Raw genomic sequence first — 55,567 nt, 5'->3', positions numbered from 1 at the left:
CATCTGCAAGCAGCGCTCCAATCAACATACAAGTTGAGAAGCCGCCTGTAGACGACCGCGATGACCTTTAGGCTTTCACCCTGGACATGCGCCATCGCCTCCCCGGCCGTAGCTGGGAAGGCATCGTCGCGGCCGATACCGGCCGCCGTGGAAGAGGTTCTCACGCCCCAGAGCCGAATGCGTCCGGCTCCGGTGACGAGATAACACGCAAGCGGTGGCGGGGGTCAATGGGCGCGGATCCTGCTTCCCCTCCGTCATGGCCCTCACTGTCGTCAGCCCCAGCCTTGAGCCGGGGACCCACGTCTTGCGACGCGGGTCCGTGGGTGGCCGGCTCAAGGCCGGGCATGACGGTCGGCGCGTTGGCGCTTCACAGTAGGACGGAGGGAACCGGCGTGGCGCACTCCGCCGCACACCCAAGTTTCTCCGCAATCCTCGGGGACCATCGCGGGGCCGCATGTGGGCTTGGAGGATCGACCATGGACCGCCGAACCTTTGTCGCGTCCCTCGCTGCCACGGGCGCCCTGGCGGCGCTGGGGCCTGCATCGGCGCAAAGCCCCGGCCCGGTGCCGGCGGCCAGGAGCGTGGTGCTGGTGCATGGGCTGTTCGCGGATGGGTCGTGCTGGTCGGAGGTGATCCCGATTCTGCAAGGCGCTGGGCTGTCGGTCACGTCGGTGCAGAACCCGCTCACCTCCCTGGACGAGGCCGTCGCGGCCGCCCGGCGCGTCCTGGCCCGGCAGGAGGGGCCAGTGGTGCTGGCGGGCCACTCGTTCTCCGGCATGATCGTCACCGAGGCGGGCGCGGACCCGAAGGTGTCGGCGCTGGTCTATGTCGCGGCGCGGGCGCCGGACGCGGGCGAGGACTACACCGCCCTCGCCTCCGGCTATCCCACGCCCCCCGCCTCGGCGGGCATCGTGTTCGACGGCGACGAGGGGCGGCTCACCGAGGAGGCGTTCCTGCGGGATTTCGCGGGCGACCTGCCCGCCGCGAAGGCGCGCGTGCTCTATGCGGTGCAGGAGCCCTTCCACAGGGCCCTCCTGGCGGGCCGCACGAGCCAGGCGGCCTGGCGCTCGAAGCCGAGCTTCTACGCCGTCTCCACCGAAGACCGGACCATCAACCCCGACCTTCAGCGCTTCATGGCCAAACGCATGGGCGCGGACATCATCGAGGTAAAGGCGAGCCATCTCGCCCTGATCTCGCAGCCGCAAACCATCGCCGGGCTGATCCTGAAAGCAGCGGGGCGACGTTAGGGCATTCACGAACGCTCCCCGCCCCGCTACAAGGCTCCCCACATCCACGCCAAGCGGAATCACGCCCCCATGGAAGCCAGCGTTACCGAACGGTTCCTCCGTTACGTCGACATCGACACCCAGTCCGACGCCAAGTCGCCCTCGCAGCCCTCCACCGAGAAGCAGAAGGATCTCAGCCGCCTCCTCGTGGAGGAACTGTTGGAGATCGGCGTGTCGGACGCGCATCTGGACGAGCACGGCTACGTCTACGGGACCATCCCGTCCAACACGCCGAAGAACAACGTGCCGGTCATCTGCGTCTGCGCCCACGTGGACACCGCTCCGGACTTCTCCGGCACGGGCGTGAAGCCGCAGATCGTGAAGAGCTACGGCGGCGGCGACATCCGCCTGCCGGGCGCCTCCGGCGAGGTCATCCGCGTGGCGGACCACCCGGTGCTGAACACCCTCATCGGACACGACATCATCACGACGGACGGCACCACGCTGCTGGGAGCCGACGACAAGGCGGGCGTCGCCGAGATCATGACGGCGGCGGAATTCCTCATACAGAATCCGGACGTGAAGCACGGCACCATCCGCATCCTGTTCACGCCGGACGAGGAGATCGGGCGCGGGGTCAACAAGGTGGACCTGGAGAAGCTCGGCGCGGCCTTCGGCTACACCATGGACGGCGAAACGGCGGGCTCGATCGAGGACGAGTCGTTCTCCGCCGACGGCGTGGAGATCGCCATCAAGGGCGTGGCGATCCATCCGGGCTTCGCCTACGGCAAGATGGAGAACGCCATCCGCATCGCGGGCGCCGTCATCGACCGTCTGCCGAAGGACCAAGCCCCCGAGACGACGAAGGGCCGCGACGGCTTCATCCATCCCACGGGCCTCACAGGCGTGATGGAGAAGGCCACGTTGAGCTTCATCATCCGCGACTTCACCGAAGCGGGCCTAAAGCAGAAGGAGGCCCTGCTCGAAGACATCGTGAAAGACGTCATGAAAGCCTATCCGGGCTCGACTTACACGTTCACGGTCAAGGAGCAGTACCGCAACATGAAGGAGGTGCTCGACCGGAATCCGGAGATCGTCGAGAACGCCGTGGAGGCGATCCGCCGGGCCGGAATGGAGCCCGTGCGCGGCAGCATTCGCGGCGGCACGGACGGCTCGCGCCTGTCCTTCATGGGCCTGCCCTGCGCCAACATCTTCGCGGGCGGCCACGCGTTCCACTCGCCGCTGGAATTCGTGAGCACGAAAGACATGGAAAAGGCGGCCCAGACCATCGTCGAACTGGCGAAGGTGTGGGAAGAGCGCGCCTGACGCGCTCCCCTACAGTCCCTCCTGCGAGGCTAGCGCGATGACGGCTTGGCGGAGCCCGGCTCCGCCATGTTGCGATGAACCTAGTCCGACACCCTGTCGGGCAGCTGGTCCGCCACTGTGCCGATGATGTCGTTCTCCGACTCATTGCGCACCGACGCCCGGACGAATGGACCACCGAGGCCGATGCCGGCATCGAGGCATCTCCTCGGACGCGATTATCGGTCCTTTAACCAAACTCGCATCTAATGCACCGCAGTAAGCGTTGTCCCGCGCCGTGCGCGGACCGAGTTGTTGCGTAGAGTTCGTCATGGCGTCCAAGCGTTATTCCACCGTTCGTCCCATCCGGCGCCGCAGCCGGGGCCGGCTGCTCCTGACGGCAGCTTTGGTGGCGGCCTCGCTCAGCCCTGCCTATTTTTACGCTCATCGCCCGACATCCGCCGATATTCCCATGAACGCTGCTGCCGAGCGCAAGGCCGAGGTCCCGCCCCATCCAATCTCCGCGCCGACACCGCCGGTCGTTGCGGCCACCCTGCACGACCGGTCCCTGATCGACCCGAACCGCACCCTGCCGGGCGCGGACGGATTCGCGGCCATGGCGCCATTGGCGAGCGCGTTCAAAGCGCCTCCGGTGGCTTCACCTCAGGTTTTTGCAGCCGCCGCGCCGTCTCGACCGGAGAGGGAGGCCGTGGCGCCGCCCGAGCCGGCCCAAACCGTCGCCGTGGCCGCGCCGGTTCCCCTGCCCGTGCCTCGCCCGGTGGATCTGCGTGCCCCCGTGGAGCCTCCCGCACAGCCAGCCCAGGTGGCGCGAGCTCCCCTGTCCCGCCCCATGAAGGTCGCGGCGGCTCCCGAAGAACTGCCCAGCAACCCCTCATTCTTCGAACGCCTCTTCGGTGTGAAAAACACGCCTGATTCCGCTTTGGGATACGCCTCGGTCGACACGAACCTCGGTGGCGGGGCGACGTCGCGCCTCGGCACCATCGTCCCTTCAGCCGACGCCTACACCGCGGTGTACGATATCACCGCCAAGGTCGTCACCCTTCCCAATGGAGAGCGCCTGGAGGCTCATTCCGGCCTCGGCAGCATGATGGACGACCCGCGCTACGTGAACGTGAGGATGAAAGGTGCGACGCCGCCCGGCACCTATGTCCTTCGGGAGCGTGAGGCCCTGTTCCATGGCGTGCGCGCCATCCGAATGCTCCCGGTGGGCGGGAGCGCCGCCATCTACGGACGTGATGGGATCCTGGCGCATACTTACATGCTCGGTCCCAACGGCGATTCGAACGGCTGCATCTCGTTCAAGAACTATGACCGCTTCCTCCAGGCCTATCTGCGTGGCGAGGTGAAACGCGTCGTCGTCACAGCGGGAAGCCGGCAGGATCTCCTGCCGCGCGTGGCACGGCGCTAGTGTTTCGCATGGAAGGGCAGATTGAGCCTCTCCTTCGACGCCATGGTTCCTGTGCCTATTTCAGCTTCGGCTTGGTCTGAGGAAAGTCTCGCCAGTACTCCCCCGTGCCCTGCCGCCAAACCTTGTCCTCGGGCAGGATTTCGAAGGGCGTGTGCGCAGGCAACGGCCGCAATTCCTCGAAGGCGGCGATGAAGTCGCGGCCCTCCAAAAGGCTGAAAAGGTCTTCGAAGCTATCGATCACGAAGTAGCTGGCCTGGAAATCATCGATGTAATAGCCGGTGCGCAGCACGCGATCGAGATCGAATCCGAGATGATGAGCGGAGAGGTTCTCTGTCACGTACTTGGCTTCACCGAACGACGACACGATCCCGGCGCCATAGATCTGCACGCCTTCAGGTTTACGGATAAGGCCGAACTCGATCGTGTACCAATTCAAACGCGCCAGGAACTTCACGCCTTTGCGCTCAACAGCCTCACGACCGATGCGGCCGTACTCGGCCATGTAATCGGCATAGGCCGGGTTCGTGAGAAGTGGCACATGCCCGAAAACGTCGTGGAAAATGTCCGGCTCCTCCAGGTAATCGAGTTGTGCGCGGGTCCGAATGAACGTCCCGGCCGGAAACTGGCGGTTGGCCAGCATCTCGAAGAAGGGTCTTGATGGGATCAGGCCTGGAACCGCAACCACTTCCCAGCCTGTGAGCTTGCGCAGGTTGGCATTCATGCGGTCGAAGTCGGGTACGCCCTCCGGGCCGATCCCGAGGGCCTCCAACCCATCCAGGTATTCCTGGCAGACCCGCCCTCTCAGGACAGCCTGCTGCCGCTCGAACAGGATGCGCCAGGTTTCGTGATCGTCGGGCGTATATTTCTCCCAGCCCTGATCGACGATGCATTCGTCCTTGGAGCGGGCGGTGAGCACGGCGTGTCCGGTCATGGGCATTCCTCCTGAGGGCGAGGGATCCTGCCCGGTCTCGTCCGCCGGCTTCCCTGGATGCTCGCGACAGGATAACGCCTGAAAGCTTGGCCAGTTCGCCTCTATGCCGATAGGCGCCGCGCCTGGAACGCTACGGCGGCTGTGGCCACGAGCGCGCCCGCCAGGACAAGCCCGAAGGTCCCGCGCTGGAAATCGGACAGCCCCTGGCCGTCGGTCCTCCTAGCCCTCCCTTGGCGAAGGCCACCGCTGACGCCCCTGCCCTCAGGCATAGGCCGCAGAAGCGCCCCCTCTGTCCAAGGAGCCGGGCGGGCGCGTCTCAGATACCGACGGAAGGCAAGGCCCATGAGGTGCTCGACCGGCCCGGGCGCGACCGCATAGGCGACCTGCGCCGCACGGGCGGTCCAGCCGACAGCCACCTCGTCACGCGGCCTATGAACAAGGTTCACGAACGTACGGGCCACGTCCTCGGGCGCGTAGAGCGATCCGGAGGGCTCAAGCTCACGGCCCGACACGTTCGCGCCGTGCATGAAACCTGGAGTATCGATGATCGCGGGAAATACGGCGCAGATGTGGATGCCGCGGTGATCGTGCAATTCCTGCCTCAGGCTCGCCGTGAAGCCTCGCAGGCCGAATTTGCTCGCCGTATAGGCTGCCGCGAACGGCGTCGGCGCCCACCCACCCATGGAGATGTTATTGATCAGGACGCCGTGTCCCTGCCGAAGGAAGACGGGCAGGACCGAATAGCATCCATGCATGGTTCCAAGCAGATTGGTTTCGATCACGCGGCGGTGGAGTTCCAGAGCGCCATCCGTAAAGGGGCCAAAGACACCTGTGCCCGCGTTGTTGATCCAAACGTCGACGCCGCCGAAAGCGTCGAGTGCGGCTTGCGCCAGCTCCTCCACGGCCTCCGGAACCGTTACGTCCGTGGGCACCGTCACGGCTCTCACCCCTGCCCTTTGGCACTCCCGCGCAACCTCCCGCAAGAGGTCTTCGCGGCGCGCCGCCAGGACGACGCTCGCACCCTGCCCGGCAAAAGCTCTTGCGGCCGCTCGGCCAATCCCGCTCGACGCGCCTGTGATGACGACAACTTGGCCTTTGAGGTTCCTCATGGCGCGCTCCGCCTTTTGACCACGCTCCCGACGAGCGATCGCGAAAGGACGAAGAACTCCGCGGCTTTGAAATTGATCCCTCGCAGGCCTTAGGGCTCAACGCCACGACGCAATCGCGTCTTCCAGCTTGGCCGGCCCTTCGCCAATTGTGCGAACGGCTGAGGGCGTCCGCGAGAAGCGTGGCGCAGGAGCTGGTTGAGGCACCCCATCAACCGTTACGAACGTTCCACGCGCGGCAAGATGGGGATGGCTGCCCGCCTCCGCGAGGGTGAGGACAGGGGCGAAACAGGCATCCGTCCCCTCCAGGATTGCGCACCACTCGGCGCGGGTCTTTGTTCGAAACACCGTGGCGAACCGTTCACGGAGAATCGGTTCGGCGCCAGGCTCCTCCCGGTCGGGAACGCCCTCCCCCGTTAATCCCGTCCGCCGGACGAGTTCGGCATAGAATTGCGGCTCGAGAGCCCCGATGGAGATGTGTTTGCCATCGGCGCAGACATAAGTCTCGTAGTAATGCGCGCCTCCGTCCAGCAGGTTCTCCTCCCGTCCGTCTACCCAGCGCCCCTGGGCCGACAGATCGGAAAACATGGCCATGAGGGAGGCCGCGCCGTCGCAGATCGCGCAATCCACAACCTGCCCCCGGCCGGTCTGCCTTGCCGATATCACGCCAGCCAGGATGCCCATGGCGAGATAAAGGGATCCGCCGCCGAAATCGCCGACGAGGTTGAGCGGGATCGCTGGCTTCCTGGCCGGACCGACGGCTGCCAGTGCGCCCGTGATGGCGATGTAATTGATGTCGTGTCCGGCCGCCTGAGCCAAGGGCCCGGTCTGCCCCCAGCCTGTCATGCGACCGTAGACGAGGCGCGGATTGCGGGCGAGCAATACATCGGGTCCCAAGCCGAGGCGTTCCATGACACCGGGACGGAAACCCTCGATAAGGGCATCGGCCCTGTCTACCAGATCCAGAACCCGGGCAAGCTGAGCCGCATCCTTGAGGTCTGCCGTGACAGTCGGGCGGCTTCGGGTGAGCACATGCTTCGAGTACGGGTCCGCGCCTCCGGGTCGGTCGATCCGAACGATGTCCGCTCCCATATCGGCGAGCAGCATGGCGGCGAACGGCCCAGGGCCGATGCCCGCAAACTCGACGATCCTGACCCCTGCCAGGGGCCCGTCCGGCGGTCGCGGCTCGCTCATGAGGCTCACCCGAGATTGCGCGCGATGAGGAGACGCTGGATGTCGCTGGCACCTTCGTAGATCTGGCACACCCGCACGTCGCGGTAGATCCGCTCCACCGGGAAATCGGAGAGGTAACCGTAGCCACCCAGAATCTGGATGGCGTCGGAACAGACCTTCTCGGCCATCTCTGACGCGAAGAGCTTCGCCATGGAGGCTTCCGTCAAGCAGGGTTGCCCTGCCTCGCGCAGGGAGGCCGCATGCAGGACCATCTGGCGTGCGACGGCGATCTGTGTCGCCATGTCGGCGAGGCGGAAAGCAACCGCTTGGTGAGCCATCAGTGGCTTGCCGAAGGTTTCGCGGTCCTTCGCGTAATCCCGCGCCACTTCGAACGCGGCCCGCGCCATCCCAACGGACTGGGATGCGATACCGATCCGTCCGCCCTCCAGGTTGGACAGAGCGATGCGGTAGCCCTCACCCTCTTCGCCAAGACGATATTCGGCCGGGATGCGCAAGTCGTTGAAGGTGATCTGGCAGGTGTCGGACGCATGCTGCCCCAGCTTGTCCTCGACCCGAGCGACTTCATAGCCAAGTGTGTCCGTCGGTACGATAAATGCCGATATGCCCTTCTTGCCGGCGTCCGGATCCGTCACCGCGAAGGTGATTACCACGTTTCCAGTGCGGCCGGAGGTGATGAACTGCTTGGTGCCGTTGAGTACATAGGAGCTGTTGCCGTCACGCCGTGCCCTGGTCCGCAGGTTCGCGGCGTCAGACCCCGCCTGCGGTTCGGTGAGGGCGAAGGCGCCGATCCATTGGCCGGACGCAAGAGGTCGGAGAAATCGCTCCTTCTGCTCCGTCGTGCCGAATTTCAGGATCGGCATGCAGCCTACCGAATTGTGCACGCTCATGATGGTCGAGCAGGCGCCGTCGCCGGCAGCGATCTCCTCCAGTGCCATGGCATAGGCCACTTGGCCGGTTTCCGACCCACCCCACTCCTCCGGCACGACCATACCGAAAAAGCCCATCTCGGCCATCTCGCGGATGGCTTCGGTAGGATAGCTATGCGCCCGATCCCATTGGGCCGCGAAGGGAGCCAGTCGTTCCCTTGCGAAGTCACGGGCGGCGTCTCGGATCTGGATCTGTTCTTCGGTGGGGATCATGGATCGAACCTATTTGGGTGCCATGCGCAGCGCCCCGTCCAAGCGGATCACCTCACCGTTCAGCATCGGGTTCTCGCAGATGTGCTTGACGAGCGAAGCATACTCCGCCGGCTTTCCGAGACGCGCCGGGAAGGGTACGGACTGGCCCAGGGCATCCCGTACCTCCTGGGTCATGCCTGCCATCATGGGGGTTTCGAAGATGCCCGGCGCAATGCTCACGACGCGGATCCCGTACCGTGCCAGCTCCCGGGCCATGGGCAGCGACAAGCCCACGATACCCGCCTTGGAAGCCGCATAGGCGGCCTGACCGATCTGTCCATCGAAGGCGGCCACCGAGGCCGTATTGATGATGACGCCTCGCTCACCGTCGTCGTTCGGCTCGCCCTTGGCCATCGCGGCGGCCGCCAAGCGCATCATGTTGAAAGCGCCAATGAGATTTACATTGATGACCCGCGTGAAGCTCTCGAGCGAGTGCGGCGCCTCTCGGCCGAGCACCCGCTCTCCGATGACGATGCCGGCACAATTCGCCAGACCATGCAGCCCGCCGAACTGGTCGATGGCGGCGGCCACCACGGCCTGTCCGTCCGCCTCCTTCGTCACGTCGGCCCGAACGAAACGGGCCATTGCGGCCAGTTCCTCAGCCATGGCGCGCCCTGCGCTTTCGTTCACATCGGCGAGGATTACGGATCCGCCCTCGCCCACGATCATGCGGCCGGTCGCGGCACCGAGACCCGAGCCGCCGCCCGTGACGATGAAAACGCGGTCCTTGATCTGCATGTCGGGTATGTCCTCTCTGTCGGATTCAGCTATGATCCCGCCGATCCTCGATGATCTTGCCGTCATTGGGCAACCGGCCCAGCGAGACGGGTTCGACGCCTCCGCGCAATTTCGTGATGGCCTGGAGCGTCGCAGCCACCGCTTCGGCGTCCACCTCCGCACCTTCCGCATAAAGCGTCATCGCGTCCGTGTCGTCATCCCGGGTGACCACGAGGCGAAGGCGTCCGAGTTCCGGATGGCGGCGTCCGATTTCGGCGACCTGTTCCGGTCGAACGAACATGCCCTTCACCTTCGTGGTCTGGTCGGCGCGTCCCATCCAGCCCTTGATGCGCATGTTCGTCCGCCCACAAGCGCTGATGCCAGGGAGCGCAGCCGTGAGGTCTCCAAGCGCCAGCCGGATCCAGGGATGCTTCGGGTCGAGTGATGTGACGAGAATCTCTCCTACATCGCCCTCCGGGACGGGGTTGCCCGTGCCAGGACGCACGATTTCAACGATCAGTCCTTCGTTGACAACCATCCCATCGCGAGCAGAGGTCTCGTAGGCCACGAGCCCGAGGTCGGCTGTGGCGTAGGCTTGATAGGCATCCACGCCGCGCGCCCTGATCTCCTCCTGGAGCGCTTTAGGGAAGGCTGCGCCCGATACGACTGCACGCTTGATGGAGGACACGTCACGTCCTGCCACCTCTGCGCCGTCGAGCAGAATCTTCAGGAAGTCCGGCGTGCCGCAATAGGCGACCGGTCGATAAGCCTCGATCAGCTCGAATTGCGCCTCCGTATTGCCCGGACCCGCCGGGATGACGGGGCATCCCAGGGCCCGCGCGCCGCCGTCGAATATGAAACCGCCGGGCGTCAGGTGATAGCTGAACGTATTCAGCACGACGTCTCCGACGCGAAGGCCCGCAGCTGCCAGACAACGCGCCATGCGCCATGGATCCAGGCCCGTGGTCTCCGGTTCGAAGATCGGTCCGGGAGACGTGAACAATCGAGAGAACGACGACATCGGCTCGGCCACGAAGCCTCCGAAGGGCGGTCCATTCCTCTGGAGTGCCGGCAGGTCGGCTTTGCGCAGGACCGGAAGCTGGGCCAGAGCCTCTCGACCCGTGATGGATCCGGGATCTACGCCTTGGAGATGCTCCGCGTAAGCGGGGGCCCGCATGGCTGCCGCGAGAACATCCGGCAGACGGGCGAATAGGTCTCTCTCGCGTTGTGCCGGTTCGCGGGTTTCAAGAGCGTCGAGCGCTTCAGCCATCGCCATCCTCCGTCTTGAGCACGATCAGCCTGGCACCCTCGGCGACCTGGGCGCCGGCTTCCGCCGCCACCTCGGCGATCTCGGCCTCGAAGGGCGCCGTGAGCACGTGCTCCATCTTCATGGCCTCGACGATAGCAAGGCGCTGCCCCTTCTCGACACGATCGCCGGGCTGGACGAAAACAGCCACCACCTTGCCATGCATCGGGGCCTTGATCGAACTCCCCTCGCCCAAGTGCTCGAGATCGACCGCAAAAGGATCGTGAAGGATGACCCGGGTCTGGCGGCCTTGATGCAAGACGATAGCCGCATCGTCGGCTTCCACGATGGTGAAGTCACGGACGGTTTCGCTGTCCGAAGCGATCGCGGGCCCATTGCGATCCCATGTCACGCGCACCTTCCGGGCCTCCCCATCGACGATGAGTGACAGCCCCGTTTCACGGGATCCGATAAGCTGAAAACCGTCGTCGATGGACCAGGGGCTTTCCACGCGACCCACCCTGGACACAGGCCCGAACAACAGACGTTCGGCCTCCCGCTCGATAAGGTAAAGGGCGCCAGCGGCGAGGACGTCCTCGTCGACCTCGACTGCAACGGCCCCCAGCGCTTGCATGTTACGGTCGATGAAACCCGTGTCGAATGCGCCGGCCTTGAAGCCGTCCGCCTCGCAGAGGTTCTTCAGGAAGGCAATGTTCGTCTTCGGCCCCGCCACGATGGTCTCGCTCAGTGCCTTCGCCAGCTTGGATAACGCCTCGTCGCGAGTGGCGCCATGAGCGATGACCTTAGCGATCATCGGGTCGTAATAGGGCGTAACCTCATCGCCCGCTTCGACGCCTGTATCGATGCGGATGCCGTCGTGTTCTGGAAATTCCAGGGCCCAGAGCTTGCCGGTGGAGGGCAGAAACTCCTTTTCCGGATCCTCGGCATAGAGCCGGGCCTCGACCGCGTGGCCCTGAATTTCGAGATCGGTCTGATCGAAAGGAAGCTTCTCGCCAGCGGCGGCTCGAAACTGGAGTTCGACGAGGTCGAGCCCCGTGATGGCTTCGGTGACGGGATGCTCCACTTGCAGACGGGTGTTCATTTCCATGAAGTAAAACCGGTCCGGACGCAGCCCCTCCCGACCGTCGGCGATGAACTCCACGGTACCGGCGCCGACATATCCGACAGCGCGAGCTGCCTCCACTGCGGCGCGACCCATGGCGTCACGCATCTCGGGTGGCATGCCTGGTGCGGGCGCCTCCTCGATAACCTTCTGGTGCCGGCGCTGGAGCGAACAGTCCCGTTCGAAGAGATGGACGACATTGCCATGGGAATCGGCGAACACTTGGATCTCGATGTGCCGTGGAGAGAGCACATATTTCTCGACCAAGACGCGAGGATCGCCGAAGGCATTCTGCGCCTCTCGCTGAGCGCTGTCCAGGGCGGCGTCGAAATCCGCCGCCTTGTCCACCCGTCGCATACCCTTGCCGCCGCCGCCCGCGACCGCCTTGATGAGAACCGGGTAGCCGATCTCATAAGCTTTCTGACGCAGGAAATCCGGCTCCTGCCGGACACCGTGGTAACCTGGCACCACCGGGACGCCAGCCTTCTCGACTAGTGCCTTGGCGGCATCCTTCAGGCCCATGGCCCGGATCGAGGAGGCGGGAGGACCGACGAAAACGATGCCGTTGGCCGCACAGGCGTCCGCGAACTCGGCCCGCTCCGACAGGAAGCCGTAGCCGGGATGGATGCAGGACGCGCCTGTCCGCTTGGCCACCTCCAGGATCTTGTCGATCTGGAGATAGCTTTCGCGGGCAGGCGGCGGGCCGATATGATGCGCCTCGTCGGCCATCTGGACGAAGAGGGCATCCGCGTCCGCATCGGAATATACCGCAATGGTGCGTAAACCAAGACGCTGCGCCGTGCGTATGATGCGGCAGGCGATTTCGCCACGATTGGCGATGAGAACCGAGGTCAGGTTGTGGCTTTGCGGGAGCGTCATCGTCACATCCTGAAAATGCCGAACTGTGTCTTCGGAATCGGCGCGTTCAAGGCAGCCGAGAATGCAAGCCCAAGAACCCGGCGGGTCTCGGATGGCAGGATGATGCCGTCATCCCACAAACGGGCGGAGGCATGATAGGGGTTGCCCTCCTCCTCATACTTGTCGCGGACGGGAGCCTTGAAGGCTTCCTCCTCCTCGGCACTCCAGGTCCTGCCGTCGGCTTCGATATTGTCCCGGCGAACGGTTGCGAGAACGCTTGCGGCCTGTTCGCCTCCCATCACCGAGATGCGCGAATTGGGCCAGGTGAACAGGAAGCGAGGTGAGTAGGCTCGGCCGCACATTCCATAATTGCCCGCCCCGAACGAGCCGCCGACCAGCAGCGTGATTTTCGGCACCTGCGCGCAGGCCACGGCGGTGACGAGCTTCGCGCCGTCCTTGGCAATGCCGCCCTTCTCGTACTGGCTGCCGACCATGAAGCCGGAGATGTTCTGTAGAAACAACAGCGGAACACGGCGCTGACAGCACAATTCGATGAAGTGGGCGCCCTTCAAGGCGCTTTCCGAAAACAGAATGCCGTTATTGGCAATAATGCCGACCGGCATGCCCCAGATCCGAGCAAAGCCGGTCACCAGTGTGGTGCCATACAGTCGCTTGAACTCGTCGAATTCCGAGCCGTCGACGAGACGAGCGATCACCTCGCGAATGTCGTATTGCTTCTTGAGGTCAGTGGGCACGATGGCGTCGAGATCATCGATGGCGTATTTCGGCTCCACCGGCTCCGCCACGTCGATGTCGATGTCTTTTCGGGAGTTGAGCGTCCCGACGATGCGCCGCACGATGGCCAGTGCATGGTCGTCGTCCGTGGCGTAGTGATCCGCCACCCCGGATTGGCGTGCGTGGACGTCGGCGCCGCCGAGATCCTCGGCCGAGACGACTTCGCCGGTTGCCGCCTTCACGAGCGGCGGACCGCCCAGGAAGATCGTGCCTTGGCGACGGACGATGATGGTCTCGTCCGACATGGCGGGGACGTAGGCGCCACCCGCCGTGCAGGACCCCATGACGCACGCGATTTGCGGGATGCCCATCGAGGAAAGGGTGGCCTGATTGTAAAAGATTCGGCCAAAATGCTCCCGATCGGGGAAGACATCCGTCTGGTGTGGAAGATTCGCGCCGCCGGAATCCACGAGATAGATACAGGGCAAACGGTTCTCCCGTGCGACCTCCTGCGCCCGCAAGTGCTTCTTCACCGTCATCGGGTAGTAGGTGCCGCCTTTGATGGTCGAGTCGTTGCATACGACCACGACCTCTCGGCCCTGAACACGCCCGATCCCGGTGATGATGCCCGCTCCGTGAATGGCATCGTCATACATGCCGTGGGCGGCGAGCGGCCCCAGTTCCAGAAAGGGTGCGCCGGGATCGAGCAGCCGCATCACCCGCTCGCGGGGCAGAAGCTTTCCCCGCGCCAGGTGACGCTCGCGAGCCTTGGCCGGGCCGCCTTCCGCGACGGCAGCCCGCTTGACCCGCAGATCGTCGGCTAAGGCCCGCCAGGCCGAGCGGTTCGCTGAAGCGGCGTCGGAGGTCAGGTCGACGGATGTGGCGATCACCGGCATGGAGAATACCTCCCCTTGAACGACTGGAAGGGCATCGTCACGCCGTCTTGTTGAAGAGTTCACGGCCGATCAGCATGCGCCGAATCTCGCTCGTGCCCGCACCGATTTCGTAGAGCTTGGCGTCCCGCAGGAGGCGTCCGGTCGGATAGTCGTTGATGTAGCCGTTGCCACCGAGCAGTTGGATCGCGTCCAGGGCGCACTTGGTGGCCTTCTCGGCCGCGTAAAGGATAGCGCCTGCTGCATCCTCCCGCGTGGTCTCGCTCCGATCGCAAGCCTTGGCCACCGCATAGACGTAGGACTTGGCGGCATTCATCTCCACATACATGTCCGCCACCTTGCCCTGCACGAGCTGGAACTCGCCGATGGCTTGGCCGAACTGCTTACGCTCGTGGATGTAAGGCATCACCACGTCGAGGCAGGCCTGCATGATTCCCAAGGGTCCCGCCGCCAGAACGGCACGCTCGTAGTCCAGGCCCGACATGAGCACGTTCACGCCCTTGCCCACGGAGCCGAGCACGTTCTCTTCGGGCACCTCGCAATCCTCGAAGACGAGCTCGCAGGTATCCGAGCCCCGCATCCCCAGCTTGTCGAGCTTCTGATGGGTGGAGAAGCCTTTCATGCCCTTCTCGATGAGAAAGGCCGTGATCCCCTTGGGGCCGGCCTCGGGATCCGTCTTGGCGTAGACCACCAGGGTCTCGGCGATCGGACCGTTCGTGATCCACATCTTGTTGCCCGTCAGCACGTAGCGGTCGCCCCGCCTTTCGGCGCGGGTGCGCATCGACACCACATCCGACCCGGATCCCGGCTCCGACATCGCGAGCGCGCCCACATGCTCGCCCGAAATCAATTTCGGCAGGTACTTCCGCTTTTGCGCTTCACTGCCGTTGCGGCGGATCTGGTTGATGCAGAGATTGGAATGCGCCCCATAGGACAGACCGACCGAGGCCGACGCGCGTGACACCTCCTCGACGGCGACCACATGCTCCAAATAGCCGAGGCCTGTGCCGCCATATTCTTCTTCCACCGTGATGCCGTGGAGACCCAGCGCTCCCATGGGCTCCCAGAGGTCACGGGGGAACTGGTTCGTGCGGTCGATCTCCTCCGCCCGGGGTGCGATCTTGTCCTGGGCGAAATCCCGGACGGTTTCACGGATGGCGTCGGCGGTCTCGCCGAGATCGAAGTTGAAGCTGCGGTGGGAATTGAGAATCACGGGCGGTCTCCGCAATCATCTGTCGGGAACTAGAAACAAACGTTTGTTCGTTTATTGGAATGCACCATACGACATTTTCGACGGGGTGCAACGTCTACTGACAGCCTTTCGGTCCATCAGAGCCAGCGCTTGCGGCGCTTGAAGCTCTTCAGGTTCTTGAAGCTTCGGCGCTGGTCCCCCGCGCCGCCGAGATAAAATTCCTTCACGTCCTCGTTGTCACGCAGTTCCTCGGCCGTCCCGTCGAGCACCACCTTGCCCTGCTCCATGATGTAACCGTGAGAGGCTACGGATAAGGCCGCGCGGGCGTTCTGCTCCACGAGAAGGATCGTGACGCCGAGATCGCGGTTGATGCGCTGGATGATGGCGAAGACCTCCTTCACCAGGAGAGGCGAAAGTCCCATGGACGGTTCGTCCATGAGAATGAGCTTGGGCCTCGCCATGAGGGCGCGCCCGATGGCCAGCATCTGTTGCTCGCCCCCGGAGAGATAGCCCGCCAGACCGGTACGCTCCCGCAGGCGCGGAAAGTAGCCCAGGACCATGTCGAGATCCTTCTGGACCTCGTTGTCCCGGCGGGTGAAGGCGCCCAATCGCAGGTTCTCGATCGGGGTCATGTCGGCCACAATGCCGCGACCCTCCATGACCTGGAAGATGCCGCGCCGGACAATCTTGTCCGGATCGATGCCGTCGATGCGCTGGCCGTCGAAAAGGACCTCGCCCCGCGTCACCTCTCCGTCCTCCGTTTTCAGGAGGCCCGAGATCGCCTTCAGGGTCGTCGATTTCCCCGCCCCGTTCGCGCCGAGGAGCGCCACGATGGCGCCGCGCGGGATCTCGAGACTGAGGCCGCGCAGGACGAGGATCACCTCGTCATAGACGACCTCGATGTTGCGCACGGAGAGAAGCGGCTCGGCCGCGATCCCGGCGACAGGCGCTTGGGCTGGCTCGGCGTGGGACTGCAGCAACGGCTTTCCTCCTGGATCAGAAGAGCGCTGCCCGACTCACGGAGATCGGGCAGCGCGATGTCAGGGGCTTACCAACCCAGCCATTCCGGCTTTCGCGGCAAGGTGATCGTGGTCACCTTCTCGAGCTTGATGGTGCCGTTCTTGGCCAAATCGGCGAGCGGTGCTTCCGTGCTGCCGGAGACTTTGGAGCGATAGAGGTTCACCATCAGCATGCCGCGATGGTCCTTCTCGGTCCAGGTGGAGGGAAGACACACGCCCTCCATGCCAACCGGCACCCAGTCCTTCTTGGCGTAGAAGCCCTTCTTCACGTTCGGGCCATTGATGCCACCGTTGGCGGCGGCCCATTCCATGGCTTCCTTCATGTAGTAGGCGCTGCAGATGCCTGAGATGTAATGCACCGGGCGATACACATTGCCGGCCGCATCGGACACCTTGGTGATCTCCATCACGGTCTTCATGCCGGGAGCATCGCCGCCGGAGACCACTCCGGTGCGAACCGGGAAGATCACGCCGTCGGCGGCATCGCCCGCGGCCTTCGCGGCGTTCTCGTCCATGCCCCACACATTGCCCATGAACTGGACATCGACGCCCGCGTTCTTGCAGGCCTTGAGCACGGAGATGTTGGAACCCGCCGTGTTGCCGAGATAGGCATAGTTGGCGCCCGAGCTCTTCAATGTCAGGCACTGAGCGGTGTAATCGCCAGGCGTCAGAGCGAACTGCACGGCCGGAAGCACGTCGAAGCCCAGGTCCTTGGCGATGGTCTCGCCCGCTTCCTTCGGCGAGTTCGGGTACGGATGGTTTCCGCCCATGTGAACGTATTTCGGCTTGCCGGGCTTGCCCTTGGTTTTCCAATCCTCGGCCGCCCAGGTCAGCATCGCCCGCAGGGCGTCCGAATAGCTCGGTCCGTAGAAGAAATTATAGGGCGCGGGCTTCGAGCCCTTCGTGCCCTGTCCGGTCGGATCCGTCAGCTGGCCAGCGTAAGAGCCGGAAATATAAGGGATCTGGTCCTGCGCTACGAAGCCCGTGAGGGCTTCCGTGTCGGCGGTTCCCCATCCTTGGATCGCCGCGACCTTGTCGCCGACCCAACGCTTGTAGAGCGCGACGGCGCGCGGCACCTGGTAGCCGTAATCGACGGTGTCGACGGTCATCTTCTGGCCGTTGATGCCGCCCTTGCTGTTGATGTAGGCGAGCGCATCCGAGACGCCTTGGGCGAACGGCGTACCCACATCCGAGGTAGCGCCGGAATTATCGGCTAGGTGACCGACCGCGATCTGAGCTTGCGCCGCGCCGGCGAGGCCCGTGACCAGGGCGGCGACCGATGCGGTTTTCAGCAGTGTCGTGAACTTCATGAGATTTCCTCCGCGTAAATTTGATTTTGTGTGCGTTCCCATGGTGTGCCGGTCTCAGTGCGAGAACGGGTAGAGCTTCCAATATGCCTTGATCTGCCTCCAGCGGTGGGCGAGCCCATCGGGCTCGAAGATGAGGAACAGGACGATCACGAGCCCGATGGCGATCTCGCGCAGGAAGGCGATGTTCGGGCGCAGCGCGAGGGCCTGATCGATGGGTGTGTCGCGCAGGAGCGCGGTGAGCCATTCCATGGCCTCGGGCAACAGCACCATGAAGGCGGTACCCATCAGCGTGCCCATGATGGAGCCGAGACCGCCGATGATGATCATGGCCAGGAATAGGATCGATCGGTCGATGCCGAAACCTTCGTTGGAGACGACGCCCTGGTTGTGGGCGTAGAGCGCGCCGCCGATGCCTGCGAAGAAAGCGGCAAGGCCGAAGGAGAGTGTACGGTACTTGGTGAGATTGATCCCCATGATCTCGGCCGATAGGTAGTGATCCCGAACCGCCACGAGAGCCCGTCCGTCCCGGGACCGCATGAGGTTGGTGGCCAGCAGGAAACAGACCACCAGATAGGCCAGCACCACATAGAAGTACTGCTGATCGCTGCGTACCGTGTAGCCGAACAGGCTGAACGGTTCTGCCAGCGCCGGGACGGTTCCGCCCGTGAACCATTCGGCGCGGGAGAAGAAATCGAGCAGGATGTACTGGGCCGCCAGGGTCGCAATGGCGAGATAGAGCCCTTTCAGACGCGCAGCCGGAAGGCCGAAGACGAGCCCGACGGCGGCCGTCATCACGCCCGCGAGCGGGATGGCGAAAAAGACGGGCACGCCCAGCTTGCTGCTGACATAGGCCGACGCGAAAGCGCCGAACCCGAAGAAAGCGGCGTGTCCGATGGAGATCTGGCCCGTGAAGCCCACGAGGATGTTCAAGCCTAGAGCCGCGATCCCATAATAGCCGATCTGGATGAGAAGGGTCAGCCAGTAGGGGCTGACACCAAGCCAGGAGAAGGCAGTGGGAACGGCAACCAGAATCAAGATCCCGAGGATCGCCATGTTGCGGCTGGTCGCCGTAGGAAAGATCGTGGTGTCGGCCCCGTAGGTGGAGCGGAAGTCGCCGGCCGGGATGAGACTCGAGGCTGCCATGGCTTATACCCGCTCGATATTGCGCGTGCCGAAAAGGCCGTAGGGTTTGATCATCAGGATGATGATCAGAACGTAGAAGGGCGCGATCTCGTAGAGGTTGCCCCAGTGCAGGAACTCGCTGTCGACGTAATGGGCGATGTTCTCCAACAGGCCGATGATGAGGCCGCCCAGCACCGCGCCGACGATGCTGTCCAGACCGCCCAGGATCACGGCCGGGAAGACTTTGATGCCGTAAGTGGACAACGCCGGCGACACGCTGTTCACCACGCCGACCACCACGCCCGCGACGGCCGAGACCACCGCCGAGATGGCCCAGGCCATGGCAAAGATGTTCTTGACCGAGATGCCGAGGGACTGGGCGATCTGCTGGTTGAAGGCGGTGGCCCGCATGGCGAGACCGTACTTCGATGCTTTGAAGAACCACGCCATTCCGGCCATCATGGCAAGCGAGACCGCGACGCTCATGAGATAGGCCGTCTGAATTTGTAGTCCCAGGATGTTCACGCTCTGGGTCTTGAAGATCGGCGGGAAGGGCTGGGCATTGAGCCCGAAGATCCACTTCATGGCGCCCTGGAAGATCGTCGACAACCCAATGGTCACCATGATGACAGAGATGATCGGCTCCCCGATGAGAGGCCGCAGAACGATGATCTGGAGAGCCACGCCGAAGACCAGCATGAAGACCAGTGTGATCGCCATTCCGGCAAAGAATGGGATCTGATACTTGGTGAGAAGCCACCAGCACACCCAGGCGCCAATGAGCAGGAATTCGCCCTGCGCGAAGTTCACCACTTGGCTGGCCTTGTAGATCAGCACAAAGCTCATGGCGACGACGCCGTAAAGGGCACCGACGATCACGCCGTTGACGAGAAGCTGGACGAGAAGCTGCATATTCATCGGATCGTTCGCCCTCTACTCGGCCGCCACGGACATCGGTGCTCCGGTCCCCTGCCCGAGGTCCACCACCCGCAGGGTCGTGCGGATGCGCTGCGTCGTGCCGTCCTGGAAACGGATGATGGTGTCCACATCGATCTTCGGCTTGCCGCCATAGACCGCGTCGATGATGTCCTCGTACTTCTCGTTGATCACGGAGCGCCGGACTTTTCGGGTCCGGGTCAATTCACCGTCATCCGCATCGAGTTCCTTGTAGAGCAGCAGGAACTTCGTGATGCGCTGGGCGGGAGGCAGCGTGGCGTTGACGGCCTCCACCTCCTTTTGGAGCAATTCGTAGATCTCCGGCCGGGCCGCGAGGTCGGAATAGGTTGTGAAGGCGATCCGGTTCTTCTCAGCCCATTTGGACACGATGGAATAACGGATGCAGATCATGGCGGCGAGGTATTCACGGCCAGCGCCCAGGATCACGGCCTCAGCCACGTAGGGCGAGAACTTCAGCTTGTTCTCGATGTATTGCGGCGAGAACCGGTCGCCTCTGGCCGTTTCGGCCAAATCCTTGATGCGGTCGATCACGACGAGATGGCCGCGCTTATCGAAATATCCGGCATCGCCGGTATGGAGCCAACCGTCCTCCATGTCGGCGGCGGCGGCGGCCGGGTTCTTGTAATATCCCAGGAACATGTTCGCGTGGCGTGCCACCACCTCGCCGACCCCGTTGGCGTCGGCATTGTCGACGCGGATCTGGATGCCGTCGTCGAATCCGTGGCCCACCGTGTCGAAATCGACCTCATCCGGCCGGTGGATCGTGTAAGCGCCCAGCGTCTCGGTCTGGCCATAGAGCTGGCGCAGAGGAACGCCCATAGCGCGGAAGAACCGGAAGGTCTCGGGCCCCAGGGCTGCACCGCCCGTCGCGGCGGAGCGCAGGCGGGTGAAGCCGAGCCTGTCACGTAGCGCGCGAAAAAGGATTGCGTCCGCCATGGCGGAACGTTCGCCGTTCTCGGTCGCGGCGAGACCTGTCTTCATGCCGTAATCATAGAGGGCGCGCTTGAAGGGCGAGGAATCCATGATGCGGGCCCGCACGTCCGCTGCCACCGACTCCCAGACGCGTGGCGCGAAGAGCACGAAGGTCGGAGCGATTTCGCGGAAATCGTTCATCATCGTGTCCGGCTCTTCGACGAAGTTCACCTTCATCCGGCACAGAAGACCTTTGCCGAGGGCGTAGACCTGCTCCATGATCCACGGCAGCGGCAGAACGGATACGTACTCATCGTCGGGCCCTTTCGGATCGGCCGAGAGATAGCTCGCGCAGTGGCGCAGGACCCGTCCAGCCGCCAGCATGGCGAGTTTCGGATTGGCCGTGGTGCCGGAGGTGGTGCAGAGCACTGCGACGTCCTCTCCCTGGGTCGCATCCACGAGGCGGTCGTAGAGATCGGGCTCCCGCTCGCCAAGAGCCTGGCCCCGCGCCGCGAGATCATCGGCAAAGATCAGGCGAGGGTCGTCGTATTTGCGCATGCCGCGCGGGTCGGAATAGACGATATGACGGACGGATGGGATGCGGTCGGCGAGATCGAGCAGCTTGTCGACCTGCTCCTCGTCCTCGGCGAAGATGACCTTCGCCTCACCGTAATCGATGAGGTACAGGACCTCTTCGGCGAGAGCGTCACGGTACATCCCGAGCGACATGGCCCCGACCGCATGGGCGGCGATCTCTCCGCTCACCCAATCGGGCCGGTTGTCGCCGATGATGGATACCACGTCGCCCTTGCGCAGCCCAAGGTCGTAGAGGCCCAAGGCAAAGGCACGAACGCGGTCGTGATAATTCTTCCAGGTGAACGAGCGCCACAGGCCCAGGTCCTTCTCGCGCATGGCGATATCGGCACCATGTTCGGACGCGTTCAGGCGCAGCAGCTTGGGAAACGTGTCGGCCTGAGAGACGCGCGCCGCGTAATCCATGTTCATGCCGCGCTCTCCGCCATGGCCGACGCTTCGCTCGGATCCACGAGCGCAGGATCCTCCTCGCCGAGATAGGCTTTTCTCACATGCGGATCGGCCAGCACGTCGCCGGGAAGGCCCTCGGCGATCTTGCGTCCGAAATCGAGGACCATGACCCGGTGCGAGATGTCCATGACCACGCCCATGTCGTGCTCGATCATCACGACCGTCATGCCGAACTCCTCGTTAAGGTCGACGATGTAGCGGGCCATGTCCTCCTTCTCTTCCAGGTTCATGCCCGCCATGGGCTCGTCGAGGAGAATGAGCTGCGGCTCCAGCGCCATGGCGCGAGCCAGTTCGACGCGCTTGCGCAGGCCGTAGGACAGTGTTCCGGCGGGTGCCTTCCGAACGGACTGGAGGTCCAGGAAATCGATGATTTCCTCGACCTTCCGGCGGTGCTGGAGCTCCTCGCGACGTGCGCCCGTGAGCCAATAGAGCGAGCCGGTGATGAAGTTGTTCTTGAGCAGATGATGGCGGCCGACCATGATGTTGTCGAGAACCGTCATGTGATGGAAGAGCGCCAGATTCTGGAACGTGCGCCCGATTCCGAGACTGGCGCGTGCATTGGTCTTGAGGCGGTTGATGCTCTTGCCGCCAAAGAAGATCTCGCCTTCCGTCGGTTTGTAGCGGCCCGAGATGCAGTTTACCATGGAGGTCTTGCCGGCGCCGTTGGGCCCGATGATGGAGAACAGCTCGCCCTTTCGGATGGCGAAGCTTACATCCGTCAATGCATGCACGCCGCCAAAGCGGAGCGATACACCGCGCACCTCCAATGCGTGATCCAAGCGCGTCCTCCTGTCTCGACCGTTCCCGGCGCTTCCTGCGCTCTTGAAGTGATACCGTGAGGCATCGGGCTTTGTTGGGGCCATCTTCTTGCGAACGGCTCGCCGTTTCGAAATACGATCAACCGTTTGTTTTTTGGTGTCAAGGAGATCGATACTAGACCTTGAAACTACGCTGAAAGTCTTACTCGCCGGAAGGCAATAGACTCACAATTCGATAAATTAATCTGGCTTCTCATATATTTGACGGCACTCCATTCCGACATAGGCCCTCATCTGCGGGAATTTCCCGGATCAGGTTGAGCCCGGGTTCACAATTGGGCATGCTGTCAATAAAACGAATGTTCGTTTACAGTCCGGATCAGTCGGTGATCCTGCACTGAAGGAAAGACACGCCATGTCGCGTACCGCAGGGTCTTCCGGGCCGAAAACCGTAGCGGCCATCCGGAAGGCAGGGCTTCAGCTGATCTACGAGCATGGCTACGAGGCCATGAGCCTCCGGCAGCTCGCGGCCGAGGTGGGCATTCAGCAGGGCTCCCTCTACAACCACATCCGCACGAAGCAGGAGCTTCTCCTGGACCTGATCACGGTCCACATGAACGACCTCCTGCGCGAGTTGGACGAAGCCCTGAGCCAGGGCGGCACGGCCGTGGAGCGTTTGAAAGCCTTCGTGCATTTCCATGTCGGCTATCACGTGAACCGCAAGCAGGAGGTCTTCATCTGCTATTCGGAGCTGCGGAGCCTGGAGCCTGCCAACTTCACGACCATCAGCGACATGCGGCGGGTCTATGAGCTGAAGCTGACGGAGATCCTGGAGGCTGGCGTGGCCGAGGGTTCGTTCATGTCGATCGACATGAAGGTGGCGGCTTACGGCATCCTATCGATGCTGTCCGGCATCTGTACCTGGTTCAGTCCCGGCGGCCGCCTGTCCGAGTCGGAGGTGGCGCACCTGTTCACCACCATGGTGCTTAACTCCGTGCTGCGCCACGGCGAGGCCGGGGAGGCAAGCACAGGGAAGCCGGTGCTCAAGCGCGTGGGGGCAAGGACGTGAGTGCAACCGAAAACGCCGGCCGCACCCTCTATCATTGCATGAGCGCCCGCTCCTTCCGGCCGCTTTGGGCCCTTGAAGAGCTTTCCCTGTCCTATCGGTTGGTAGTGCTCCCCTTCCCGCCGAGGGCCCGATCCAAGGAGTATCTCGAGATCAACGGTCTCGGGACCGTTCCGGCCTACGTGGAGGGCGCGACCCGCATGACGGAATCCGCCGCTATCTGCGAATACCTGGCTGCGCGGCACGGGTCCGGAACGCTCGGGGTGGCGCCGGACGAGCCCGACTACGGAAGCTATCTGAACTGGCTCCACTTCGGAGAAGCAACGCTGACATTCCCGCAGACGCTCGTACTGCGCTACAGCCGTTTCGAGCCGGATGAGACCCGCTCTCCCCAGATCGTCGCCGATTACACGCGGTGGTTCCTGTCCCGCCTTCGGAGCGTCGATCGCGCAGTGGCGTCACGGGACTTCCTCTGCGCCGGCCGTTTCACGGCGGCCGACATTTCAGTCGGGTATGCGCTGATGCTGGCGGGTTACATCGGCTTGAGCGAGCATTTCCCCGAGGGCGTGCGGCGCTATTGGGAGGGTTTGCAACAACGGAAATCCTTCTCGACCGCCCTCTCGGCGCAGGAGACGGCCGCCTTGGCGCAGGGCATTTCGCCCACACCTTCTCCTCTGACGGCCTAGCAGCCCGCCATCACCGCACGAAGAACGGGGTCGACTCGAGTTCGGGCTCGTCGAAGGCCTCGAGAGCCTGTCTGATCGGCTCGATGTCTTCCTTGAAAAGGCTTGCCGCAATGGCGGTCGATACGCGCTCGGCCGCGACGTTCACGCCCGGAATGTCGCTGGCGACGGCGCCGTGGCTGAGGGCGGCGGCGTGATTCACGAGATGAATGCGGTTCAGGCCCGGGCACTCACCCGCCTCGCGTTCCAGGAGCTCGAAGCCCGGTCCGAGATAAGGATAGCGCCCGAGATCCTGCCGCGCCAACGTGTCCGGCGGCTCGTAGCGATCCTGCCACCGCGCCACGAAACCGGACGCGTTGCCCAGTTCCGGGATCGCCCCCCCATCGATCGCAAAGCCCGTGCCGACGATCAGGAAATCGTGAAGCCGAGGCGGGTCTTCTCCGGCCAGGAGCACCGCCGCCCGGTCGCCCTCGCGCGTCGCCCGGCGAGTCGCCTTACCGAGATGAACGTGAAAGTTCGGCTGCCTCAGGGCGCGATGAACGGTCTCGTGCGGAGGCGGGGCCTGAACGTCGTTCAGGTAAGCGAAGAGGGCCCAGCGCTCCGCATCGTCCAGAGCGCTCCAGCCATAATAATAGCCAGGATGGGACGAGCCTCGTCCCTTGTTGATCTGCGGCAGGTGCGGCCTTCGCACGTACATGTCCACCCGCGCAGCCCCGCGCTCCAGGGCGGTGGCGGCATTGTCCCAGGCCGATGCGCCGCCGCCCACAATGCCGATGGCTTGCCCTTTGAGTCGCTCGAAATCGATGTCGTCGTTGGTATGGGCGGCAAGATCAGGCCATAGCGCCTGATCCACGAAGCTTGGAATCCAGCCGCCGCCCGCCCCTCCCCGGCCCGTGGCCAGGATGACGCGGCGAGCCAGCAGGGTCTGCGGCACCCCATCTCGTTCCGTCTCGACCGTGTGAAGGCGCTCCCCTGGAGCGATCGCCACGACCCGCGTTCCATGCTGGACCGGTAGACCCAGGACCCGCTGCAGCCATGTCAGGTAACGCACCCACACGGCGTTCGGGATCTTATAGAGCGCGTCCCAGGCGGCTTCCCCGAACGCCGCCTCGTACCAGGCGCGGAACGTGAGCGAGGGAACGCCGAGCGCGGGGCCGGGCAGCGTCTTGGGTGAGCGCAGGGTGTCCATCCGGGCAAAGGAGAGCCACGGCCCTTCCCGACCCGGCGGGTTACGGTCGAGGATGCGAACGTTGCGGATGCCCTTGAACAGCAGGGACGAGGCGACCGCGATGCCGTTCATGCCCGCTCCGACCACCAGCACATCGATCGGAACCGCGCCATCCGCCGCCGGCTCCGGCAGGGGCCAATTGGCGGCCGGAACGCCTAGATATTCAAGGTCGCGCGCCACTCGACGCTCATGGGCGCGCAGACGCTCTCCTTCGATGGGGCTGTGGTCGTTCACGGCTTCGCGTCTCAGGCCTTCTCGTAATGATACCGGAAGTCGCAATGGCTCGCGCCCTCCATGATGGTCTGGGTGCGGGTCATCTTGAGGTTGGGGTCGTAACCCTCGCAGAAGGAACCGTCCCGGTTGCAGGACAGCAGTCCGCCGATCTCACCCAGCCCCATCTTCTTGTACATCTCCGCGTAACGGCAGCGTGTCACGTTGAAATCGTAATGGGTTTCGTCCCGGTGGAGAGGCTGAATTTCGAGGGCGTTCTCGGCGGTCCAGTTGGACTGGATGTCGATGAAGCTCTGAAGGCTGGTTCCTCCGGGCGCCTGCGCGGCGAATGCTGCGGCCTGCGTGATGGACGAACGGCGCACGGATTCCGTGATGATACTCTTCGCCTCTTCTCTTCCGACGCGCTCGATCAAGGTCTCGTAGACCTCCTTCAAGAGCTCGGCTTCAATGCGGCGGCGTTCGATGATCGGGATGGGCTGGGCCATGAGAACCTCCTGGAAAATGGTTCAGGGAGCCAGAGCAGGCTCGGCGGAGGGCCGGCTCGGCTCAGCTGCGGCGTCGGGCGAAACCGGTGGTGTCCAGGTTCGGCCGGGTACGGATGCGAGCAAGGCCTGCGTGTAGGGATGCCTTGGCGCGGTAAAGACCTCGGCGGTCGGGCCCTCCTCCACGACAACGCCCTCCTTCATGACGGCGATGCGGTCGCAGATCTGGGCGGCTACGCGCAGGTCATGGGTGATGAACACCATCGACAGCCCCAGACGTTCCCGCAGATCCGCCAGGAGCCGCAGCACTTGGGCCTGGACGGACACATCCAAAGCCGAAACCGGCTCATCGGCCACCAGCACTTTCGGCTCGAGGGCGAGCGCGCGGGCCAGCCCGATCCGCTGACGCTGACCGCCCGAAAACTCGTGCGGATAACGTTCGGTGGCATTGGGGTCGAGCCCCACGAGGGCGAACAACTCCTTGGCGCGCGCCAGTGCCTTCGCCCTGCCCTCGCCATGGACCATCGGACCTTGCGCTACGAGTTCGCCCGCCTTGCGGCGTGGGTTGAGCGACGCGAAGGGGTCTTGAAAAACCATCTGAATGTTTCGCGTCTCCGCCCGCATCTCGGCACGGGACAACCGTGCGAGGTCCTTGCCGCCGAGGAGGATCGAACCGGAATCCGGGTCGAGCAGGCGGACGATGCAGCGCGCCAGCGTCGACTTGCCGGATCCGCTCTCACCCACGATGCCAAGGGTCCCGCCGTGGGGGAGCGACAGGGTCGCGTCCTTCACCGCATGGGTGACCCGTTTGTTCCGGGAGAGAAGCCCGCCCTTCCGGTAGGTCTTCGACACGTGCTCGATGCGCAGCACCGGTTCACCCGTCACCACCTTGGGCGGCGGAGGCGCGAGGGGCGGCACCGCCGCGATGAGAGCCCTGGTATAGGGATGGCGCGGGCGATTCAGGACCTCGTCGGCCCTGCCCTCCTCCACCACCTTGCCGCGCTGCATCACGGCCACCCGGTCGGCGATCTCGGCCACCACGCCGAAATCGTGGGTGATGAAGAGCACCGCCGTCCCCTTGCGCTGCTGAAGCTCGCGGATCAGCTTTAGGATCTGGGCCTGGGTGGTCACATCGAGAGCGGTCGTCGGCTCGTCGGCGATGAGAACGCGCGGCTCGAGGGCGAGCGCCATGGCGATCATGGCGCGCTGGCGCTGGCCGCCCGAGAGTTCATGGGGATAGGCTCGCCGCGCCGCTTCGGGATCGGGAATATGGACGTCGCGCAGCAAGCCGAGCACCTGGTTCTCGATTTCGGCCTTGCCCAGTGGAGTGTGGATGCGAAACATCTCGCCGATCTGGTCGCCGATGGTGCGCAGCGGATTGAGAGCCGTCATCGGCTCCTGGAAAATCATACCGATGCGGGCGCCACGGATCTTTTGCAATTGCTCCTCGGTCATCGTGAGGAGGTCCCGGCCATCGAGGATCACCCTACCGGCCGTGGCGTGCACGCCCTCCGGCAGTAGCCCCAGGATCGCGCCTGCGGTCATCGACTTGCCGGATCCGCTCTCGCCGACGACGCACAGGATCTCGTTAGCATTCAGCCCCAGGGTGACGTCCTCCAGGGCATGGGGACGGTCGGCGCCAGGGGGCAACGCGACGGTGAGAGCTTCGATGGACAGAACGGCGCTCATCGGCTCTTCAACCTTGGATTCAGGGCGTCATTGAGGCCTTGGCCCACCAGGGAAACAGCCAGGACGGTGAGCAGGATCGCACCGCCGGGAATGGCGGAAACGTACCATTGCGTCCGGAGCACGCTGCGCCCCGTGCCGATCAGGTTGCCCCAGGACGGCACATTGGGGTCGGACAGGCTCAGGAAGGCCAGCGAACTTTCCAGCAGGATCGCCACTGCCATGATGACGCTGGCATAGACGATGACCGGCGGCAGGGCGTTGGGTAGGATCTCTCGAAAGATGATCTGGATGTCCCGCATTCCGAGGGTTCGGCAGGCCTGAACGAACTCGCGGCTGCGAAGCGATAGGAATTCGGCACGGGTCAAGCGCGCCGAGGCGGGCCAGGAGACGAGGCCGATGGCGATCGTCACGGTCTTGATGTCGGTGCCGAACACCGCCACCAGGACGAGGAGCAGCAGGAAGTTCGGCAGGGTCTGGAAGGCTTCCGTCACACGCATGAGGACATCGTCCACCACGCCCCCATAATAGCCCGCCACAGCTCCCACGACGATGCCGATGGTGATGGCGAGCGCCGTCGCCACGAGACCGATGAGGAGCGACACGCGGGCGCCGTGGAAGATCTGGGCGGCGATGTCCCGGCCAGTCGTGTCCGTGCCCAGCCAGAAGCGGGAATTGGCGAATGGCCATTGCAAGGGGCGTCCGGCAAGGCTCAAAGGGTCGCGCGGGAAGAGGTAGGGCGCGCTGAGCGCCATGCCGATCACCAGAATGAGCAGGATGAGGCCGATGACTGCCGTGGGGCTCTTGCCGATGCGCTTGAGGGATTCCATGGCGGGCCTCAGGTCACGATGCGCGGATCGAGGCGCGCGTAGAGGATGTCGACGATGAAATTGACGGCGATCACGAGCAAAGCTGAAACGAAGACGATGCCGAGCAGCGTGTTGAGATCCCGCTGCACCACGGCCTCATAGGCCAGTCGTCCCAGCCCCGGCAGGGCGAAGACGCTCTCCACCACGACCGAGCCGCCCAGCATCGTGCCGGCCTGCAGGCCGATCAGGGTCACCATGGGCAGGAGGGCATTGCGCAGCACGTGGCGACTGACGACGCGTCCGGGGCTGAGCCCCTTGGCGCGGGCGGTCCGCACGAAGTCGAGGGTCAGGACCTCCAGCATGGAGGCCCGCATGATGCGAAGATACGTCGCCAGGAAGATCAGCGCGAGGGTCAGGGTCGGCAGCACGAGATGCCACGCGATGTCGAGGATGCGGCGAAGGCCCGTGTATCCGGCCCCGATCTCTTCGAGGCCGCCCGCCGGCAGCCAGCCGAGATGGACCGCGAAGATCACGATCCCCATAAGTCCGAACCAGAAGGACGGCGTTGCGTAGAAAACGAGCCCCAGGGTCGAGATGATGGTGTCGGGCCATTTGTTGACCCGCCGGGCGGAGAAGACGCCCAGGGCCATGCCGGCCGCGAAGGCGAAGCTCAAGGAAGACCCCATGAGGAGCAGGGTCGCCGGAAGCCGCTCCAGAATGACCGCCGAGACGGGCTTGCCGTAGATCGCCGAGAAACCGAGGTCGAGCTGCAGGAGACGCCAGACATACCGTCCGAGCTGCACGGCAACGGAGACGTCAAGGCCGTAGAAGCGGCGAAGCTCCTCGATCATCTTGGGATCGCCGCCACCGATCTGGGCCACCAGGGCGTCCACCGTATCGCCGGGCGCCAGTTGCAGCAGCAGGAACAGGCCGATCAGGAGAATGAGAAGCGTCGGGAGGCTGGAGGCCGCCCGACGCAAGGCCAACAGGAGAATGCGCATGGCTTAGGATGCAGCAATCCAGGTATCGTGCCAATCGCTGGAATCCCAACGGGTGGTGTTGTGGTGGTTCTTCACCTGCTTGTTGGTGGCCGCGAAGAACTGGCGCTCCGTGATCATCCACACGGGAATTTCCTCGTTCACGGCCTTCACCCAATCGGCGTACAGCGCCTTGCGCTTGGCCGGATCGATCTCGCTCGCGGCCTGATCGATCAGCTGATCGACCTTTTCGGACTGCCAACCCCATTGGTTCGTCCACGGGGCGCCGCGGGGCGAGCCGGAGCGGTACCAGACGGTTGTCGAGACCGCCGGATCGCCGCGATACTGGTGCCAACCGGTGGCAATATCGAAATTCCAGTCGCGATAGACGGTGGTCAGGGCGCCCGCGACATCGAGCTGCACGATCTCCACCTTGATGCCGATCTCGGCCAGGGATTGCTGGATGTAGGTCGCCAGCAGCGGCACGTCCTCGCCGTTGTTGATGGGAACCAGCTTCAGGCTGAAGCGCGTGCCGTCGGAGCCGGCCTTGTAGCCGGCCTCGTCCAGGAGGGCGGCCGCCTTCTTCTTGTCGAACGGGTAAGGAGGGGTGTTGCCCGGAAAGAAAGCAGGCGACGAGGACGGGATCGGTCCCGTGGCGGGCTTGCCCTGCCCGTACAGGAAATTCTCGATGAAGAACTCCGCATCGATGGCATGAGCGATGGCGCGCCGCACCCGGACGTCCGAGAGTTCCTTGCGGCGGGTGTTGAACTCGAGGGTGTTGTTGAAGGCATTGGCTTCGATGCCCCGGGTCGAGACCTCGAAGCGCGGGTCGTCCTTCAAGCGGTCCAGGTCCGCCAGCGACAGGCCGTTATAGGAACTGAGCTGGAGCTGTCCGGTCTCCAAAGCGGCCGCAACGGCCGACTTGTCCGTGATGACGCGCCAGACGATCCGGTCGAGATAGGGCAGGTCCTTGCGCCAGTAGTTCGGGTTGCGCTCCGCCACGATGAATTGGCCGCGCTCGTACTGGACGAATTTGAACGGTCCTGTGCCGATGGGGGCCGTATTGGCCGGGTTTTCCAGCACGTTCGTCCCCTCGAAGACATGCCTTGGCACGATATAGCCGAGATCGCACAGGGCGCGCAGCAGCAGGTTCAGCGGCATCGGGCGGGAATACCGGAAGATCGCGGTGTTCGCGTCCGGCGTATCGACTGCGTCCAGATACTGCTGGAGCTGCGTGCCGTAATTGAGATGCTTCTTCCAGAGTTCCATGGCGTTGTACTGGACATCCGCCGAGGTGAATGGCTTGCCGTCATGCCAGGTCACACCCTCTCGAAGCTTGAACGTGATCGTCTTGCCGTCGGGCGAAGCCTCCCAGCTCGTCGCGAGCACGGGAACCGGGTTACCTTTTCCGTCAAGGTCCACCAGCGCCTCGATGATCTTGCTGGTGATGAGATAGACGCCCGTGGAGGCGCGAAGCGAGGGGTTCAGGATCCGCTGCTCGGACCCGAGATGCGCCGTCAGGACGCCTCCCCGCCTCGGCGTCTCCTGAGAGAATGCGGAGCGCGGGAGAAAGCCCGCCGCTGCGAAAGCAGACGCGGACAGGAGGGCGGCGCGGCGGGTGAGGCGCATGGCGGGAAAACTTTCAATAACGTTCAGGCAGTCGAGCTTACCCTTTTTTATCTCAACGTCAATGTGAATTATGATAATTCACATTTTATCGTGCTAAATATCATGTGGGGCGAGGCCTGAGGGGAATTGCGGCTCCCCGGCATCCCGACCCTCACTTTACGGTCGCTTGATATCGAACCGTTTGACGTCACACTGCCACCTCGGATCACACACCCGCGAGCGAGCATGACACTGGCCCTCTATGCACATCCTTTCTCGTCCTATTGCCAGAAGGTTCTGGCCGCGCTTTACGCCAATGGGACGCCGTTCGAGTACCGCTCCCTCGACAACGACCAGACCACGGCCGAATGGCAGGAGCTCTGGCCGATCCGGCGGTTTCCCATCTTGGTCCACGGGGACCGGATCATCGCCGAGGCCAGCATCATTCTCGAGTTTATCGACACTCATCATCCCGGCCCGCTGTCGCTGATCCCCAAGGATCCGTCGGTCGCCCTGGATGTCAGGCTGATGGACCGTTTCTTCGACAATTATGTGATGACCCCGATGCAGAAGATCGTATCCGACCGCATCCGGACCGAGGAGAACCGCGATCCCTTCGGGGTCCTGGAGGCGCGGGCGATGCTGGACAGGTCCTATGGATGGCTGGACAGCCGGATGGCCGGTCGGACATGGGCCGTGGGCGACGGCATTACCATGGCGGACTGTGCTGCGGCCCCGTCCCTGTTTTACGCCGACTGGGCCCACCCCATCGGAGAAGAACATGGGCATCTTCGCGCGTACCGCCAAAAGCTTCTGGCCTGGCCGTCCTTCGCCAGGGCGGTCGACGAAGCCAGGCCCTACAGGCACTTCTTTCCCCTTGGAGCGCCCGACAGGGATTGAGCGCCGCGCTTGCGGAAGGCTTTGTTCTGGCGCTTCCAGACAGGCACGTTATGGTTCGGACCTCCTCGAGGAATCGCCGTGACCCTGCTCATCGTCGGATTGATCGTCTTTCTCGGCACCCACGCCTTCACCATGTTTCGCGGCGCGCGGTCCACGCTCCTGAGGCGCCTGGGACCCGGACCCTACAAAGGTCTCTACTCTCTGGTCTCGCTGATCGGGATAGTGCTGGTCTGTATGGGCTACAGCCGCTATCGCGCGGATGGCTACATCCCTGTCTGGGATCCGCCAGTCTGGACACGGCACCTCGCTTTGCTGCTCGTCTGGGTTGCCTTCGTGTGCATGGCGGCCGCTTACCTGCCGGGGCGCATCAAGAGGCGTCTCAAGCATCCGATGCTGGCATCCGTGAAGATCTGGGCCGTCGCGCATCTTCTCGCGAATGGTGATCTCGGCTCCATCCTTCTGTTCGGGTCGTTCCTGGCCTGGGCGGTTCTCGCCCGCATCAGCGTCAAGAGACGGGACGAGGCGGTGGAGCATGGAGCGCCGGCGGGAGGCTCAGGGGATCGCCGCAATGACCTCCTCGCGCTCGGCATAGGCACCGCAGCCTACGCAGCCTTCGTGGTCTGGCTGCATCCGCTGCTGATCGGCGTCCCTGTCCTGCCCGGCCAAGCTTGAAGCGACGGCAAGGTTCGGGCCGTTCGGGCCGACCCATTCCAGGAATTTGCCAACGTCGCTAACGCTTGGTTAAAGCCTTGCTGGTCATGATGCTGACATGTGCGCCGAACCTGCCAGCCCCTCCAAGATTTTCCATCCGCTGTCTTACGGCTCAGCTGCTCCAATTTTGCCACGGTTTGCGCCCAGAAACGCCCTCAGTGCGAACAGCAGAGCCCATAAGGCTCAGGGATTTTCCGTCCAATTGGCCGGTTGCAAGGGGGGCGCACCGTGAAAATGGTGTCGATGAAGCTTCGCCGCAATGCGAAGATGCAGGGCCTGCGCGTCACGCTCTGCCTTGCTGCCGCCACGACGGGACTCTTGGCCGGAGCGCTTCAAGCCGGTGGGGCCGCAGCCGACGGCGATACTCGGTCGCTTACCTTCTTCCACACCCACACGCGCGAGACCGCCACCATCACCTTCCGCCGCAATGGCAGCTACGATGAGCGCGGGCTGGAGCAACTGAACTGGCTCCTGCGGGACTGGCGCGTGGAGCGTCAGACCAAGATGGATCCGCGCCTGTTCGACATCCTGTGGGAGGCTTATCGGGAATCGGGCTCCTCTCAGCCGATCCATGTGGTGTCTGCCTACCGCTCGCCGGAGACCAACGGGGCTTTGCGGCGGCGTTCCTCGGGGGTTTCCGAGCACAGTCAGCACATGCTCGGCAAGGCGATGGACGTTCGTTTCCCGGACGTGGACACAGCCCGCCTCAGAGGGATCGCCATGAAGATGCAGTATGGCGGGGTGGGCTACTACGCATCATCGCAATTCGTTCATGTGGACACGGGCAGCGTCCGGGCCTGGCCCCGGATGACGCAGGACCAGCTCGCGCGCCTCTTCCCGGACGGTCGCACCCTGCACCTGCCCAGCAACGGCAAACCGCTCCAGGGCTATGAGGAGGCCAAGGCGGAGATCCTGTCCCGCAACGCCTCCCTGGCGACCCAGGCCTCGGCCGGCGGAGGCCCGTCGCTGGGCAGTGCACTGGCGGCTCTGTTCGGGCGCCGGAACGCGGAGCCCGCAGCGCCAGCACCCCAGCGCCCGGCCGAACCGGCTCCCACCCAAACAGTGGCGGTTCAGTTGGCCTCTGCTGAGCCCGATGCTGTTCCTGCCGCGCTCTCCCTCATGCCGCTCCCGCCGCGTCGGCCCAAGGATGCCGCCGTCGTCCTGGCGGCCGTCGCGCCTCCGGCGCCCCCTGCGGACCGGATTCAAGTCGCAAACCTCGCACCTGCCCTCCCCGCCCCCAAACCGCCCGAGGGGCTGATGCAGGATCCGGTGAAGTCGCTTTTCGCACCCTACAGCGTCAGCCTTACCGGCAGCTTCTCGACGGCGGTGAGCGACGATCTGAGCAGCACCCGGTTCTCCGGCCCGGCGGTCAAGCCGGTCTCAGCCTTGATCCAAGCGCAGGCCGACCTTTAAAAAGCGCGCGAGCGACCCATCCTGTACCGTGGCGGTTTCCCAAGCGGACCCTGGAGATTTCGGATGGCAATCGACAATGTGGCGGACCTGATCGTGGAAACGATGGCGTCGGCGGGCGTGAAGCGTGTCTACGGTGTCGTCGGCGACAGCCTGAACGGAATCACCGAGTCGCTCCGCAAACGCAATTCCATCGAATGGATCCATGTCCGCCACGAAGAGGCTGCGGCCTTTGCGGCCGGCGCGGAGTCCCAGCTCACGGGACAACTGGCGGTGTGTGCGGGCTCCTGTGGTCCCGGCAACCTGCATCTCATCAACGGTCTCTACGACTGCAACCGGACCCGCACGCCTGTCCTAGCCATCGCGGCGCACATCCCCAGCGCCGAGATCGGATCAGGCTACTTTCAGGAGACCCATCCGCAGGAGCTGTTCCGCGAATGCAGCGTCTATTGCGAAATGGTCTCCGACCCGGAACAGATGCCCCGCATCCTGGAGATCGCCATCCGGGCCGCGGTAGGACAACGCGGCGTCGCCGTGATCGTCATTCCGGGGGACATCGCGTTGAAGCCCGCCGCCTCGAAGGCTGTCGCATCTCCGTCCAGCCTACTCCCGCCCCGGCCCCTGGTCCGGCCCCTCGATGCGGATCTCGATTCCCTCGCCAGCCTCCTCAACGGCAGCGCGAAGGTGACCCTGCTCTGCGGCCGTGGCTGCCGCGAGGCGCATGCCCCCCTTCTCCGCCTCGCCGAGACGCTCAAGGCTCCGATCGTGCACGCGCTGGGCGGAAAGGAATTTGTCGAGTACGATAACCCCTACGATGTCGGCATGACGGGCCTGATCGGGTTCTCGTCCGGGTACCGCGCGATCATGACCTGCGACATGCTTCTCATGCTGGGCACGGATTTTCCCTATCGCCAGTTCTATCCTGAGGACGCCCGCATCGCCCAGATCGATCTCCGGCCCGAGAACCTCGGCAAGCGGACCAGGATCGAGCTGGGCCTCGTCGGCGACGTGGGCCCCACCATCGAGGCCCTTCTGCCGCGCCTCGAGGCCAAGGAGGATCGTGGACATCTCGATGAAAGCCTTGCCCATTATCGAAAGGCCCGCGAGGGGCTGGACGAGAAGGCCGAAGGTAAGGCGGGAGAGCCACCGATCCATCCGCAGCAGGTAGCCCGGCTGATCAGCGAACTCGCGGACGACGACGCCATCTTCGCGGCGGATGTCGGCACGCCGACGGTATGGGCCGCGCGCTACCTCGCCATGAACGGAAAACGCCGTCTTATCGGCTCCTGGGTCCATGGGTCGATGGCCAACGCCATGACGCAAGCCATAGGGGCGCAATCCGCGTATCCCGGCCGGCAGGTGGTATCCCTCTCGGGCGATGGCGGCTTCGCCATGCTCATGGGAGACTTCCTCACCCTCGCGCAACTCCGGCTGCCTGTGAAGGTCGTCGTCTTCAACAACGGCTCCCTGGGCTTCGTGGAAATGGAGATGAAGGCGGCGGGACTGCTCGAGACGGGTGTCGAACTCGTCAACCCGGATTTCGCCGCCATGGCGAAAGCCGTGGGAATTCATGGCATCCGCGTGGAAGACCCAGGCAAGCTGGAGGGCGCCCTGCGGGAGGCCTTCAGCCACCCGGGCCCAGCTCTGGTGGACGCGGTTGTGAACCGGCAGGAGCTGTCGATGCCGCCGAAGGTGACCTTGGAGCAAATGAAGGGCTTCAGTCTCTACATGTTGAAGGCGGTCATGAACGGGCGCGGCGACCAGGTGATCGATTTGGCGCAGACCAACTGGCTGCGCTGACCGGTGCTCAAGGAAAGAGCGCCATAATCGGGGCGCTCTAGGTGGGCCGTCTGAGTCGGCCATTCCAGGGAGACTGTGCCACCAGGCACCTCACGAGGCTGCGCCTCTTGCCTTAAGAAACGATTAACGGCCTTGGAAAAACGGGCGCGACGGCGCCCGGCATTCCGCTGGCGCCTGGATCGATACTGTTGCCGATCGAGGCAGTGTTGGCTGGGTGAGCCCGTGGGAGGTCAGTCTCGGAGCAGTTCGACGTAGCGCTGGATCGATCGCTCGACGACGCCCCTGGCCCCGTGCATGACCTCCTTGCCATTGAAAGCCCCATAGATGCGGTCGTACCTCCAGGGATCGAGGGCGCGACCGATGCGCAGGACCTCGCGGGCGGGGAGCGGCATCATGTTCGGGTAGCTCCAGAGAAAGGATACGCGCCCGACATCGGCCGCCACCTGAATGATGTCGGCCGAGAGGATGACGCCGCGACCCTCGGCGCCGGCGCTCCAATGCAACACCGTGCCGCCGTCGAAGTGACCGCCGAGCCTGAGCAGCGTCAGGCCGCGAGCCAGGACAAGGTTGTTGCCTTCCCAGAGCCGTATCGCTGGGGACGGGTGCATGATCCATTCCCGATCGGCCGCGTGGAGATGAATCGGCACGCCTCCGAAGGCCTCGCTCCAATCCTGCATGCGAGTATAGTAATGCGGATGGGAGATCGCGATCGCGGACAGGCCGCCGAGGGCGTCGATCAGGGTCTTCGTGGCGGGATCGATGAGGGACAGGCAGTCCCACAGAATGTTGCCGCTGTCCGTTCGTAGCAGAAACGCACGCTGGTCGATGGCGAACCGCGGCACCGTGTGAAGGCTCAACAGCCCCGGTTCGTGCAGGCGCCATTCGTTGCAATGGCGCGCCTCCACCTGCTCCGGCGTCGTCCATGCCTGCCCCGTGACGGGAACCCACTGCCTTTCATCCTCGCAGATCGGGCAATGAAGGGGAGGATCATCGGAGGGTGGATAGGATGTGCCGCAAGTTGAGCAGAGGAATGTGGCCATGACCGACTCGGGTTAGTTCGTGCCACCCATGGAAGCGCGAATGGCCGGGAAGGCAAGGACCCGACGGTCAGTAGGTCTCATGAGCCTCGGCGGGCCGCACGCGCTGAACATCCGTGAATGAGATGCGAACCCTCGCGATCCCGGCCCCCGGAGCCCTCGGTCCGCCCAGGCCGACCGGCGTGTTGAGATACGCGAAACACGCCTGCGCCGTCTCTGGATCGCGGAATGAAACATGCTCGTGGCGGGCACTGGCCTCGAACAGGTTGAGCGTGCGAACCTCGTCTTCCGACAGGTCGACCTCCGCAATGTAGCAACCCGACCGGCCGGAAACGGCGCGAATCTCGCTGAGGGCGCGCTCGAGCGACCGGGGCCACTCTCGAACCAGTTCAACCATCACTCCCTCCCTCGAACTCAGGACCGGACCTTGAAAATAGCCTGTCGGGCCAAACCGGTTCCGTCCCTACCACCAAATCGTCCGTCGCCCGATCCTGAGGCTCAATCTCCGCTTTTCGAAAGGCCCTGTTTACCTCCTGGCCTTAGAACGGGTGGCGGGCCGCGTGGCGTATCAGGTCCTGCATGGAAAGACCCTGCCGGAGCATCCTTCGCGCAGGGTCTTTTCCATTTCAGGGGCGATGGAGCTTTTCGAACCGTCTGATAAGCCTATCACGCTTGAGCCGGGACAGCCGGTCGATCCAGAAAATTCCGTCGAGCTGGTCGATTTCGTGCTGATAGCAGATGGCCCTGAAGCCCTCCGCCTCTTCCTCGCGGCTCGTCCCATCCAGGTCTCGGTAACGCATCCTCACCCGCGCGGGGCGCTCGATTTCGTCGATCACTCCCGGCATCGAAACGCTGCCCTCAGACTGCCGGGAGCGTTCCGGCGAGAACCAGACGATTTCGGGATCGATGTAGGTCAGCGGCCCGGGATCGCCCTCAAGGCGGATCACCATGACCCGCAGCAACACGCCAACATGGGGCGCCGTGATGCCGACACCCGGCGCGGCCGCCATGGTGTCGGCCAGATCCCGGGCCAGATCGCGGATCTCGTCCGTGACTTCGCCGACAGGCTCGGCCTTCCGCCGCAATCGGGGATCGGGAAAGCGGACGATGGGACGGACCGCCATCAGACGTAACGGCCGCGACGCTGGAGCACTTCGATCTTGTAGCCGTCGGGGTCCTGCACGAAGAAGAATTTTGCCAGCGGCCTGCCCTGGTGCGCCATCTCCCTCACAGGCGTCACGGATAGGCCGAGGCTTTCCATGCGCCGGTGCTCCGCGTCGAGGTCGGTGACCGACACGGCCAAATGCCCGTATCCGTCGCCGAGGGAATACGGCTGCGCCCTTCCATCGTTGATCGTGAGCTCGAGTTCGAACTCGTTATCAGGGCTGCGGAGATAGACCAGCGTGAAACCGTCGAAGGCGAACCGATCGGCGACGGCAAGGCCCAAGGCCTGTTCATAGAAATGGACCGATCGCTCCTCTTCGAGGACCCGGATCATGGAATGGATGGCCTTGGCCATGGTGACACCTCGCCCGCTCATGAGAGGCGGACGGGATATCAGCCCAACCCCCGCGACGGAAGGGCTGGCTTAGTGATTGTCCCGTGGCACGGCGGAGCCGCTCTTGCCGACGAGGAAGTCGAAATCCACCCCATCGTCCGCCTGAAGCACGTGGTCCACGTAGAGCTTGACGTAACCCCGCTCGGAATGGACCTGAGGGGGCGTCCAGGCTCCCCTGCGGCGATCCAGCTCCTCGGCCTCCACATGAAGATGCAGGCTGCGGGCCGCCACATCGAGGGTGATGAGGTCCCTGTTCTGGACCAGCGCCAGCGGACCGCCCGTCGCGGCTTCCGGAGCCGTGTGAAGCACCACCGTGCCGTAAGCCGTTCCCGACATCCGGGCATCGGAAATCCGGATCATGTCCGTAATCCCCTTCTTCAGGATCTTGGGCGGCAGGGGCATGTTGCCGACCTCCGCCATCCCCGGATAGCCCTTCGGCCCGCAGTTCTTGAGAACCATGATGCAGGTCTCGTCTATGTCCAGCGCATCGTCGTTGATGCGCCCGTGCAGATCTTCGATCGACTCGAACACGACGGCCCGGCCGGTGTGGTTCATGAGATGCGGCGAGGCGGCCGAGGGTTTGATGATGGCGCCGTTGGGCGCGAGGTTGCCCCGCAGCACCGCGATGCCGCCGTTGGGCTTGAAGGGCTGGTCGAACGGATGGATCACCTCCCGGTTCCAGCACTCCACATCCTTGTTGTTCTCCCAGATCGTGCGCCCGTTGACGGTCACCGCGTCCTTGTGGAGAAGCCCCTGCTCGGCCAATTCCCGCAAGACAACCGGCAACCCGCCCGCCTCGAAGAAATCCTCCATCAGGAAGCGGCCTGAGGGCATCAGGTCGACTAGGCAGGGCACGTCGCGTCCGAGGCGATCCCAATCGTCGAGGCTGAGATCGACGCCGATGCGGCGCGCCATGGCGATCAGGTGCACCACCGCATTGGTGGAGCCGCCGATGCCGCCGTTCACGCGGATGGCGTTCTCGAAGGCTTCACGGGTGAGGATCTGCGACAAGGCGATGTCCTGCTTCACCATCTCGACGATCCGCCGTCCGGCCTCGCGGGCGAGCAGCGCCCGGCGCGCGTCCACGGCCGGAATGGCGGCGTTGCCCGGCATACCGACGCCCAAGGCCTCGACCATGCTGGCCATGGTGGAGGCGGTGCCCATGGTCATGCAATGCCCCTGCGAGCGGTGCATCGAGGCTTCCGCCTCGTAGAAATCGTCGAGGGTGATCTGGCCAGAACGCAGCTGCTCGCTCATGGAGATCGTGTTGGTGCCCGAGCCGATGGCCTTGCCCCGGTAGAAGCCCCGCAGCATCGGGCCGCCGGAAATACCGATGGTGGGAAGATCGACGCTGGCTGCGCCCATCAGGAGGGCCGGCGTGGTCTTGTCGCAACCCATCATCAGCACGACGCCGTCGAGCGGATTGGCCCGGATCGACTCCTCCACGTCCATAGACGCGAGGTTCCGGTAGAGCATGGCGGTCGGGCGCAGCATGGTCTCACCCAGCGACATGACCGGAAACTCGAGCGGGAACCCGCCCGCGTCGAGGATGCCCCAGCGCACGTGCTCGGCCAGGGTTCGGAAGTGCGAGTTGCAGGGCGTCAATTCGGACCAGGTGTTGCAGATGCCGATGACCGGACGTCCATCGAACTGATCCTGCGGAAATCCGCGATTCTTGAGCCAGGAGCGGTAGTAAAACCCCATCTTGTCCTTGCGCGCGAACCAGGCTTGGCTGCGGAGGGGCTTTTTGGTGGTCATGATGCTCATCTTCCAGGCGCGCCGAAAAGTGGGATAGGTTCAGATGGCCTTGACTCGCACGAGAATGTTCTCGCCGGGAGCCGTTTCGACCGGATTGCGCAACGGCTGACCGAAGCCTTCAGCCTCGATCTCGAACACGTCGCCCGGCTCGGTGCGGATACCATCGGCAAAGCTCAAGGTGGCGGTGCCGAAATAATGCACATGCACGTCGCCTGGTATCCGGTGCTCGCGGTACTTGAAATGATGGTGCTCCAGGTTCGCGAGGCTATGGGACATGTTGGCCTCGCCGGTCAGGAAAGACTTTTCCCAGATCACCTCGCCGCCGCGGCGGATGCGACTTGTGCCGCGAATATCCGCCGGCGGTTCCCCCAAACGCAGTTCGGGCCCGAAGGAGCTCTGGCGCAGCTTCGAATGGGCGAGCAGCAGGTAGTTCTGGCGCTCCGTCACGTGGTCCGAGAACTCGTTGCCGAGGGCAAACCCGAGACGCACCGGCGTGCCGTCGGGGGCGATCACGTATAGGCCCGCCAGCTCCGGCTCCTCGCCGCCATCCTCGCCGAAAACCGGAGAGATCAAAGGCTGCTCGGGCGCGACCACGAAGGAGCCGTTGCCCTTGTAGAACCATTCCGGCTGCGCACCGATCTTTCCCTCGCCCGGTCGTCCCTCTGCCAAGCCGGAGCGGAACATTTTCATCGAATCCGTGAGGTCGGTCTCCTTGACCTCCGTCTTGTGCATCTTGTCGCGCGTGTCGGCGCTGCCGAGGTGGGTCAGACCCGTACCCGTCACATGGCAACGGGAGGCGTCCGGGTGTGTGATCGGGGGCAGCAAGCGCTTCTCATCGATCACGGCCGCGTAGCTCGCTTCCTCGCCGCCCCGGTGCTTCTCGGCAGCCTCCGCGAGAGTGATCTCCTTCTCGATCGCCTTCATGGCCAGTTCATAGATGCTCGACACGCCTTCAAGGATCTGGAGCGCATCCTCCGACACGATGCCAGCCTTCTGGTGGCCCTGCTTGTCGAGGAACTGGACGAGGCGCACGGACATGGGTTTTCGATCCTTACGAAACTGGAGATGACTGGATGCCGGAGTCCGCCGATCAGGCGGACTTCTTCTTGTTGTAGACGTCGGCGGTGACGGCGGCCAAAAGCACGAGACCTTTGATGACCTGCTGATAATCGATACCGATGCCCAGGATGGACATGCCGTTATTCATGACGCCCATCACGAAGGCTCCGATGACGGCGCCGGTGACCTTGCCGACGCCGCCATAGGCGGAAGCGCCGCCGATGAAGCAGGCCGCGATGACGTCGAGTTCGAAGCCGAGGCCCGCCTTAGGGGTCGCGGTGTTGAGACGCGCCGCGAAGATGAGGCCGGCGAGCGCCGCCAGCACGCCCATGTTCACGAAGGTCAGGAAGGTGAGGCGTTCGGTCTTGATGCCGGAGAGCTTGGCGGCCTTCTCGTTGCCGCCGAGCGCGTATATCCGCCGCCCGATGGTGGTTCGGTTGGTTACGAAGGCATAGAGCGCCACGAGGGCGAACATGATGATGAGCACGTTCGGCAGGCCGCGGTAGGTGGCAAGCAGGTAGGCAAAGCCGATGATGAGGAAACAGAGCAGAGCGTTCTTGAACACGAAGAACCCGAACGGCGCCGTCTCGACCGTATGCTTCTGCTGGTTAACCCGGGAGCGGAATCCGAAGTAGACCAGCGCCGCTGCCGTGATCACGCCGAGCAGGAGCGATGTCAGGCTAAGGCCTTCCACCGAGAATGCATCCGGGATGAAGCCGGAGCTGAGCTTCTGGAAGGTGGGCGGGAACGGACCCACGGACTGCCCACCGAGGAGCGACAGGGTCAGGCCCTTGAAGACCAGCATCCCGGCCAGCGTGACGATGAAGGACGGCACCTTGAGATAGGCCACCCAATAGCCCTGCGCCGCTCCGATGAGGCCCCCGACCACGAGACAGATGATGGTGGCAGGCACATAATGCATGCCGAACTTCACGATGAGCACGGCCGCAAGACCGCCCACGAAACCGACGACCGAGCCCACGGACAGGTCGATGTGCCCGGCCACGATGACCAGCAGCATGCCCAGCGCCATGATGACGATGTAGCTGTTCTGCAGGATCAGGTTCGTGAGGTTGAGGGGCCGCAGCAGGGTGCCGCCGGTCATCACCTGGAAGAAGGCCATGATCAGCAGGAGCGCCACCAGCATGCCGTAATCGCGGAAATGGGTCTTTAGGAAGCTCCCATAGGATTCCCGCTTCTCGCCCGCGATCTCGTCCGAAACCCTGGTATCCATCCTAATGCCTTCCCGCCTTGACGATGGCGTGCATGATCCTCTCCTGGGACGCTTCCGCCGCCGCGAATTCGCCGATGAGGGCTCCCTCGTTCATGACGTAGATGCGGTCGCACATGCCCAGAAGCTCGGGCATCTCGGAGGAGATCATGAGGACGCCTTTTCCGGCATCCGCCAGATTGTTGATGATGGTGTAGATTTCGTACTTCGCCCCGACATCGATGCCGCGCGTCGGCTCGTCCAGGATCAGGATCTTCGGATCGGCGAAGAGCCATTTGCTCAGCACGACCTTCTGCTGGTTGCCCCCCGACAGGTTCACGGTCTGCTGGTAGATGTTGGAGGACCGGATGCGCAGCTTGCCCCGGTAGTCGTTCGCGACGGCCATCTCGCGGATGTCGTCGATCACGAGGGCGTTGGCCACGCCCTCCAGGTTCGCGAGCGTCACGTTCTTGCGGATGTCCTCCTCAAGGATCAGGCCGTAGGTCTTCCGGTCCTCGGTCACGTAGGCGATGCCGTTGTCGACGGCCCGGCCGACGGTGGAGGTATCGATCTCACGACCGTTCAGAAGCACTGTCCCGCTGATGTTCTGGCCCCAGGTGCGGCCGAACAGGCTCATGGCCAGTTCCGTCCGGCCGGCGCCCATGAGGCCGGCGATACCGACGATCTCGCCTTTGTTGATATGGAAATTGACGCCCTTCACCACTTTTCGGTCCGCATGAAGCGGATGGTAGGCGGTCCAATCCTTCACCTCGAAAATCCGCTCGCCCACGCGAGGTTCGCGATGGGGATAACGGTCGGCCATGGCGCGCCCGACCATCCCGCGGATGATGCGGTCCTCGCTGATGGCCTCCCGGTGGCAGTCGAGGGTCTCCACGGTGGTTCCATCCCGCAGCACGGTGATCGAATCCGCCACTTTGGAGATTTCGTTCAGCTTGTGGGATATCAGAATCGAGGAGATGCCCTGGGCCTTGAACTCCAGAAGCAGGTTCAGGAGCGCGTCGCTGTCGCTCTCGTTCAGGCTGGCCGTGGGCTCGTCGAGGATAAGGAGCTTCACCTTCTTGGACAGGGCCTTGGCGATCTCCACGAGTTGCTGCTTGCCGACGCCGATGTCGGTCACGAGCGTATCGGGAGCCTCCTTCAGGCCGACCTTCTTCAGAAGCGCCTTCGTCTGCGCGAACACGAAAGACCAGTCGATGACACCGAAACGGGCCTGCTCGTTCCCGAGGAAAATGTTTTCGGCAATGGACAGAAGCGGTACGAGCGCCAGTTCCTGGTGGATGATGATGATCCCGAGCTTCTCGCTGTCCGCGATGTCCCGAAACCGGCGTTCCTCGCCCTCGAAACGGATCTCTCCCGTATAGGAGCCGTACGGATAAACCCCGCTCAGCACCTTCATGAGGGTCGATTTGCCGGCGCCGTTCTCCCCCACCAGGGCATGAATCTCCCCAGCCTTGACGGCGATGTTGACGTCGTCCAGCGCCTTGACGCCTGGAAACGTCTTGGTGATCCCGCGCATTTCAAGGATCGCGTTCATGCACTCGCTCTCAGTTCCATTCATGCGAGCCTGGGCTCCCGCGTCATGGTGCGTGAGCCCAGGCATCATGCCTTACTTGAACTGGTCTTCCTTGTAGTAGCCGCTGCCCACCAGGACTTCCTTCCAGTTGGAAGCATCCACGCTCACGGGCTTGAGGAGATAAGACGGTACGGTCTTGACGCCATTCTCGTAGGTCTTGGTGTCATTCACCTCGACGGTCTTCCCGGTCATCTGAGCGTCCACCATGTTGGCCGCCACCTTGGCGAGCTCGCGGGTGTCCTTGAATACCGTGGATGTCTGCTCCTTGGCGATGATCGACTTGATCGAGGGAACCTCGGCGTCCTGTCCGGTGATGACCGGCATCGGCTGCTTGGGTGTGCCGTAGCCGACGCCCTTCAGAGACGAAATGATGCCGATGCTCAGGCCGTCATAGGGCGACAAGACGGCATCCACCCGCTTGTCGTTGTAGTAAGCGCTCAGCAGGTTATCCATGCGGGATTGAGCCACAGCGCCGTCCCAGCGCAGGGTCGAAACCTTGTCCATCCCGGTCTGGCCGCTCTGGACCTTCAGCTTGCCGCTCTTGATGTAGGGATCGAGCACGGACATGGCGCCGTTGTAAAAGAAGTAGGCATTGTTGTCGTCCGGTGAGCCGCCGAACAATTCGATATTGAACGGACCCTTGCCCTCCTTCAGGCCCAGCGCCTTCTCGATGTAGCTCGCCTGCAGCACACCCACCTGGAAGTTGTCGAAGGTTGCATAATAATCGACGTTCTTGGAATTGCGGATCAGCCGGTCGTAGGAGATGACCTTGATACCCTTGTCGGCGGCTTGCTGGAGGGCGTCGGAGAGTGTCGTACCGTCGATGGCGGCGATCACGAGAACCTTCACGCCTTTGGTGATCATGTTCTCGATCTGCGCCAGCTGGTTCGGGATATCGTCCTCGGCGTATTGCAGATCGACCTTGTATCCCTTGTCCGTCAGGGACTTCACCATGTTGTTGCCGTCGTCGATCCACCGCGCGGAGGATTTTGTCGGCATGGAGACGCCGACGGTGCCTTTGTCCTGCGCGTGTGCGGCCGAGACCAAGCCCAGCGCCCCAAGCGCCAGCGCGGTCATTGCCAGCTTGATTCCCTTCATGCGTCTTCTCCAAGTTCGGCCCACCGGCTTATGCGGCCGTGCCATCGCTCGATTAATAATATTATATACAGAGGCGGCAAGATCGGTTCTGGGGCGTTGAAAATATCGGCATCGGCGCCTTCGCAAATTGTCTCGAAGAACGAAGGCCTTAGCTTTGCAACCTTGTTTGCCCCTCAGCCTAAAGGATGAGATCGCCGATAGGCGCCGTCACTCGGCCGTGAGGAGTACTTTGACGCTTTGCGATCGGTCGAGAGCGAGCCGGAAACCCTCCTCGGCAAGGGAGAGCGGGCGCTTGGCCGTTACGATGGAGAGCACGTCGACCCGGCCTTCGTCGATCAGGTGCACGGCCCGCGCGAACTCGTCTCCGAAGCGGAAAGACCCCTTGAGGTCGAGCTCGCGGGACATGATGGCGTTTGCCGGGATGGGCAGCGGACCCGCCGGGAGGTTTCCGATCTGCACGATCGTGCCGCCCCGCCTGACATTGCGTATGGCGGATGAAAGGCCCGCAACCGTGCCGGAGACCTCGAAGGCGACGTCGAAGCATCGATCGTCCGCCAGATCCTTCAGGGTCTCGTCGCCCTGCGCCACGTCCACGATGTGGTCGGCGCCAAGGCGTTGCGCGAATGCCAGGGGAGCGGCGGCGACGTCCACGACCGCGATCTCCGACAATCCGGCCAGACGCGCCGCCAGAACCGTCAGGAGACCGATGGGACCGGCCCCGAAAACGATACCCCGTTTGCCGTCCAAGGGGCTGGCCCGGTTTATCGCGTGAAGGCACACAGCCAGAGGCTCAGCCAAAGCTGCCGCCGCAAGGGGTGTGTCATCGGACACCTTCACGCATTGCGCCGGCACCACGTCGAAGACGGACGCGAAGCCGCCTTGCATATGCGGCTTCTTGGAGGCCGAACCCATGAAATAAATATTCTCGCACAGGTTCGGCCGCCCGTCCCGGCAACGGGCGCAGTGGCCACACCAGCGTGACGGGTTCACGGCCACCCGGTCGCCGACGGATACGCCCGTCGTTTCGCCACCAACCTCCAAAATCTCCCCGGCGATCTCATGACCGAGCGTCAAAGGGGTCTCGACGACGAAATCTCCCGTCCGGCCATGTCGAAAGTAGTGCATGTCGGATCCGCAGATGCCGCCCGCCGCAAAACGCACCCGCACCATGCCGGGATCGAGCGGCTCCAGTGGCCGTTCGATCATGCGGAGGTCTTCGGCGCCGAACAGGGTTGCCGAGAGAGCGGTGTCCATCACTTGGTCACTCCCATGGTGCGCGGAAGCCAAAGCGTCAACTCGGGAATGTACGTGATGGCGATCAACGCCAGCATCAGGGGCACGAGCCAGGGCAGGATCGCCATTGTGGTGCGCTCCACGGACAGTTTGGCGATCCGGGCCAGGACGAACAGGACCATTCCAAGCGGCGGATGCAACAGGCCGATCATCAGGTTGAGGGTGATGATGAGGCCGAAATGGATCGGGTCGATCCCGAGCTTCAGGACAATCGGCAGGAGGATCGGCACCAGGATGGTGATGGCCGCGATGGTGTCGATGAAGCAGCCCACGAACAGGATCAACAGGTTGGCCAGCAGCAGGAACACCCACTTGTTCTGGGTGATGCTCAAGATGGCGTCCGACAGGATCTGAGCAGCTTGGCTCACTGTGAGAAGCCAGGCGAAGATCGAGGCAGCGGTCACGATGAACAGGACTGACGCCGTGGTCTCGATAGTGTCGAAGGTCGCCTTCGCCAGGGTCTTCATGGTCATGGAGCGATAGCGCACCAGTCCGAGGAAGAGCGACCAGATTACCGCCGCCACCGCCGCTTCGGTCGGCGTGAAGAGACCGAGCGTCATGCCGCCGATCAGGATTACGGGCGCCATCAGAGCCATGACGGCGGAGAAGTCGAAATACCAGTCCAGTGCCAGCAGCACGACGAGCGCGATGCCGATGGAAACGTTGGTGGAGAGGCCTGCCAGAGTCATCAGCCAGATCGCGACCGGGAACATGAGGACGATCGCGACCTCAAGGGTGGCGCTGCCGAGCTGGCTCCAGGAGAATGGGCTGTCGCTGCCCCAGCCGTTGCGATGAGCGAAGAACGCCACGGTGGCCATCATCAGGAGCGTCATGAGGATGCCCGGAATCAGGCCGCCGAGGAAGAGCGCCCCGATAGAGACGTTGGCCATCATGCCGTAGATCACGAACGGCAAGGAGGGCGGGATGATTGGGCCCAGGGTCGCCGAGGCCGCCGTCACGCCTACGGCGAATTCCGTCGAGTAGCCATGGTCCTTCATGGCCTTGATCTCGATGGTGCCGAGGCCCGCCGCATCGGCGATGGCGGTTCCGGACATGCCGGAAAAGATCACCGACCCGATGATGTTCACCTGCCCCAGGCCGCCCTTCATCCAGCCTACCAGAGCGACCGCGAAGCTGTAGATGCGTCCCGTCACGCCCGCGATGTTCATGAGGTTGCCGGCCAAGATGAAGAACGGCACGGCCAGCAGCGGAAAGCTCTCGACACCCGCGATCATGCGCTGGGCTAGGATCACGTCCGGGGCCGTGCCGGACACGACGATGTAGAGCAGCGACGACACCGCCATCGAAAGGGCCACGGGAAGGCCCAGGATCAGGAGGAGAAGGAAGGAACCGATCAGAATCAGCATGAGGCTTGCCCAAGGCTATCGTGGTGGTGTGCGGCGGTCAGACGGTCACGGAGTCGAAGGCCTCCGGCCGCTCCAGGATGGAGTAGCCCCGCCGCCAGTTCTGGATGCCCACCTGGACGGAGCGGACGAACATCAGGATGAAGCCCAAGAAGACGCAGGCATAGACCCAGTTCTTCGGCATCATGATCGTCGTCATGGTCTCGTCGCCGACGATCTCCATGAACCGCCAGACAAGCCAGGCCGCATAGGCGAAAAAGACGGTGCGGACGATGTCGATAGCGGTCGACAGCCCTCTTGCGATTCCATGGGGCAGGTAGCGGAAGATCAGGTCCACGTGGATGTGCCGGTCGAGGCGCACGCACATGGAAGAGCCGAGGAACACCACTGCCACGAGGCAATAGGTGGCGATCTCCTCCGTCCAGGCGAGGGAGTCGTTAAGCACGTAGCGTGTGAAGAACTGCAGGAAGACCGCGAGCGCCATCAGCCAGAAGATCGCGAGCGTGGCCCAGTCTTCGACCCCGTACAGGCTGAGATCGGCATCGGGCGCCGGCTCATCGAAAACCTGCGCCAGCTCCTCGGCGGTCACTTCCGTATGAACTTCCGGCTTCATCTTGCCCCCTCCCGGTTGGCTCATGCTACGCCCTCCCCCTTGGGAAAAGCCGGAGGCGATGGGCCTCCGGAAGGTGGGAGAAGATGGTGGCGGGGCGGCCGCGCCCCGCCGAACACGGAAGCGATCAGCTTGCCGGATCGCTTTTGATCGCCTGGATGGCGTCGTAGTCGGACTTGCGATAGCCGAAGGACTCGAAGCTCACATTCTTCAGAACGGTCTGCTTGAAGTCCTCCTTGTCGACCTCGCTCACGTTCAGGCCCTTCTCCTTGAAGAAGCCGACGAGCTCCTTCTCCTTGGCTTGGATCTCCTTGGTGGCCCGCGTCGCGGCTTCCTGGGCGACCTCGGTGAAGATCTTCTTGTCCTCGTCGGACAGCTTCTTCCACAACTGTGAGGACACGACCGTGTTCAGGTGATCGACGATGTGCCCGGTGAGCGCGATGTTCTTCTGCACCTCGTAGAACTTCTTCGCCTCGATGGTGGTGAGAGGGTTCTCCTGCGCTTCCACGGTGCCGTTCTGGAGCGCCAGGTACACTTCCGCGAAGGCGATGGGCGAGGTGTTCGCCCCGCAGGCCCGCGGCATGGCCAGATAGGCCGGAACGTCAGGCACACGGATCTTCAGGCCCTTCAGATCGGCACAGCCCTTGATGGGCTTGTTCGACGAGGTGTGGCGCGCGCCGTAATAGGTCACGGAAAGGATCTGGTGGCCCGTCTTGTCGGTGTAACCCTTGGCAAGCTCCTTGAACACGTCGCTCTTGGTGTAGGCCAGGAGGTGGTTCGAGTCGCGGAAGACGTAAGGGTAGTAGGTCACCCCGATGGGCGGATAAGCGCGAGCCGCGAAGCTCGATCCCGAGATGATCATGTCGACAGAGCCAAGCGACAGGCCCTGGTTGATATCGGTTTCCTTGCCGAGCTGGGAGGCCGGATATACGTCGATGGAGTAGCGCCCGTTGGTGCGTTTGGCGATCTCGCCGGCGGCCCAGACGGACTGGGTGTGGAACGGCTCCGAGGTTTCATAGACATGGGCCCATTTGAGCTTCGTCTGGGCATCGGCGGCACCGGCCGTGACCGCGAGGCCGATTGCGGCGGCAAGGATTGCGGACCATTTCATCGTCATCTTTGCTTCCTCCTGGTGGTTTTGGTTGGCAGGGTCTGCGGATCCTCCGCCTGCCTGCTGTGGCCGGGCGCCGGGCCCGTTCCTGGCGGGGAGGACGGAGCCTCCCCGAAGCCTCGCGTGAAGCGCTCGGCCGAGAGCTTCAGGTGGCGACGCATGGCCGCTTGAGCCGCCCCGGCGTCGCCGCTCGCGATCGCGTCGCGGATGGCCCTGTGCTCATCGAGCGCTTGCCGCCACGTATTGGCATTCTCGAAATAACTGGCGAGCTGCTGAAAATACGGGTTGATCCGCTGGTCGAACAACTGTCCCACGAAGCGGGCCAGCACGCCGTTCTCGATGGATGCCGCGATGGCGACGTGAAACTCGCGGTCAAGTTCGATCCATCGGCTGTCCGCGCCGTTGCGTCCCATGCGGTCGAGAATGTCGTCGAGAACCCGCACGTGGAAGGATTTGGCAAGTCTGGCGGCCTCTCCGGCCACGGAGGATTCCACGATCTCCCTGGCATGAAGGACCTCGAACGGACCCTCCGGGGGCTCGACGGATTTGCGCCAGGGGATCCGCCGCGCCGATGTCTCCAGAACGTAGATCCCCGACCCGACGACGATCCGCACCAAACCCTCGACCTCGAGGGCGATAAGCGCCTCGCGAACGCTGGGGCGCGACACGCCGAGGCTGTCCGCGAGTTCGCGCTCCGACGGCAGACGTCCGCCCACGGGAAACTCACCGTTCTCGATCAGTTCGCGGAGCTGATCGGCGATCTGGCGGTAGAGTCGACGCGGTTCGACGGCCTTGAGCGGCAAGGGCCTCTCCTGCAAACGTTCCCATCCCTGGCGCCGTCGTTGCGGCGGGGCCCCAACTTGAAAGTGGTCTGGCCAATTGACCAAATTAGGCCGCCGCAACCGTCGCGTGTCAAGACGTTCGACTGCAAGAAGGTATTCGACTTGCGTCTACTGAATTCTATTGCTTCGCAGCCGCCGCAACTGCTTGCGAATGCTTGACGCATCCGCAGCAATTTCAGGCTTGGATCGTCGCGGATTTCACCGCGTTTCTGGAGAACGAATTGCTTGAGCCGCATGATCGTCTCAAGTCGACATGGCCCCGCCTCCGGATCGGACCGAGCGGGAGACCAGAGCATGGCCGACGCTAGAAGCCCTTTTGCCGCCGCGAGCCGATAGCGAGCTTTTCGACGAGGTCACCCGTGATGGGCCGACTAGCCGAGAACGTAATCCCGGTCTTGCTCGCCTTGAGTTTGGATGCTGCGATCTCGTCGGCATGGGCGGCAATCGCAGCGGGGTCGACATACAGCCCGCATTGCTTGCTGAAGGCCGCGTAACCCGCGATGATCATGCCGTCGATCTGAAATCCGGGCATATCGTACTTGATGACTGCCTCCGCATCCGGCAGCGTCCGCGCGAGCTGGTCTCGAACTTGGACCAGCATGACCCTTAGATGCTCTGGTGCGGCAGCGATATAGGCGTCATGGTCGAGGGGCTTCGTCATCCCGGAACTATGGCGTCCTGGAGCCCTGAAGGCAACATATCGCCAGGACCGTCCCGGTTAGGGCGACGCATGATCCCTGCCGGCCAGGTGAGGAACGCGGGAGGCCGTCAGTCGAGGAATGTCACGGTCGTTCCCTTCTTGACCATCTTGGCAAGCGCCTCGACGTCCCAGTTCGTCAGGCGCACGCAGCCTTGCGAATAGGCCTTGCCCACCTTGTCGGGGTCGGGGGTACCGTGGATGCCGAAGGAGTCGATGGAGAGATCGATCCAGGTGGAGCCGACGGGATTGTTGGGGCCAGGCTTGACCACGAATTTCTCCTTGGCCTTCACGCCCTTGAATTTGTAATCCGGATTGTAGGTGTATGTCGGGTTGCGGGCGATGCCCTGCACCTTGTGAGACCCGCTTGGAGCAGGTTTCTCTTCGCTGCCGATGGACGCGGGATAGACCGCGATCAGCGAGCCGTCCTCGCCCAGGGCGCGCAAGAGGTGACGGCCTTTGTCGACTTCAATTTTCGCGACTTTCCCGTCATGTTCGGCGCGGCTTGCCAATACGTTGGCCACCACGATAGCCGTGCCCGCCTTGTCGAAAGCCTTGCCGGGATTGAGTGCTTTCAGCAGGTCCTGGTCCATGTGAAAGCGCTCGGCCAGCATCTCGGCCGGAGACGTGTAGGAGAGGCGCTCGAGACCGGCCTGCTCCTCGAGGCCATCCGGAATCTTTTCGACGAATGGACCTTTCAGGTCCTCGTCGGTGATGGTGTATTCGGTCACGACGGGATCGGACGAGGTCTCGTTCAGCTTGGACCAGACGGCTTCGTCGATTTTTCCGTCGTTGCGGGCGTCGCGGGCCTCGCCGAAGGACCGGAGCGCGTTCCGCAGATTATCTCCGTCATGTCCGTCCACGACGCCGGGCGAGAAGCGGGCCCTGTCGAGCAGGACCTGGGCCTTGAGGATGACCGGATCGATCTTTCCTTTTCCGGCGTTCGGTTTGGTCGAGAAGGTGGCTTGATTGATGGTGTCGGGCGCCAGCCCTTCGGAACCCGCCGCCCAAGCCGAACCGATCCCCATGGCGAAAGCCGCAATCCAAACCATACGCTTCATCCGACACTCCATCCTTGCGCCGACATAAAGAAGCGAGGCCGCCGCCGTGTTCCCTCGCCCTACTGGCAAATCCGGTAATCGCCCTTCCGCTCCCGCAGGTCGAGGTGGAGGTGGTTCCCGTGCGCCTCATCGGATCCGGGTCCGAGCACGGTGGTGAACACCTTGCAGGCCTCCGAACGGACGCTTTCCTGAAAGGCCGCCTCGGGCGAGTCGATCTTCTGGAAGTCCACCGTGAGCGCTTTGCGCTTGGCGAACTCAAATCCCATGATGTCGACGCCGTTGCCGAAGGCATGCTCGCTGAGCTTGCTTCCCGAGGTCTGGTTCCGGCACTGATAGGAGGTGCCGATCGCCAGTTTCGTGACGGAGGTCTGGAAGGCCTTGTCAGCCTGCGCCTTCACGGAATCGCCGGTCCAGCGTGCGAGCGCCTCCGCGAGCGGACAGGTCATCAGGGAGGCAGGCGACAGAGCGATGCCCCCCGGCAATTGGGACACCATGACGGGGTTTCGCACGCTGCAGGCCTCGTCACGAACGGGCGGCCGGGTCTCGAATTTGATGCCGAGGGCCGTCAGCCTGTCCCGGCAGGCGGCATCCTCGGCGAGTTGCTCCTTGTCGGGCGGTGCGGCGTCCGTGGGTTTCGCGTCATCCGCGCGCTTGCCGGAATCCTTTACGGCGTCTCCGGTTGGCTCAGCCGGCTTCACGGCGGGGCGATCCGGGCGCGGCGGGGGCAGCGGTGGCGACGCCGGCTGGGCAAAAACTGGCCCAGCGGCGACCATGAGCAAGAGCGCTCCAGCGCCGATCCGTCCGAGGCCCAACCTCATGCCGCCTCCCCTGTCTCCCCCGATAATTATGGCGCGTGCCCCCGCCCTCAAGCCCAAACCTTATGCCTAAGCCTGACGCCCAAGCGGAACCATTGGGAACGGCTGCCGGTTCTCGGTTGGACGGGAGACATGGGCCGGGCATGGCGTCGGATATGGTGCAACTGCTGAAGACGGCTTTCATCGGTTGGTGGAACGACCGGGCCATGAGCCTTGGGGCGTCCATCGCATTCTTCACCGTGTTCTCGCTTGCGCCGATGCTCCTGGCCGCCATCGCGGTGGCCGCCCTCGCCTTCGGGCGCGAGGCCGCACAGGGCGCCATCGTGACGGAGTTGGGCGGATTGATCGGCGGATCGTCCGCTGCCGCGATCGAAGCGCTGATCGTCAGCGCCAGCAATGTGGGCTCGGGCATCGTCGGCACCGCCATCGGACTGACAACCTTCCTTCTCCTGGTCACGGGCGCAGTGGTGGAACTCCAGGACGATCTCAACATCATCTGGAAGGTGAAGGCCCCCGAGGCTTACGGCATCATGGCCTTCATCCGGACCCGGCTCCTCAGCCTGGCCTTCGTGCTGGGCATCGGGTTCCTGCTGATGGCCTCGCTCATCATCGATACGGGCCTGTCTGCGCTCGGCGCCTATCTCGAAGCGGGCTTTTCCGGCGCGAAGACGGTGCTGTGGGTTCTCAACAGCCTCGTGGCCTTCGCCGTCTCCACCCTGCTCTTCGCCATGATCTTCAAGGTCCTGCCAGCCGTGCGCCTGACATGGCATGACGTCGCCGCCGGGGCCGTGGTGACGGCCCTGTTGTTCACCATCGGCAAGTTCCTGATCGGGTACTACCTGGGGCGGAGCGGCGTCGCATCCGCCTACGGAGCCGCCGCGTCCATCATCACGATCCTGCTCTGGATCTACTACTCGGCTCTCATCCTGCTCTTCGGAGCCGAGTTCACCAAGGCCTACGCGGAAAACCGGGGCAGCCGCCGCGACAAGGCTCACCACCCCTCCGACGAGGCCAATCCGGTCGAGCGGGCGGCGCCAGCCCTCGCGCTTCAGTCGAACAGGCCAACCAGCAGTTCATAGGAGCGCTTGCGTGCGGCGTGGTCGTGCACCGCAGCCGTGATCATGAGCTCGTCGGGCTCAGTCGCCTCGATCAGCGGACGCAGCAATTCGCGCACCGTATCGGGACTGCCGACGAAGAGACGCTCCCGGTTCCGGCGGACGAGGGCGCGCTCCGAATCGCTGTAGGGATAAGCCAGCGCGTCATCCGGCCTCGGAATGGGGCCGAACTCGCCCCGCATCCGCAGAACGAAATTGTAGTCCGCGCTGGAAGCGAGGCGCTCAGCCTCTTCGTCGGTCTCGGCGCAGATCACGGCCGTGGCCAGGATGGCATGCGGTGTCTCGCGCCACTGGGAGGGTTGAAACCCACGGCGGTAGCTCATCATGCTGTCTTCAGCGTCATGGTTCGCGAAATGATGCGCGAAGGCGAATCCCAGGCCGAGCCTCGCCGACAGATGCGCGCTGTAATCGCTCGACCCCAGCAGCCAGATCGGCGGCAAGGGCACTCCGGACGGCATGACCTCGATCTTCCGGAACGGATGGCCGTCCGGGAAGGAGCGTGTCTCGAGGAGCATGAGTTCCTGCAGGCGCTCCCAGAAATCGTCCCGCCCGCGCTCCTCCTGCAGGCGGCGCAAGGCATAAGAGGTGACCGGATCCGTGCCGGGAGCGCGTCCGAGGCCGAGGTCGATGCGCCCGGGATACAAGGCCTCGAGTAGCTTGAAGCGCTCGGCGACCATGAGAGGGGCATGGTTCGGCAGCATCACGCCTCCCGATCCGACGCGGATGCGTTCCGTCACGGCCGCGATCTGGCCGATCATGATCTCTGGCGCTCCGCTCGCCACGGAGGGCAGGTTATGGTGCTCGGCCACCCAGAACCGTGTGTAGCCAAGCCCATCCACGTGTGAGGCCAGATCGAGGGTGTTGCGCAGGGCATCGGCGGGCGTCGAGCCGGCAGCCACGAAGGAAAGGTCGAGAACGGACAGAGGCAGCATGATGGTTTCCGATGGGGCCGCACGGGCCGATCCCCCGCATATAGGCATCCCTGCCCTGCTCAGGCATGGCCTTGCGGAATGGCTGCCCTGCCACAGATCGTCTCCGTCACAAGGAGTGCGATATGGAACACCGTCAACTCGGCCGCTCCGGCCTCACGGTACCGACGCTTTGCATCGGCAGCAACGTTTTCGGCTGGACGGCCGACGAGACTACGTCCTTCAAGGTACTGGACGCGTTCGCCGAGGCAGGCCTCACGTTCATCGACACGGCCGACGTGTATTCGAGCTGGGTGCCGGGCCATAAGGGCGGCGAGTCGGAGACCATTATCGGGAAGTGGATGAAGGAGCGCGGCAATCGCGATAAGGTCATCCTGGCCACCAAGGTAGCGTCCGAGATGGGACCGGGCCGCAAGGGGCTGTCGAAGGCGTATATCCGCTCCGCCGTTGAGGAGTCCCTGAAGCGTCTCCAAACCGACCGGATCGACCTCTACCAGTCGCATTGGGACGACCCGGACACGCCGCAGGAGGAGACGCTCTCGGCCTACGCGGACCTGATCCGCGACGGGAAGG

50 protein-coding genes (1 of these 50 cut by a window edge) are annotated in these 55,567 nt (G+C 63.6%); 11 read left to right on the top strand and 39 right to left on the bottom strand.

Translation table 11 applies throughout. The annotated features are described in order from the left end of the window. The first annotated feature begins 476 nt into the window (after positions 1-476). From ILT42_RS21030 to ILT42_RS21020, 3 genes are all read left to right on the top strand, one after another. Entirely contained in the window at positions 477-1,247 is a 771-nt protein-coding gene (locus ILT42_RS21030; protein WP_204217925.1) for an alpha/beta hydrolase, read from the top strand. A gap of 69 nt (positions 1,248-1,316) precedes the next feature. Then, entirely contained in the window at positions 1,317-2,552 is a 1,236-nt protein-coding gene (gene pepT, locus ILT42_RS21025) for a peptidase T (RefSeq protein ID WP_204217923.1), read from the top strand. Between the two features lie 307 nt (positions 2,553-2,859). Continuing rightward, positions 2,860-3,957 (top strand): DUF2778 domain-containing protein, encoded by a 1,098-nt coding sequence (locus ILT42_RS21020; protein ID WP_204217921.1) that lies wholly within the window; start codon positions 2,860-2,862, stop codon positions 3,955-3,957. A 55-nt stretch (positions 3,958-4,012) separates the two neighbouring features. Here ILT42_RS21020 and phhA read toward each other — a convergent pair whose 3' ends face one another. The 15 genes from phhA to ILT42_RS20945 form a co-directional block, all read right to left on the bottom strand. Continuing rightward, the gene (gene phhA, locus ILT42_RS21015) at positions 4,013-4,888 is read right to left on the bottom strand and encodes a phenylalanine 4-monooxygenase (RefSeq protein ID WP_204217919.1); all 876 of its coding nucleotides are present in this window, start codon (positions 4,886-4,888) and stop codon (positions 4,013-4,015) included. Between the two features lie 101 nt (positions 4,889-4,989). Then, entirely contained in the window at positions 4,990-5,997 is a 1,008-nt protein-coding gene (locus ILT42_RS21010) for an SDR family oxidoreductase (RefSeq protein ID WP_204217918.1), read from the bottom strand. 96 nt (positions 5,998-6,093) lie between these two features. Continuing rightward, positions 6,094-7,188, bottom strand: coding sequence for a CaiB/BaiF CoA transferase family protein (locus tag ILT42_RS21005; RefSeq protein WP_204217916.1), 1,095 nt, complete (start codon positions 7,186-7,188; stop codon positions 6,094-6,096). 5 nt (positions 7,189-7,193) lie between these two features. After that, a complete protein-coding gene (locus tag ILT42_RS21000; protein WP_204217913.1) occupies positions 7,194-8,327 on the bottom strand; it encodes an acyl-CoA dehydrogenase family protein in 1,134 nt (377 codons plus the stop codon). 9 nt (positions 8,328-8,336) lie between these two features. Further along, positions 8,337-9,104, bottom strand: coding sequence for an SDR family NAD(P)-dependent oxidoreductase (locus tag ILT42_RS20995; protein WP_204217905.1), 768 nt, complete (start codon positions 9,102-9,104; stop codon positions 8,337-8,339). 25 nt (positions 9,105-9,129) lie between these two features. Next, the gene (locus ILT42_RS20990; RefSeq protein ID WP_204217900.1) at positions 9,130-10,353 is read right to left on the bottom strand and encodes a phenylacetate--CoA ligase family protein; all 1,224 of its coding nucleotides are present in this window, start codon (positions 10,351-10,353) and stop codon (positions 9,130-9,132) included. After that, on the bottom strand, positions 10,346-12,331 hold the full coding sequence (locus tag ILT42_RS20985; RefSeq protein WP_204217893.1) for an acetyl-CoA carboxylase biotin carboxylase subunit: 1,986 nt from the start codon (positions 12,329-12,331) through the stop codon (positions 10,346-10,348). The genes ILT42_RS20990 and ILT42_RS20985 overlap by 8 nt, the downstream gene beginning before the upstream one ends. A gap of 2 nt (positions 12,332-12,333) precedes the next feature. Beyond that, positions 12,334-13,941, bottom strand: a complete 1,608-nt coding sequence (locus tag ILT42_RS20980) for a carboxyl transferase domain-containing protein (protein ID WP_204217891.1) — start codon at positions 13,939-13,941, stop codon at positions 12,334-12,336. A 37-nt stretch (positions 13,942-13,978) separates the two neighbouring features. Beyond that, positions 13,979-15,151 (bottom strand): isovaleryl-CoA dehydrogenase, encoded by a 1,173-nt coding sequence (locus tag ILT42_RS20975; protein ID WP_324617755.1) that lies wholly within the window; start codon positions 15,149-15,151, stop codon positions 13,979-13,981. Positions 15,152-15,267: 116 nt separating this feature from the next. Then, positions 15,268-16,107 carry an ABC transporter ATP-binding protein gene (locus ILT42_RS20970; RefSeq protein ID WP_229428841.1) on the bottom strand — a complete coding sequence of 280 codons (840 nt, stop codon included), beginning with the start codon at positions 16,105-16,107 and terminating at the stop codon, positions 15,268-15,270. 71 nt (positions 16,108-16,178) lie between these two features. Continuing rightward, the gene (locus ILT42_RS20965; RefSeq protein ID WP_204217890.1) at positions 16,179-17,459 is read right to left on the bottom strand and encodes an ABC transporter substrate-binding protein; all 1,281 of its coding nucleotides are present in this window, start codon (positions 17,457-17,459) and stop codon (positions 16,179-16,181) included. 54 nt (positions 17,460-17,513) lie between these two features. Beyond that, positions 17,514-18,602 (bottom strand): branched-chain amino acid ABC transporter permease, encoded by a 1,089-nt coding sequence (locus ILT42_RS20960; RefSeq protein ID WP_204217888.1) that lies wholly within the window; start codon positions 18,600-18,602, stop codon positions 17,514-17,516. A 3-nt stretch (positions 18,603-18,605) separates the two neighbouring features. Continuing rightward, positions 18,606-19,499 carry a branched-chain amino acid ABC transporter permease gene (locus ILT42_RS20955; protein WP_229428822.1) on the bottom strand — a complete coding sequence of 298 codons (894 nt, stop codon included), beginning with the start codon at positions 19,497-19,499 and terminating at the stop codon, positions 18,606-18,608. Positions 19,500-19,514: 15 nt separating this feature from the next. After that, positions 19,515-21,449: a long-chain fatty acid--CoA ligase gene (locus tag ILT42_RS20950; protein WP_229428840.1), complete on the bottom strand. Its 1,935-nt coding sequence runs from the start codon at positions 21,447-21,449 to the stop codon at positions 19,515-19,517. A gap of 2 nt (positions 21,450-21,451) precedes the next feature. Then, complete coding sequence (locus ILT42_RS20945; protein WP_229428821.1) at positions 21,452-22,273, bottom strand: ABC transporter ATP-binding protein; 822 nt, start codon at positions 22,271-22,273, stop codon at positions 21,452-21,454. Between the two features lie 394 nt (positions 22,274-22,667). Here ILT42_RS20945 and ILT42_RS20940 point away from each other — a divergent pair, with 394 nt between their 5' ends. Both ILT42_RS20940 and ILT42_RS20935 read left to right on the top strand, forming a co-directional pair. Beyond that, the gene (locus tag ILT42_RS20940; protein ID WP_204217880.1) at positions 22,668-23,321 is read left to right on the top strand and encodes a TetR/AcrR family transcriptional regulator; all 654 of its coding nucleotides are present in this window, start codon (positions 22,668-22,670) and stop codon (positions 23,319-23,321) included. Then, positions 23,318-24,004, top strand: coding sequence for a glutathione S-transferase family protein (locus ILT42_RS20935; protein ID WP_204217878.1), 687 nt, complete (start codon positions 23,318-23,320; stop codon positions 24,002-24,004). Before ILT42_RS20940 ends, ILT42_RS20935 begins: the two co-directional genes overlap by 4 nt. Positions 24,005-24,014: 10 nt before the next feature. Here the strand turns inward: ILT42_RS20935 and ILT42_RS20930 are convergent, their stop codons facing one another. The 6 genes from ILT42_RS20930 to ILT42_RS20905 are packed head-to-tail and all read right to left on the bottom strand — an operon-like array spanning position 24,015 to position 31,043. Beyond that, a complete protein-coding gene (locus tag ILT42_RS20930) occupies positions 24,015-25,463 on the bottom strand; it encodes an NAD(P)-binding domain-containing protein (RefSeq protein WP_204217876.1) in 1,449 nt (482 codons plus the stop codon). 11 nt (positions 25,464-25,474) lie between these two features. After that, a complete protein-coding gene (locus tag ILT42_RS20925) occupies positions 25,475-25,945 on the bottom strand; it encodes an L-2-amino-thiazoline-4-carboxylic acid hydrolase (RefSeq protein WP_204217874.1) in 471 nt (156 codons plus the stop codon). Positions 25,946-25,966: 21 nt separating this feature from the next. Next, positions 25,967-27,631 (bottom strand): ABC transporter ATP-binding protein, encoded by a 1,665-nt coding sequence (locus tag ILT42_RS20920; protein ID WP_204217866.1) that lies wholly within the window; start codon positions 27,629-27,631, stop codon positions 25,967-25,969. Next, positions 27,628-28,458 carry an ABC transporter permease gene (locus ILT42_RS20915; protein WP_204217852.1) on the bottom strand — a complete coding sequence of 277 codons (831 nt, stop codon included), beginning with the start codon at positions 28,456-28,458 and terminating at the stop codon, positions 27,628-27,630. Before ILT42_RS20915 ends, ILT42_RS20920 begins: the two co-directional genes overlap by 4 nt. Before the next feature lie 8 nt (positions 28,459-28,466). Beyond that, positions 28,467-29,438, bottom strand: a complete 972-nt coding sequence (locus ILT42_RS20910; RefSeq protein ID WP_204217851.1) for an ABC transporter permease — start codon at positions 29,436-29,438, stop codon at positions 28,467-28,469. 3 nt (positions 29,439-29,441) lie between these two features. Continuing rightward, entirely contained in the window at positions 29,442-31,043 is a 1,602-nt protein-coding gene (locus ILT42_RS20905) for an ABC transporter substrate-binding protein (protein ID WP_204217849.1), read from the bottom strand. Positions 31,044-31,268: 225 nt separating this feature from the next. On the opposite strand from ILT42_RS20905, the gene ILT42_RS20900 reads away from it, so the two are divergent. The 4 genes from ILT42_RS20900 (at position 31,269) to poxB (ending at position 35,843) form a co-directional block, all read left to right on the top strand. Beyond that, on the top strand, positions 31,269-31,922 hold the full coding sequence (locus ILT42_RS20900) for a glutathione S-transferase family protein (protein WP_204217847.1): 654 nt from the start codon (positions 31,269-31,271) through the stop codon (positions 31,920-31,922). A gap of 78 nt (positions 31,923-32,000) precedes the next feature. After that, a complete protein-coding gene (locus ILT42_RS20895; protein ID WP_204217845.1) occupies positions 32,001-32,594 on the top strand; it encodes an NnrU family protein in 594 nt (197 codons plus the stop codon). Positions 32,595-32,867: 273 nt separating this feature from the next. Beyond that, positions 32,868-34,046, top strand: a complete 1,179-nt coding sequence (locus tag ILT42_RS20890) for a DUF882 domain-containing protein (protein ID WP_229428836.1) — start codon at positions 32,868-32,870, stop codon at positions 34,044-34,046. A 63-nt stretch (positions 34,047-34,109) separates the two neighbouring features. Then, on the top strand, positions 34,110-35,843 hold the full coding sequence (poxB, locus tag ILT42_RS20885) for a ubiquinone-dependent pyruvate dehydrogenase (RefSeq protein WP_204217841.1): 1,734 nt from the start codon (positions 34,110-34,112) through the stop codon (positions 35,841-35,843). Positions 35,844-36,073: 230 nt separating this feature from the next. Here the strand turns inward: poxB and ILT42_RS20880 are convergent, their stop codons facing one another. From ILT42_RS20880 to ILT42_RS20800, 17 genes are all read right to left on the bottom strand, one after another. Then, positions 36,074-36,883 carry an MBL fold metallo-hydrolase gene (locus ILT42_RS20880; RefSeq protein ID WP_204217835.1) on the bottom strand — a complete coding sequence of 270 codons (810 nt, stop codon included), beginning with the start codon at positions 36,881-36,883 and terminating at the stop codon, positions 36,074-36,076. Positions 36,884-36,950: 67 nt separating this feature from the next. Beyond that, on the bottom strand, positions 36,951-37,277 hold the full coding sequence (locus tag ILT42_RS20875) for a hypothetical protein (RefSeq protein WP_204217833.1): 327 nt from the start codon (positions 37,275-37,277) through the stop codon (positions 36,951-36,953). Between the two features lie 229 nt (positions 37,278-37,506). Beyond that, the gene (locus ILT42_RS20870) at positions 37,507-38,004 is read right to left on the bottom strand and encodes a peptide deformylase (RefSeq protein ID WP_204217831.1); all 498 of its coding nucleotides are present in this window, start codon (positions 38,002-38,004) and stop codon (positions 37,507-37,509) included. Then, on the bottom strand, positions 38,004-38,399 hold the full coding sequence (locus tag ILT42_RS20865; protein ID WP_204217829.1) for a VOC family protein: 396 nt from the start codon (positions 38,397-38,399) through the stop codon (positions 38,004-38,006). The genes ILT42_RS20870 and ILT42_RS20865 overlap by 1 nt, the downstream gene beginning before the upstream one ends. 69 nt (positions 38,400-38,468) lie before the next feature. Next, the gene (locus ILT42_RS20860) at positions 38,469-40,196 is read right to left on the bottom strand and encodes an IlvD/Edd family dehydratase (protein WP_267874490.1); all 1,728 of its coding nucleotides are present in this window, start codon (positions 40,194-40,196) and stop codon (positions 38,469-38,471) included. A gap of 39 nt (positions 40,197-40,235) precedes the next feature. Further along, positions 40,236-41,234, bottom strand: coding sequence for an AraD1 family protein (araD1, locus tag ILT42_RS20855; protein WP_229428820.1), 999 nt, complete (start codon positions 41,232-41,234; stop codon positions 40,236-40,238). Positions 41,235-41,286: 52 nt separating this feature from the next. Then, positions 41,287-42,489 (bottom strand): multiple monosaccharide ABC transporter permease, encoded by a 1,203-nt coding sequence (gene mmsB, locus ILT42_RS20850; RefSeq protein WP_204217823.1) that lies wholly within the window; start codon positions 42,487-42,489, stop codon positions 41,287-41,289. 1 nt (position 42,490) lies between these two features. Beyond that, positions 42,491-44,020, bottom strand: a complete 1,530-nt coding sequence (gene mmsA, locus ILT42_RS20845) for a multiple monosaccharide ABC transporter ATP-binding protein (protein ID WP_204217822.1) — start codon at positions 44,018-44,020, stop codon at positions 42,491-42,493. A gap of 72 nt (positions 44,021-44,092) precedes the next feature. Continuing rightward, positions 44,093-45,157: a multiple monosaccharide ABC transporter substrate-binding protein gene (chvE, locus tag ILT42_RS20840; protein WP_204217821.1), complete on the bottom strand. Its 1,065-nt coding sequence runs from the start codon at positions 45,155-45,157 to the stop codon at positions 44,093-44,095. A gap of 207 nt (positions 45,158-45,364) precedes the next feature. After that, the gene (locus tag ILT42_RS20835; RefSeq protein ID WP_204217820.1) at positions 45,365-46,414 is read right to left on the bottom strand and encodes an L-idonate 5-dehydrogenase; all 1,050 of its coding nucleotides are present in this window, start codon (positions 46,412-46,414) and stop codon (positions 45,365-45,367) included. Next, positions 46,411-47,817, bottom strand: coding sequence for a TRAP transporter large permease (locus ILT42_RS20830; protein ID WP_204217819.1), 1,407 nt, complete (start codon positions 47,815-47,817; stop codon positions 46,411-46,413). Before ILT42_RS20830 ends, ILT42_RS20835 begins: the two co-directional genes overlap by 4 nt. A gap of 37 nt (positions 47,818-47,854) precedes the next feature. After that, the gene (locus tag ILT42_RS20825) at positions 47,855-48,427 is read right to left on the bottom strand and encodes a TRAP transporter small permease (protein WP_229428833.1); all 573 of its coding nucleotides are present in this window, start codon (positions 48,425-48,427) and stop codon (positions 47,855-47,857) included. A 124-nt stretch (positions 48,428-48,551) separates the two neighbouring features. Beyond that, entirely contained in the window at positions 48,552-49,535 is a 984-nt protein-coding gene (locus ILT42_RS20820) for a sialic acid TRAP transporter substrate-binding protein SiaP (protein WP_407664650.1), read from the bottom strand. A gap of 2 nt (positions 49,536-49,537) precedes the next feature. Continuing rightward, positions 49,538-50,338 carry a FadR/GntR family transcriptional regulator gene (locus tag ILT42_RS20815; RefSeq protein WP_204217816.1) on the bottom strand — a complete coding sequence of 267 codons (801 nt, stop codon included), beginning with the start codon at positions 50,336-50,338 and terminating at the stop codon, positions 49,538-49,540. A 343-nt stretch (positions 50,339-50,681) separates the two neighbouring features. Beyond that, the gene (locus ILT42_RS20810; RefSeq protein WP_204217815.1) at positions 50,682-51,038 is read right to left on the bottom strand and encodes an iron chaperone; all 357 of its coding nucleotides are present in this window, start codon (positions 51,036-51,038) and stop codon (positions 50,682-50,684) included. Positions 51,039-51,145: 107 nt separating this feature from the next. Continuing rightward, positions 51,146-52,135 carry a L,D-transpeptidase gene (locus tag ILT42_RS20805; protein WP_204217814.1) on the bottom strand — a complete coding sequence of 330 codons (990 nt, stop codon included), beginning with the start codon at positions 52,133-52,135 and terminating at the stop codon, positions 51,146-51,148. 59 nt (positions 52,136-52,194) lie between these two features. Further along, entirely contained in the window at positions 52,195-52,953 is a 759-nt protein-coding gene (locus tag ILT42_RS20800; protein WP_204217813.1) for an extensin-like domain-containing protein, read from the bottom strand. Between the two features lie 140 nt (positions 52,954-53,093). On the opposite strand from ILT42_RS20800, the gene ILT42_RS20795 reads away from it, so the two are divergent. Further along, positions 53,094-54,029, top strand: a complete 936-nt coding sequence (locus tag ILT42_RS20795; protein WP_204217812.1) for a YihY/virulence factor BrkB family protein — start codon at positions 53,094-53,096, stop codon at positions 54,027-54,029. Here ILT42_RS20795 and ILT42_RS20790 read toward each other — a convergent pair. Further along, on the bottom strand, positions 53,999-54,997 hold the full coding sequence (locus ILT42_RS20790; protein ID WP_204217811.1) for an LLM class flavin-dependent oxidoreductase: 999 nt from the start codon (positions 54,995-54,997) through the stop codon (positions 53,999-54,001). The two genes, ILT42_RS20795 and ILT42_RS20790, sit on opposite strands and share 31 nt — an antisense overlap. Positions 54,998-55,119: 122 nt before the next feature. Between ILT42_RS20790 and ILT42_RS20785 the strand changes: the two genes are divergently transcribed. Beyond that, positions 55,120-55,567 carry the 5' portion of an aldo/keto reductase gene (locus ILT42_RS20785; protein WP_204217810.1) on the top strand. It continues 500 nt past the right edge of the window, so the window shows 448 of its 948 coding nt (coding positions 1-448); its start codon is at positions 55,120-55,122; its stop codon lies off the right edge, out of view.

Source organism: Microvirga pudoricolor, from assembly GCF_016892705.1.
Classification (GTDB): Bacteria; Pseudomonadota; Alphaproteobacteria; order Rhizobiales; family Beijerinckiaceae; genus Microvirga; species Microvirga pudoricolor.
The sequence above is the reverse complement of the archived record's forward strand: the minus strand, read 5'-3'. Positions and strand labels throughout refer to the sequence as shown.

Coding starts and splice junctions, on each gene's coding strand:
- ILT42_RS20990 (WP_204217900.1), bottom strand. CDS start 10,353: ATGGCTGAAGCGCTCGACGCTCTTGAAACCCGCGAACCGGCACAACGC.
- ILT42_RS20960 (WP_204217888.1), bottom strand. CDS start 18,602: ATGGCAGCCTCGAGTCTCATCCCGGCCGGCGACTTCCGCTCCACCTAC.
- ILT42_RS20955 (WP_229428822.1), bottom strand. CDS start 19,499: ATGAATATGCAGCTTCTCGTCCAGCTTCTCGTCAACGGCGTGATCGTC.
- ILT42_RS21020 (WP_204217921.1), top strand. CDS start 2,860: ATGGCGTCCAAGCGTTATTCCACCGTTCGTCCCATCCGGCGCCGCAGC.
- ILT42_RS20810 (WP_204217815.1), bottom strand. CDS start 51,038: ATGACGAAGCCCCTCGACCATGACGCCTATATCGCTGCCGCACCAGAG.
- ILT42_RS20820 (WP_407664650.1), bottom strand. CDS start 49,535: ATGAAATGGTCCGCAATCCTTGCCGCCGCAATCGGCCTCGCGGTCACG.
- mmsB (WP_204217823.1), bottom strand. CDS start 42,489: ATGGATACCAGGGTTTCGGACGAGATCGCGGGCGAGAAGCGGGAATCC.
- ILT42_RS20905 (WP_204217849.1), bottom strand. CDS start 31,043: ATGCGCCTCACCCGCCGCGCCGCCCTCCTGTCCGCGTCTGCTTTCGCA.
- ILT42_RS20805 (WP_204217814.1), bottom strand. CDS start 52,135: ATGAAGCGTATGGTTTGGATTGCGGCTTTCGCCATGGGGATCGGTTCG.
- ILT42_RS20925 (WP_204217874.1), bottom strand. CDS start 25,945: ATGGCCCAGCCCATCCCGATCATCGAACGCCGCCGCATTGAAGCCGAG.
- ILT42_RS20985 (WP_204217893.1), bottom strand. CDS start 12,331: ATGACGCTCCCGCAAAGCCACAACCTGACCTCGGTTCTCATCGCCAAT.
- poxB (WP_204217841.1), top strand. CDS start 34,110: ATGGCAATCGACAATGTGGCGGACCTGATCGTGGAAACGATGGCGTCG.
- ILT42_RS20860 (WP_267874490.1), bottom strand. CDS start 40,196: ATGACCACCAAAAAGCCCCTCCGCAGCCAAGCCTGGTTCGCGCGCAAG.
- ILT42_RS21030 (WP_204217925.1), top strand. CDS start 477: ATGGACCGCCGAACCTTTGTCGCGTCCCTCGCTGCCACGGGCGCCCTG.
- ILT42_RS20900 (WP_204217847.1), top strand. CDS start 31,269: ATGACACTGGCCCTCTATGCACATCCTTTCTCGTCCTATTGCCAGAAG.
- ILT42_RS20890 (WP_229428836.1), top strand. CDS start 32,868: ATGGTGTCGATGAAGCTTCGCCGCAATGCGAAGATGCAGGGCCTGCGC.
- ILT42_RS20995 (WP_204217905.1), bottom strand. CDS start 9,104: ATGCAGATCAAGGACCGCGTTTTCATCGTCACGGGCGGCGGCTCGGGT.
- ILT42_RS20825 (WP_229428833.1), bottom strand. CDS start 48,427: ATGAAGCCGGAAGTTCATACGGAAGTGACCGCCGAGGAGCTGGCGCAG.
- ILT42_RS20880 (WP_204217835.1), bottom strand. CDS start 36,883: ATGGCCACATTCCTCTGCTCAACTTGCGGCACATCCTATCCACCCTCC.
- ILT42_RS20875 (WP_204217833.1), bottom strand. CDS start 37,277: ATGGTTGAACTGGTTCGAGAGTGGCCCCGGTCGCTCGAGCGCGCCCTC.
- ILT42_RS20790 (WP_204217811.1), bottom strand. CDS start 54,997: ATGCTGCCTCTGTCCGTTCTCGACCTTTCCTTCGTGGCTGCCGGCTCG.
- ILT42_RS20940 (WP_204217880.1), top strand. CDS start 22,668: ATGTCGCGTACCGCAGGGTCTTCCGGGCCGAAAACCGTAGCGGCCATC.
- ILT42_RS20870 (WP_204217831.1), bottom strand. CDS start 38,004: ATGGCGGTCCGTCCCATCGTCCGCTTTCCCGATCCCCGATTGCGGCGG.
- ILT42_RS20980 (WP_204217891.1), bottom strand. CDS start 13,941: ATGCCGGTGATCGCCACATCCGTCGACCTGACCTCCGACGCCGCTTCA.
- ILT42_RS20865 (WP_204217829.1), bottom strand. CDS start 38,399: ATGGCCAAGGCCATCCATTCCATGATCCGGGTCCTCGAAGAGGAGCGA.
- ILT42_RS20915 (WP_204217852.1), bottom strand. CDS start 28,458: ATGGAATCCCTCAAGCGCATCGGCAAGAGCCCCACGGCAGTCATCGGC.
- ILT42_RS20800 (WP_204217813.1), bottom strand. CDS start 52,953: ATGAGGTTGGGCCTCGGACGGATCGGCGCTGGAGCGCTCTTGCTCATG.
- ILT42_RS20795 (WP_204217812.1), top strand. CDS start 53,094: ATGGCGTCGGATATGGTGCAACTGCTGAAGACGGCTTTCATCGGTTGG.
- ILT42_RS21005 (WP_204217916.1), bottom strand. CDS start 7,188: ATGAGCGAGCCGCGACCGCCGGACGGGCCCCTGGCAGGGGTCAGGATC.
- ILT42_RS20965 (WP_204217890.1), bottom strand. CDS start 17,459: ATGAAGTTCACGACACTGCTGAAAACCGCATCGGTCGCCGCCCTGGTC.
- ILT42_RS21000 (WP_204217913.1), bottom strand. CDS start 8,327: ATGATCCCCACCGAAGAACAGATCCAGATCCGAGACGCCGCCCGTGAC.
- ILT42_RS20910 (WP_204217851.1), bottom strand. CDS start 29,438: ATGCGCATTCTCCTGTTGGCCTTGCGTCGGGCGGCCTCCAGCCTCCCG.
- pepT (WP_204217923.1), top strand. CDS start 1,317: ATGGAAGCCAGCGTTACCGAACGGTTCCTCCGTTACGTCGACATCGAC.
- ILT42_RS20920 (WP_204217866.1), bottom strand. CDS start 27,631: ATGAGCGCCGTTCTGTCCATCGAAGCTCTCACCGTCGCGTTGCCCCCT.
- ILT42_RS20950 (WP_229428840.1), bottom strand. CDS start 21,449: ATGGATTACGCGGCGCGCGTCTCTCAGGCCGACACGTTTCCCAAGCTG.
- araD1 (WP_229428820.1), bottom strand. CDS start 41,234: ATGTCCGTGCGCCTCGTCCAGTTCCTCGACAAGCAGGGCCACCAGAAG.
- chvE (WP_204217821.1), bottom strand. CDS start 45,157: ATGAAGGGAATCAAGCTGGCAATGACCGCGCTGGCGCTTGGGGCGCTG.
- ILT42_RS20830 (WP_204217819.1), bottom strand. CDS start 47,817: ATGCTGATTCTGATCGGTTCCTTCCTTCTCCTCCTGATCCTGGGCCTT.
- phhA (WP_204217919.1), bottom strand. CDS start 4,888: ATGACCGGACACGCCGTGCTCACCGCCCGCTCCAAGGACGAATGCATC.
- mmsA (WP_204217822.1), bottom strand. CDS start 44,020: ATGAACGCGATCCTTGAAATGCGCGGGATCACCAAGACGTTTCCAGGC.
- ILT42_RS21010 (WP_204217918.1), bottom strand. CDS start 5,997: ATGAGGAACCTCAAAGGCCAAGTTGTCGTCATCACAGGCGCGTCGAGC.